Source organism: Mycobacterium sp. E3305 (assembly GCF_001666785.1).
Taxonomy (GTDB): Bacteria; Actinomycetota; Actinomycetes; order Mycobacteriales; family Mycobacteriaceae; genus Mycobacterium.
In genome coordinates, this window is sequence record NZ_LZJA01000255.1 from 1 (window position 1) to 48,287 (window position 48,287).

At 67.5% G+C, this 48,287-nt stretch carries 47 protein-coding genes and 3 pseudogenes; 18 read left to right on the forward strand and 32 right to left on the reverse strand.

What is annotated here, in order from left to right:
• On the forward strand, positions 1 to 514 hold a 514-nt coding region (locus tag A5701_RS23055; RefSeq protein ID WP_197505043.1), incomplete at its 5' end, for an acyl-CoA dehydrogenase family protein.
• 143 nt (positions 515 to 657) lie between these two features.
• Positions 658 to 921: a DUF4190 domain-containing protein gene (locus A5701_RS23060; protein WP_067759618.1), complete on the forward strand. Its 264-nt coding sequence runs from the start codon at positions 658 to 660 to the stop codon at positions 919 to 921.
• Here A5701_RS23060 and A5701_RS23065 read toward each other — a convergent pair.
• On the reverse strand, positions 918 to 2,093 hold the full coding sequence (locus A5701_RS23065) for an acyl-CoA dehydrogenase family protein (protein WP_067759622.1): 1,176 nt from the start codon (positions 2,091 to 2,093) through the stop codon (positions 918 to 920). The genes A5701_RS23060 and A5701_RS23065 overlap by 4 nt on opposite strands.
• Positions 2,094 to 2,335: 242 nt before the next feature.
• On the opposite strand from A5701_RS23065, the gene A5701_RS23070 reads away from it, so the two are divergent.
• The 3 genes from A5701_RS23070 (at position 2,336) to A5701_RS23080 (ending at position 4,907) form a co-directional block, all read left to right on the forward strand.
• Entirely contained in the window at positions 2,336 to 2,986 is a 651-nt protein-coding gene (locus A5701_RS23070) for a TetR/AcrR family transcriptional regulator (protein WP_067759625.1), read from the forward strand.
• Positions 2,987 to 3,216: 230 nt separating this feature from the next.
• Positions 3,217 to 4,065, forward strand: coding sequence for a mycofactocin-coupled SDR family oxidoreductase (locus A5701_RS23075; RefSeq protein ID WP_067759629.1), 849 nt, complete (start codon positions 3,217 to 3,219; stop codon positions 4,063 to 4,065).
• 11 nt (positions 4,066 to 4,076) lie between these two features.
• A complete protein-coding gene (locus A5701_RS23080) occupies positions 4,077 to 4,907 on the forward strand; it encodes an SDR family NAD(P)-dependent oxidoreductase (protein WP_067759635.1) in 831 nt (276 codons plus the stop codon).
• Here A5701_RS23080 and A5701_RS23085 read toward each other — a convergent pair.
• From A5701_RS23085 to A5701_RS23120, 9 genes and pseudogenes are all read right to left on the reverse strand, one after another.
• Positions 4,904 to 5,713, reverse strand: coding sequence for an SDR family NAD(P)-dependent oxidoreductase (locus A5701_RS23085; protein ID WP_067759639.1), 810 nt, complete (start codon positions 5,711 to 5,713; stop codon positions 4,904 to 4,906). The genes A5701_RS23080 and A5701_RS23085 overlap by 4 nt on opposite strands.
• Before the next feature lie 7 nt (positions 5,714 to 5,720).
• The gene (locus A5701_RS23090) at positions 5,721 to 8,138 is read right to left on the reverse strand and encodes a CaiB/BaiF CoA-transferase family protein (RefSeq protein ID WP_231972869.1); all 2,418 of its coding nucleotides are present in this window, start codon (positions 8,136 to 8,138) and stop codon (positions 5,721 to 5,723) included.
• Positions 8,139 to 8,251: 113 nt separating this feature from the next.
• A pseudogene (locus A5701_RS29425) lies at positions 8,252 to 8,370 on the reverse strand (enoyl-CoA hydratase/isomerase family protein); the annotation flags it as partial.
• A gap of 2 nt (positions 8,371 to 8,372) precedes the next feature.
• Positions 8,373 to 9,491, reverse strand: coding sequence for a Xaa-Pro peptidase family protein (locus A5701_RS23095; protein WP_067759643.1), 1,119 nt, complete (start codon positions 9,489 to 9,491; stop codon positions 8,373 to 8,375).
• Entirely contained in the window at positions 9,481 to 10,731 is a 1,251-nt protein-coding gene (locus tag A5701_RS23100) for a Xaa-Pro peptidase family protein (protein WP_067759648.1), read from the reverse strand. Before A5701_RS23100 ends, A5701_RS23095 begins: the two co-directional genes overlap by 11 nt.
• A gap of 8 nt (positions 10,732 to 10,739) precedes the next feature.
• Positions 10,740 to 11,801: an amidohydrolase family protein gene (locus A5701_RS23105; protein ID WP_197505044.1), complete on the reverse strand. Its 1,062-nt coding sequence runs from the start codon at positions 11,799 to 11,801 to the stop codon at positions 10,740 to 10,742.
• Positions 11,802 to 11,960: 159 nt separating this feature from the next.
• On the reverse strand, positions 11,961 to 13,208 hold the full coding sequence (locus A5701_RS23110) for a cytochrome P450 (RefSeq protein ID WP_067759658.1): 1,248 nt from the start codon (positions 13,206 to 13,208) through the stop codon (positions 11,961 to 11,963).
• Between the two features lies 1 nt (position 13,209).
• A complete protein-coding gene (locus tag A5701_RS23115; RefSeq protein ID WP_067759844.1) occupies positions 13,210 to 13,404 on the reverse strand; it encodes a ferredoxin in 195 nt (64 codons plus the stop codon).
• 11 nt (positions 13,405 to 13,415) lie between these two features.
• Positions 13,416 to 14,081 (reverse strand): TetR family transcriptional regulator, encoded by a 666-nt coding sequence (locus A5701_RS23120; protein ID WP_067759664.1) that lies wholly within the window; start codon positions 14,079 to 14,081, stop codon positions 13,416 to 13,418.
• 219 nt (positions 14,082 to 14,300) lie between these two features.
• On the opposite strand from A5701_RS23120, the gene A5701_RS23125 reads away from it, so the two are divergent.
• On the forward strand, positions 14,301 to 14,945 hold the full coding sequence (locus tag A5701_RS23125; protein ID WP_067759669.1) for a PAS domain-containing protein: 645 nt from the start codon (positions 14,301 to 14,303) through the stop codon (positions 14,943 to 14,945).
• Between the two features lie 10 nt (positions 14,946 to 14,955).
• Here A5701_RS23125 and A5701_RS23130 read toward each other — a convergent pair whose 3' ends face one another.
• Positions 14,956 to 15,762 carry an SDR family NAD(P)-dependent oxidoreductase gene (locus A5701_RS23130; protein WP_067759673.1) on the reverse strand — a complete coding sequence of 269 codons (807 nt, stop codon included), beginning with the start codon at positions 15,760 to 15,762 and terminating at the stop codon, positions 14,956 to 14,958.
• A 148-nt stretch (positions 15,763 to 15,910) separates the two neighbouring features.
• Here A5701_RS23130 and A5701_RS23135 point away from each other — a divergent pair, with 148 nt between their 5' ends.
• From A5701_RS23135 to A5701_RS23150, 4 genes are all read left to right on the forward strand, one after another.
• Positions 15,911 to 16,678, forward strand: coding sequence for an SDR family oxidoreductase (locus A5701_RS23135; protein ID WP_067759678.1), 768 nt, complete (start codon positions 15,911 to 15,913; stop codon positions 16,676 to 16,678).
• Positions 16,679 to 16,711: 33 nt separating this feature from the next.
• Positions 16,712 to 17,455, forward strand: a complete 744-nt coding sequence (locus A5701_RS23140) for an SDR family NAD(P)-dependent oxidoreductase (RefSeq protein ID WP_067759683.1) — start codon at positions 16,712 to 16,714, stop codon at positions 17,453 to 17,455.
• Between the two features lie 5 nt (positions 17,456 to 17,460).
• Positions 17,461 to 18,327 (forward strand): ABC transporter substrate-binding protein, encoded by an 867-nt coding sequence (locus A5701_RS23145; RefSeq protein WP_067759688.1) that lies wholly within the window; start codon positions 17,461 to 17,463, stop codon positions 18,325 to 18,327.
• A gap of 149 nt (positions 18,328 to 18,476) precedes the next feature.
• Positions 18,477 to 20,111: a multicopper oxidase family protein gene (locus tag A5701_RS23150; protein ID WP_067759692.1), complete on the forward strand. Its 1,635-nt coding sequence runs from the start codon at positions 18,477 to 18,479 to the stop codon at positions 20,109 to 20,111.
• On the opposite strand, the gene A5701_RS23155 is transcribed toward A5701_RS23150, so the two are convergent.
• From A5701_RS23155 to A5701_RS23190, 8 genes are read right to left on the reverse strand one after another with little or no spacing between them, the layout of a single operon-like run.
• Positions 20,108 to 20,932, reverse strand: coding sequence for an alpha/beta fold hydrolase (locus tag A5701_RS23155; RefSeq protein ID WP_067759696.1), 825 nt, complete (start codon positions 20,930 to 20,932; stop codon positions 20,108 to 20,110). The two genes, A5701_RS23150 and A5701_RS23155, sit on opposite strands and share 4 nt — an antisense overlap.
• Positions 20,932 to 21,924, reverse strand: coding sequence for a cyclase family protein (locus A5701_RS23160; protein ID WP_067759705.1), 993 nt, complete (start codon positions 21,922 to 21,924; stop codon positions 20,932 to 20,934). Before A5701_RS23160 ends, A5701_RS23155 begins: the two co-directional genes overlap by 1 nt.
• Positions 21,921 to 22,745 carry a coniferyl-alcohol dehydrogenase gene (locus A5701_RS23165; RefSeq protein WP_067759707.1) on the reverse strand — a complete coding sequence of 275 codons (825 nt, stop codon included), beginning with the start codon at positions 22,743 to 22,745 and terminating at the stop codon, positions 21,921 to 21,923. Before A5701_RS23165 ends, A5701_RS23160 begins: the two co-directional genes overlap by 4 nt.
• Before the next feature lie 31 nt (positions 22,746 to 22,776).
• Complete coding sequence (locus A5701_RS23170; RefSeq protein WP_067759710.1) at positions 22,777 to 24,084, reverse strand: LLM class flavin-dependent oxidoreductase; 1,308 nt, start codon at positions 24,082 to 24,084, stop codon at positions 22,777 to 22,779.
• A gap of 3 nt (positions 24,085 to 24,087) precedes the next feature.
• A complete protein-coding gene (locus tag A5701_RS23175) occupies positions 24,088 to 25,824 on the reverse strand; it encodes an FAD-binding protein (RefSeq protein ID WP_067759718.1) in 1,737 nt (578 codons plus the stop codon).
• Entirely contained in the window at positions 25,821 to 26,738 is a 918-nt protein-coding gene (locus A5701_RS23180; protein ID WP_067759723.1) for a 3-carboxyethylcatechol 2,3-dioxygenase, read from the reverse strand. The genes A5701_RS23175 and A5701_RS23180 overlap by 4 nt, the downstream gene beginning before the upstream one ends.
• Positions 26,686 to 28,392 carry a bifunctional 3-(3-hydroxy-phenyl)propionate/3-hydroxycinnamic acid hydroxylase gene (locus A5701_RS23185; RefSeq protein ID WP_067759727.1) on the reverse strand — a complete coding sequence of 569 codons (1,707 nt, stop codon included), beginning with the start codon at positions 28,390 to 28,392 and terminating at the stop codon, positions 26,686 to 26,688. The genes A5701_RS23180 and A5701_RS23185 overlap by 53 nt, the downstream gene beginning before the upstream one ends.
• Complete coding sequence (locus A5701_RS23190; RefSeq protein ID WP_067759732.1) at positions 28,392 to 29,255, reverse strand: alpha/beta fold hydrolase; 864 nt, start codon at positions 29,253 to 29,255, stop codon at positions 28,392 to 28,394. The genes A5701_RS23185 and A5701_RS23190 overlap by 1 nt, the downstream gene beginning before the upstream one ends.
• A 124-nt stretch (positions 29,256 to 29,379) precedes the next feature.
• On the opposite strand from A5701_RS23190, the gene A5701_RS23195 reads away from it, so the two are divergent.
• A complete protein-coding gene (locus A5701_RS23195) occupies positions 29,380 to 30,057 on the forward strand; it encodes an IclR family transcriptional regulator (protein ID WP_067759737.1) in 678 nt (225 codons plus the stop codon).
• Between the two features lie 14 nt (positions 30,058 to 30,071).
• Complete coding sequence (locus A5701_RS23200; protein WP_067759743.1) at positions 30,072 to 31,691, forward strand: FAD-dependent oxidoreductase; 1,620 nt, start codon at positions 30,072 to 30,074, stop codon at positions 31,689 to 31,691.
• On the opposite strand, the gene A5701_RS23205 is transcribed toward A5701_RS23200, so the two are convergent.
• Together A5701_RS23205 and A5701_RS23210 are read right to left on the reverse strand one after the other, a co-directional pair.
• On the reverse strand, positions 31,688 to 32,062 hold the full coding sequence (locus tag A5701_RS23205) for a limonene-1,2-epoxide hydrolase family protein (protein WP_067759748.1): 375 nt from the start codon (positions 32,060 to 32,062) through the stop codon (positions 31,688 to 31,690). The genes A5701_RS23200 and A5701_RS23205 overlap by 4 nt on opposite strands.
• A 63-nt stretch (positions 32,063 to 32,125) precedes the next feature.
• A complete protein-coding gene (locus A5701_RS23210) occupies positions 32,126 to 33,346 on the reverse strand; it encodes a sensor histidine kinase (protein WP_067759754.1) in 1,221 nt (406 codons plus the stop codon).
• 107 nt (positions 33,347 to 33,453) lie between these two features.
• Here A5701_RS23210 and A5701_RS23215 point away from each other — a divergent pair, with 107 nt between their 5' ends.
• Positions 33,454 to 34,107 (forward strand): response regulator transcription factor, encoded by a 654-nt coding sequence (locus tag A5701_RS23215; protein WP_067759759.1) that lies wholly within the window; start codon positions 33,454 to 33,456, stop codon positions 34,105 to 34,107.
• On the opposite strand, the gene A5701_RS23220 is transcribed toward A5701_RS23215, so the two are convergent.
• From A5701_RS23220 to A5701_RS23230, 3 genes and pseudogenes are all read right to left on the reverse strand, one after another.
• Positions 34,100 to 35,011 carry a thiamine pyrophosphate-dependent enzyme gene (locus A5701_RS23220; RefSeq protein ID WP_067759765.1) on the reverse strand — a complete coding sequence of 304 codons (912 nt, stop codon included), beginning with the start codon at positions 35,009 to 35,011 and terminating at the stop codon, positions 34,100 to 34,102. The genes A5701_RS23215 and A5701_RS23220 overlap by 8 nt on opposite strands.
• A gap of 200 nt (positions 35,012 to 35,211) precedes the next feature.
• A complete protein-coding gene (gene meaB / locus A5701_RS23225; RefSeq protein WP_067759781.1) occupies positions 35,212 to 36,090 on the reverse strand; it encodes a methylmalonyl Co-A mutase-associated GTPase MeaB in 879 nt (292 codons plus the stop codon).
• 36 nt (positions 36,091 to 36,126) lie between these two features.
• Positions 36,127 to 36,309 (reverse strand): annotated as a pseudogene (locus A5701_RS23230) (acetyl-CoA C-acyltransferase); the annotation flags it as partial.
• A 191-nt stretch (positions 36,310 to 36,500) separates the two neighbouring features.
• Between A5701_RS23230 and A5701_RS23235 the strand changes: the two are divergent.
• On the forward strand, positions 36,501 to 37,364 hold the full coding sequence (locus A5701_RS23235; protein ID WP_369807441.1) for a proline iminopeptidase-family hydrolase: 864 nt from the start codon (positions 36,501 to 36,503) through the stop codon (positions 37,362 to 37,364).
• Between the two features lie 12 nt (positions 37,365 to 37,376).
• On the opposite strand, the gene A5701_RS23240 is transcribed toward A5701_RS23235, so the two are convergent.
• From A5701_RS23240 to A5701_RS23260, 4 genes are all read right to left on the reverse strand, one after another.
• Positions 37,377 to 38,138, reverse strand: a complete 762-nt coding sequence (locus A5701_RS23240; RefSeq protein ID WP_067759793.1) for an enoyl-CoA hydratase/isomerase family protein — start codon at positions 38,136 to 38,138, stop codon at positions 37,377 to 37,379.
• A gap of 219 nt (positions 38,139 to 38,357) precedes the next feature.
• Positions 38,358 to 39,446, reverse strand: a complete 1,089-nt coding sequence (locus tag A5701_RS23250; protein WP_067759804.1) for an acyl-CoA dehydrogenase family protein — start codon at positions 39,444 to 39,446, stop codon at positions 38,358 to 38,360.
• Complete coding sequence (locus A5701_RS23255; protein ID WP_067759810.1) at positions 39,433 to 40,338, reverse strand: acyl-CoA dehydrogenase family protein; 906 nt, start codon at positions 40,336 to 40,338, stop codon at positions 39,433 to 39,435. The genes A5701_RS23250 and A5701_RS23255 overlap by 14 nt, the downstream gene beginning before the upstream one ends.
• The gene (locus A5701_RS23260; RefSeq protein ID WP_067759816.1) at positions 40,316 to 41,719 is read right to left on the reverse strand and encodes a class I adenylate-forming enzyme family protein; all 1,404 of its coding nucleotides are present in this window, start codon (positions 41,717 to 41,719) and stop codon (positions 40,316 to 40,318) included. The genes A5701_RS23255 and A5701_RS23260 overlap by 23 nt, the downstream gene beginning before the upstream one ends.
• A 122-nt stretch (positions 41,720 to 41,841) precedes the next feature.
• On the opposite strand from A5701_RS23260, the gene A5701_RS23265 reads away from it, so the two are divergent.
• The 3 genes and pseudogenes from A5701_RS23265 to A5701_RS23275 all read left to right on the forward strand — a co-directional run bounded on the left by A5701_RS23265 (position 41,842) and on the right by A5701_RS23275 (position 43,782).
• Positions 41,842 to 42,177: a 2Fe-2S iron-sulfur cluster binding domain-containing protein gene (locus tag A5701_RS23265; protein ID WP_067759850.1), complete on the forward strand. Its 336-nt coding sequence runs from the start codon at positions 41,842 to 41,844 to the stop codon at positions 42,175 to 42,177.
• Between the two features lie 22 nt (positions 42,178 to 42,199).
• Positions 42,200 to 42,514, forward strand: a complete 315-nt coding sequence (locus tag A5701_RS23270) for a DUF4286 family protein (RefSeq protein ID WP_067759852.1) — start codon at positions 42,200 to 42,202, stop codon at positions 42,512 to 42,514.
• Positions 42,515 to 42,518: 4 nt separating this feature from the next.
• Positions 42,519 to 43,782, forward strand: a pseudogene (locus A5701_RS23275) (amidohydrolase family protein).
• 113 nt (positions 43,783 to 43,895) lie between these two features.
• Here the strand turns inward: A5701_RS23275 and A5701_RS23280 are convergent.
• The gene (locus tag A5701_RS23280; RefSeq protein WP_067759819.1) at positions 43,896 to 44,789 is read right to left on the reverse strand and encodes an SDR family oxidoreductase; all 894 of its coding nucleotides are present in this window, start codon (positions 44,787 to 44,789) and stop codon (positions 43,896 to 43,898) included.
• Positions 44,790 to 44,954: 165 nt separating this feature from the next.
• On the opposite strand from A5701_RS23280, the gene A5701_RS23285 reads away from it, so the two are divergent.
• The gene (locus A5701_RS23285; protein WP_067759826.1) at positions 44,955 to 45,857 is read left to right on the forward strand and encodes a LysR family transcriptional regulator; all 903 of its coding nucleotides are present in this window, start codon (positions 44,955 to 44,957) and stop codon (positions 45,855 to 45,857) included.
• A 41-nt stretch (positions 45,858 to 45,898) separates the two neighbouring features.
• Here A5701_RS23285 and A5701_RS23290 read toward each other — a convergent pair whose 3' ends face one another.
• The 3 genes from A5701_RS23290 to A5701_RS23300 form a co-directional block, all read right to left on the reverse strand.
• Entirely contained in the window at positions 45,899 to 46,933 is a 1,035-nt protein-coding gene (locus tag A5701_RS23290) for a CaiB/BaiF CoA-transferase family protein (RefSeq protein WP_067759829.1), read from the reverse strand.
• Positions 46,930 to 47,886, reverse strand: a complete 957-nt coding sequence (locus A5701_RS23295) for an LLM class F420-dependent oxidoreductase (protein WP_067759832.1) — start codon at positions 47,884 to 47,886, stop codon at positions 46,930 to 46,932. Before A5701_RS23295 ends, A5701_RS23290 begins: the two co-directional genes overlap by 4 nt.
• The coding region (locus A5701_RS23300; RefSeq protein WP_369807442.1) for a cobalamin B12-binding domain-containing protein at positions 47,871 to 48,287 on the reverse strand (417 nt) is incomplete at its 5' end. The genes A5701_RS23300 and A5701_RS23295, both read right to left, overlap by 16 nt.

Sequence of the window (48,287 nt, forward strand, 5' to 3'; positions counted from 1 at the left end):
GGATCGCGACCAGCGTCTCGGCCAGCCGGTGCCGGATCGCCTGGAAAGAGCTGATGTGACGGCCGAACTGGACGCGGGCAGGCGGGCATTGGGCTGGTGGTTGGTCGGCGCCGGCCGGGCCATGCTGGCGCTGGCGCGCCGGCACGCTTTGGACCGCGTCCAGTTCGGCCGTCACATCAGCTCTTTCCAGGCGATCCGGCACCGGCTGGCCGAGACGCTGGTCGCGATCCAGGGTGCCGAAGCGACGCTGCATGTCGCCACGCATTCCGACGATCACGACGGCCTTGCCTCGCTGCTGGCGAAGGCCGCCGCCGGCCAGGCGGCGCTGACCGCCGCCCGGCACTGCCAGCAGGTGCTCGGCGGGGTCGGCTTCACCGCCGAGCACGCGCTGCACCACCACGTCAAACGGTCGCTGACGCTGGACGGTCTGCTGGGCAACACGCGGGAGCTGACCCGGGATGCCGGAAAGGCTCTGGTGGACAGGGGTTTTGCGCCACGGCTTGCCGAGCTTTAGCCGGCCCCGGAATCCTGATCGCCAGTAGTAGCCTCCCGTTGTCGCTGTGCGGCGAGCAGAATGGCGGGTCCTGAATCTGTGTGACGGATGTGATCTAACGGGTGCGCGTACACTTCGTCTGGCCACCGAGACGATGGGACGCGATGAGTCAGCCCGAGCCTCCTCGAAACGAGCTGGGCGTCGCCTCGCTGCTCGTCGGCGTGGTCGCGCTCCTCACATGCTGGATGCTGCTCGGGGTGCCTTTCGGGATCGCGGCGGTGATCACGGGGGACGCGGCGCGCAGACGGGTCCAGCGGGGCGAAGCGAGCAATCCCCGAACCGCACTGGCGGGCATGGTGTTAGGCGCCGTGTCGATCGCCGCCGGGCTGGTCGCGATCGGGTACTACGCCTGGCGGGACGCCCGCTAATTCCGGGGGAGGCCGAGCACGCGCTCGGCGATGATGTTCCGCTGAATCTCCGACGTGCCGCCGGCGATCGTCGCGGCGAAGGTGCGCGCGTATCGGTCGAACCAGCTGCGGTAATGGCTGTCGAGGTTGAGGGCGGCGAACGGGGCGGTCACCGCGCGGTGCACCAGCCCGTCCGTCTGCGCGGCATTCAACGCGTCCTCCGATGCCCGTTGCAGGGCTTCGGAGCCCAGCAACTTGAGGACCGATTGGGCCGGCACGTCCTCTTCCCCGCGCGCGGCGCGCGACAACGCCACGGACCCCAGTAGGCGCAACGCGTAGGCGTCCATCACCAGGGTGGCGTAGCGATCCCGCTCAAGTGAGCTCGCGGGAGCGAAATCGATGCTCAATTCGTGCAGCAGGTCGACGTACCCCATCCACAGCATCACGCGTTCGTGCCCCAGGGAACCGGTCGCCACCCGCCATCCGCCGTTGAGTTCGCCCACCAGATTCTCGGCCGGCACCCGCGCGTCGGTGAAAAACACCTCATTGAAGTCGACTTCGTCGCTGTCACACATCGACGCGAACGGGCGGCGCACCACCCCCGGCGTATCGGTCGGAATCAGCAGCACGCTAATACCCTTGTGCTTCGGCGCCTTTGGGTCGGTTCGCACGAAGGTCAGCAACACGTCGGCGTCGTGGGCGCCAGAAGTCCACACCTTCTGCCCGTTGACGACGAAGTGGTCGCCGTCAAGCACCGCGCGCGTTTTCAGCGACGCGAGGTCCGAGCCCGCCCCCGGTTCGCTCATTCCCAGCGACGCGGTGATCTCGGCCCGCAATATCGGCGCCGCCCACCTGTGCTGCTGTTCGGGCGTGCCGAAGGTCAACAGCGAGGCCGCGATGATGCCCACGCCCTGCGGGTTGAAGCTTTGATAGATGCGTCGCCGCCCGAGTTCCTCCAAGTACACGTATTGCTGCAGCAGCGTGGCGTTGCGTCCGCCGAACTCGGGCGGATTTCCGGGGAGCAGCCACCCGCTGTCGAACAGCAGCCGCTGCCAGCGGCGGGCCCAGTCCGGCACGTGCGAGCTGGAGCGTGGCCGTTCGAACGCCTCGGCGTCGGAGGGCAGATGCGCGTCCAGGAAGGCGATGAATTCGGAGCGGAACGCCTCCACGTCCGCGTCAAAGGTGAGCTGCACGCGACTCCCCGCAACGGTCGTGAGCACCCCCCCGCGTCGGTAGATCACGATTTCCGCCGACGGCGCGGTTCGCTCTTATGATTACGCTTCCATACACACGTCTAAGAGAATAGTATTCTCGTGACGAGAAAGTTACAATCTCCGACACATGATCCGTGAGGGGGTCGAGCGCAGCGATGTCACGGCGTTCTCCGGTAGAGTCCAACCATGTTCTCCCCTCGCGGCAATCAGCTGAGCCGGCCGTGACCAGTCCGAGCGAAGAGCCGGCCTGGAAGCAGCGCGCCGTCGAGAGGTCGATCAAGACGGCCAAACTGCGTGCCGCGCAACGCGTTCAGCGCTTCCTGGACGCGGCGCAGGCGATCATCATCGAAAAGGGCTCCACGGACTTTACCGTGCAGGAGGTCGTCGACCGGTCCCGCCAGTCGTTGCGCAGCTTCTACCTGCAGTTCGATGGCAAGCATGAACTGCTGCTGGCGCTGTTCGAAGACGCCTTGAGTCGGTCCGCCGACCAGATTCGCGCCGCCACCGAGAGCCAGGCCGATCCCCTGGAACGACTCAAGGTCGCCGTCCAACTCCTCTATGAGGCCTCTCGCCCGGATCCGACGGCCAAGCGGCCACTGTTCACCGATTTTGCTCCGCGGTTGCTGGTCACACATCCGGCCGAGGTGAAGGTGGCCCATGCCCCCCTGCTGGCTTTGCTGACCGAGCTGATGGAAGCGGCCTACGACGCCGGCGAGCTGCGGGCGGGCGTGAACGCGAAGCGCATGGCCGCTATGACCATGCAAACGGTCATGTTCATCGCGCAATCCAGCGGGGGCTCCGACGACGCGACCATCCACCCCATCACCAGCGAAGAGGTATGGGATTTCTGCTCGCGCGGCTTCGTCGGCTAGCAGCGGCCCCGCCTTCCCGCGAGAACTGATCAAATACCGCACCTCATTTGCTGCCGAGAATCAGATTCTCTAATATTTAGAACCACAAATAGCCGAAACGGATTCGGCGTTGACACCTATGACCGGTGGTGACAGAGTGCAAAAGGCGGCGAGACCCGCGAGCCCGGGGGACGCGGTCCCGGTTGCTCTGCGCCGAGGCGTGCGATCAGTAGTCAGGAGTTGAGATAGCCATGACCGGACGTGTTGAGGGCAAGGTCGCTTTCGTCACTGGAGCGGCACGCGGTCAGGGCCGCAGCCACGCGGTGCGGTTGGCGCAAGAGGGTGCCGACATCATCGCCATCGACATCTGTAAGCCCATCCGCGAGGGCGTGACGGACACCGCGATCCCGGCCTCGACGCCCGAGGACCTCGCAGAGACGGCGGACCTGGTCAAGGCACACAATCGCAGGATTTTCACCGCCGAAGTCGACGTCCGTGACTTCGGCGCGCTGAAAGCAGCGGTGGACAGCGGTGTGGAACAACTCGGCCGGCTGGACATCATCGTGGCCAACGCCGGAATCGGTAACGGTGGCGACACTTTGGACAAGACCAGCGAAGAAGACTGGACCGAGATGATCGACATCAACTTGGCCGGCGTGTGGAAGACCGTGAAAGCCGGTGTGCCGCATCTATTGTCGGGCGGCAGGGGTGGTTCGATCATCCTGACCAGCTCGGTCGGCGGGCTGAAGGCCTACCCTCATACCGGCCACTACGTCGCCGCCAAGCACGGTGTCGTCGGGTTGATGCGTGCCTTCGGAGTCGAGTTGGGGCAACACATGATTCGGGTCAACTCGGTGCACCCGACCCACGTCAAGACGCCGATGTTGCACAACGATGGCACCTTCAAGATGTTCCGCCCGGACCTGGAGAACCCCGGTCCCGACGACATGGCGCCGATCTGCCAGATGTTCCACATCCTGCCGATTCCGTGGGTGGAGCCGGTCGACGTCAGCAATGCGGTGCTGTTCTTTGCCTCCGACGAATCCCGGTACATCACCGGCGTGACCCTGCCCATCGATGCGGGTAGCTGCTTGAAATAGAGTTCCGTCCCATGGACGGGTTTGAAGGTCGCGGAACGGTCGTCACCGGCGGGGCGAGTGGTATCGGCTTGGCCACCGCCACCGAATTCGCCCGCCGGGGCGCCCGCGTGGTGCTCTCCGATGTCGATAAACCAGGCCTGGAGCAGGCGGTAAACCACCTGCGCGCCCAGGGATTCGACGCGCACGGCGTGGTGTGCGACGTCCGGCATCTCCATGAGATGGTTCACCTCGCGAAAGAATCTTTCCGACTGCTCGGCCGCGTCGACGTCGTCTTCAGCAACGCCGGCATCGTGGTTGCCGGTCCGATCGCGCAGATGACCCACGACGACTGGCGATGGGTCATCGACATCGACCTGTGGGGCAACATCCACGCCGTCGAGGCGTTCTTGCCGAGGCTGCTCGAACAGGGCACGGGCGGACACATCGCCTTCACCGCATCCTTCGCCGGCCTGGTTCCCAACGCCGGCCTCGGGGCGTACGGCGTCGCCAAATACGGGGTGGTCGGCCTGGCCGAGACGCTCGCCCGCGAAGTAAAAGACAGTGGCATCGGCGTATCGGTGCTCTGCCCGATGGTCGTGGAGACGAAGCTGGTCTCCAACTCCGAACGGATCCGCGGCGCGGATTACGGGCTGTCGTCTTCGCCGAAGGCCGCGGACGGGACGTTACCAACTCAGGACGAGGGCGTCGGCGTTGAAGACGTCGCCCGACTGACGGCCGACGCGATCCTGGCCAACCGCCTGTATGTGCTGCCGCACGAGGCCGCCCGCGCGTCGGTCCGCCGCAGGTTCGAGCGCATCGACCGCACCTTCGAAGACCAAGCCGCCGAAGGGTGGAACCACTAACCGGACGGACCGAGCCGGTAATTCCCCGTCTGCGGGTCGTGGTACCAGCCGCTCGCCGCGTGGGTGCCGCCGTCGACGTGCAGGGTCTGCCCGGTCAGGTAGGCCGACATGTCGGAGGCCAGGAACACTGCGACACTGGCGATCTCGTCGACATGGCCGGCACGCCCCAGCGGCACGACGTGGCCGATTCCGGCCAGGGCCGCCTCGCCGCCCAGCTGTGCCAGCCCCTCGGTGAGCGTGATGTCGGGCGCGATCGCATTGACCCGGATGCCGTGTGGCGCCAGTTCCAGCGCCGCGGTCTGGGTGTAGTTGATGACCCCCGCCTTGGCCGCCGCGTAGGCCGCGTAGCCCGGCGCGGCGCGCACCCCCTCGATTGACGTCACCGAGATGATGCTGCCGCCCTGGCCCGCGGACACCAGCTGTCTCGCGACGCGCTGGGTGCACAGCAGCACGTGGCGCAGGTTGGCCCGGTACAGCGCATCCCAGCCGTTCTCACTCGTTTCCAGCAGCGGTGCGGAAAACACCCCTCCGGCGTTGTTCACCAGGATGGAAGGGACGCCGAGCTCTGCGTTCGTGCGCCGCAGCGCGTCGTCGACCTGGGCGCTGTCCCGTACGTCAATCGAGATGCCAAGGGCACCAATGGATTCCGCGGAGTCGACGCAGGTCTGCGGGTCACGTTCCCAGATCGCGACCGACGCGCCGAACGCGGTAAGCCCGGCCGCGACGCCACGGCCGATGCCCGCTCCCCCGCCGGTGACCACCGCCACGCGGCCGGTGAGCATGATGTCCGAGGGATCGATCGCCATCGCCGTGTCACATCGCCGGTTCGTGGCCGATGACGCCGTCGGCCTCCAACTGGGCGATCTCCGCGTCGCTCAATCCGAGTTCGGCCAGCAATTCGTGGTTGTGCTGCCCGAGCAGCGGCGCGTGCTGGGTGTGGAACGTCGAGGGCCCACCGGACGACCTGATCGGCACGGTGCTGAGCCTAGCCGGACCGTTGACCGGGTGGTCGACTTCCTCGAAGAACCCGCGGAATGTCAGCTGATCGAGTTCGGTCTGACGGTGCGGTTGCATGACCTTGGCCACCGGAACGCCGGCGTCCCACAGGGCTGCGAGGATCTCGTCGCCGCCGCGGCGCCCGCACCACGCCGACAACCGCACGTCGATGTCGGCGTGCCGCTCCTTGCGCCCGCTTGCGGTGGCCAGCTTGGGATCCGTTGCCCAGGCGGGCGACCCGATCGCCGCGCCCAGGGCCTCCCACTGCTCGTCGGTGTTCACCGCGATCGCTACCCAGCTGTCGGCCCGGCCGAACTCATCGACATCGGCGCTGCGGTAGAGGTTTTGCGGTGCCGCCCTGGGCCCCCGGTTGCCGTCGCGTGCCAGCAGCGCCCCGTAGGCGGAGTATTCGATGAGCTGCTCGGCGGCGATGCTGAGCGCGGCGTCGACCATCGCCGCTTCGACGAACACGCCCCGGCCGGTGCGCCGCCTGTGCGAGAGCGCCAGCAGCACCGCATTCGCGGCGTGCATGCCGGCATTGGGGTCACCGATCGAGTAGGGATCGTAGGGCGTGCGGTCGGCGTATCCCGTCAGCCACGTCAGTCCGGACGCCGCCTCGATGACATAGGCGAAGGCCGGGTTGTCGCGCCACGGCCCGTCCAGGCCGAACCCCGGCATCCGCACCAGCACCGCGTCGGGCTTGATGGCCTGCACGGCAGCGAAATCCAGCCCGATCTGCTCGAGGACGCGGGGCGTGAAATTCTCGACGACCACGTCGCAGGTCGCGATGAACCGGCGCAGTAGCTCCCGCCCGCGGGGGGTCTGCAGGTCCAGCGTCAAGTCTTTCTTGTTGGTGTTGAGCGCCGCGAAAATCGGCGACCGCTCCCACCACTGGGTTTCGGTGACGGGAACGCCGGCGATCAGCCGGGTCCCGTCGGGGCGGCGGACGGACTCGACGTGGATGACGTCGGCGCCCAGCATCGCCAGGAAATGCGTGCAGCATGGGCCGGCCCAGAACGTCGTCAAGTCGAGCACGCGAACCCCGTTCAGGGGCAGCGGGTTTGCCGGCCGGCTCGGCCCGGGGCGGAGGGTCAGGTTTGCGGTCCGATAATGCGCCGTATGCTCCCCCAGCCGCGGCGCCGGTTGGGGCCGGCACAGCAGTGGGGGATGCAGTCGATAAGGATGGCCCGGTTGGACAAACCGGTCGTCGGGGCTGCGCACGAACGAGCCGCGTTCGACGAAGTGGTCAAGGGATGCGACGTTGGCGCCGTTGGCAACCGGAGCGTTGGGTATCCGGAACGCCGTCGCGAGTTCTCGGATCTCCTCCACGGTGTGGTCTTCGAACCACGCGTAGATCTCGTCGGCGTTGAGGTTGGCCCGCTCGGTGATCGTCAGTTCGAGGTGTTCGTCGATCCATTCCGGACGGCCGATCATCGCGCACAGGTCGAACCACTGTTGCGCGGTCCCGCAGCCGACGTCGACGAGTCCGTCCTTGGCGCGGGCGACGCCCGGAACGGTAAGGCGCCGCGCGTCGCGCCACGGCCGCCCGAGCATCTCGAAATAGGTGACGGGATAATAGGTCAGCGACAAGATCTGGGTTTCCAGCATCGACAGGTCCAGGAGTTCGCCGGCGCCGCCGCAGGTTCGGCCGTAGCGCGATGCCAGCATCGCCGCGCTCGCGTGGACGCCGGCCATGTACTCGCCGACCTGTCCGCCGACGAACACCGGCGCCCGGCCCGGTTCGCCACGGCCGAGGCCGATGATGCCGCCCGACCATGCCTGCAGCGTGAATTCGGTGGCCGCACGGTCACGCCACGGCCCCTGGAGGCCGAAGGGCGTGATCGACATGACGGTGAGATGCGGGTAGCGGCGGTGCATTGCCGTAGGCGAAAAATCGTCGTGTTCGGCGACTTTCGAGCCGCCCGACCACACCACCGCATCGGCGGCCGAGAGCAGCCTGTCGACCAGCTCGACGTCGTCTTCGATGCCCGGATCCGCGACGACGCTGTGCTTTGCTCCGGCCAGAAAGCTGAACAGCGCGCCGTCACCGCCGGGTGGTATGCGGGTGCCGGAGGCGGACCATGAACGCAGTGGATCGCCCTTCGGCGGCTCGACTTTGACGACGTCGGCCCCGCCGTCGGCGAGCAACTTGGTGCAGTAGGCGCCCGCTATCCCGGTGGACAGGTCGACCACGGCATAGCCGGCCAACGGTGGTTCGGGGGTCGGTTCCGCCACTACCGCTTCCGCTTTCGGTCGGTGTCTTTCTTGGCGCCCTTGCGCCCCTTCTTGCTCGGCCGCCATTCCGGTGGCAACTTACCGTCGTTGTCTCTCACCGCCCCGCCCAGCCCGGCGATCGTGGGCGCATTCAGCTGATCCGGCCGATCGAACGTGATGGGGCGATGCGGGTCTCGCCATCCTTGTGGTACCTGACGATCTCCTCGGCGGAGGGTTCCGAGTTGCCGGACATGACTATTCGTGCCACGACGGGCTGCAAGTCAGCACCTCGGGTCCGTCGGCGGAGATGAGTACCGCCTCCCGCCCGAAGACGGCACCGGTTCCCTGCTCCCACACGTAGCCAGTCACGGCCAACACCATGCCGGCCTCGAGCCGTTCCCCCGCGGCGGTCGCCGGCAGGCGATTGGAGATGACGGGTGGGTCAAAGCCCATGCCCAGCCCGCGGGCGACCGGCATCGGCGGCGCGGCCTCCCCCGCGGCCTCGTAGGCGGACAACAACTCACCTGCTCCGGTTCCGGGTTGGCATGCGGCTAGCAGCCTGTCCCACAGGCTGTTCCAGCGCCGATACAGCGCCGCCGCACCGCGGGCCGCGCCGGCCGGCCAGGTGCGTCCAACCTCGCCGACGTAGCCACCGGCCAGCACACCGGCCGAGAACGCCACCAGGTCGCCATCTTTCACCCGGCCGTCGCTGGTGGCTAGCCGCCACGGGTGGTCTGGCGAGGTCACCCATGCGACATCCTGGTTCGACGGCGTGCTCACCCCGCCGGCCGCGACGGCCTCCAGCAGGACGCCGGCGAGCGCCTGTTCGGTTACCCCGGGCCGCAATTCGGACACGGCAGCGGCCAAGCCCGACTCGGCGACCGCGATTGCCTCGCGCAACGGGACCAGTTCCTCGGCCGTCTTGATGCGCCGGGCGGCGCGCATCGCCAGTTCGCCGTCCACGAGTTCCGCGTTGGGGAACGCCGTCGGCAACAACTGCGCGAACACAGGTGAGATCGCGTCGGTTCCGACGCGCCGGGCGGCGGCGGCCCCGTCGATGCGCTGCAGCGCCGACACGGTGTTCATCGGGTTCCACGTGATCCCGTAGAGGTTTTCGTGCGGGATGTCGTCGGGGACGCCCTCATCCCAGGTGCTGAGCAGATGGATCGCGCCGGTGTCGCGCACCAGCACACACGTCGGGCCGAACGGCCGGGTGCCGGCGACCCACAACTGCGGCGCGCCGGTGACGTATCGGACGTTGGCTTGGCGGCCGAGAACCAGGACGTCGAGGTCGCGCGCCGCCATCTGATCCAGCACACGCCGGCGGCGACCCGAGCGCAGCGCACGGTCGTCGGGGCAAACTTCAACTGACATGGGAGCCATAAGGGTCATAGGGGTAGTCGGTCAAGCGGATCCAGCCCTCCTCGGTGATTACCAAGACCTCTTCGCTGCGGTAACCGCCGGTGCCGTCCTCCCACACGACCGGCTCCAAGACCAGCACCATGCCGGGCCGCAGGACGAAGCTCTCGTCGAAGTCGGCGCCGAGATCGGTTCCGATCATGGGCATTTCGGCGGCGTTCACACCGATCCCGTGGCCCAGGTAGAAGTGCGGCAGCCACGGCTTGCTCCCGCCATTGGCTTCGATGGCGGCCCGGCCCAGATCGGCCGCCGTGACGCCGGCTTTGGCGACACCGAGAACGGCGGTCATGATCTCGAACCACCGGTCGAACTGCGCCCGCTGGCGTGGCGACGGGTCCCTGCCGACGATCCACGTGCGGCCGAAATCCGAGCAGTAGCCCCGGTAGGTGATGCTGACGTCGGTCCACAGCACGTCGCCCTCGGCGAGCACCCGCTCGGTGGTCAGCAGCGGCAACGCCAGGTCGCCGTGCGTGGTCCATACGCCGTCGGCCTTGCTCGGCGGCATCACCTGCCAGATCGGTTCGAGCATGCTGGCGGTGGCACCCAACTCGAAGGCCCGCCGCAAAAAGCTCGCCGACAACTCGATCTGGCGAATCCCCGGAGCCAGTCGCTTGTGCACCTCCACCATCGCCTCGTCGGTGATGCGGATGGCGGTGCGCATGCACGACAACTCGTCCGGCGTCTTCACCGACTTGGCGGCGCTCACAACGGCCGCGGCATCGACGGGCGGACCGCCGGGAAACAGCGACTTCGCGGCGCGCGACATGGCGCCGGTGCACTCGTCGACCGCGATCACCGCCTGGGCCGGGATCAAGCCGGCCAGCAGGCGCGCGAATTCTTGGACGCCCTCGTCGAATTCGAGATAGACCGGGCCGTGCACATGATCGGTGGGCAGGTCCGACTCCTGCGACGCGCCCTCACGGAACGGCAGGAACAGGTGCGGCCACTCGTCCCCGGCGAGCACGACGGCGACCGGCCGCTCCACATAGGACAGCCCGGCGTCGCCGAGCGGCCAACTCGTCCCGGTGGCATAGACCACCGCGCTGTTGCCCAGCAGGATCAGCGCGTCGACGCCGCGTTCGGCCATCGCCGAGCGGAGCCGGTCCCCTGTTTCGCGGCGCATGCGGCCCAGGTCTGGCGTCTCGGGGATCACCAGGCTGCTGGTGCCCGCGCCCGCTTGCGCGAACGTCGTCATCGGGTCTCCTACAGGCCCAGAAATGCGGTGATGTTGCCGCTCACGATCTTCGCGGCGTCGGCGGGGCCGACCGCGTCCACGACGGCGGCCAGCGACTTCTCGGAATACCCGTAGGTGCTTTCGTTGTGCGGGTAGTCGCTGGACCACATCACCTTGTCCACACCGATCTTGTCGATCAGCTGCAGGCCGAGCGGGTCGACCATGAACGACGCGCTCATATGGTTGTCCCAGTAGTACCGCACGTCGTGCTGCAACGGGCGGTTGAACATGTGCTGGTAGGAGGCGACCAGGTGCTCGGCGTCCTGCAACGCCCACGGAACCCAGGCGATGCCGCCCTCGAACCAGCCGATCCGCAGGCCGGGATGATCGTCGAGGATGCCGCCAAAGATGTACTTGGCGAACGTCTCCCGGAAGCCGTCGATGTTGATCATCATCCCGACCACGACGCTGTTGAACTCGGTCGGGCTCTTCGGCGGCGTCTCCCCGATGTGGTGGGTGACCGGAAGGCCGGCGGCTTCGATCTCATCCCACACCGGGCTCATCGACGTGCTGGAGTAGTCGATCGGGTTGCCGTCGTCATCCTTGCCCGGGTTCAGTGGCATCAAAAAAGTCTTGAGCCCCAGTGACTTCAGCTCGTCCAGCGTCCGTCGGGTCCCTTGGGGGTCCCACCAGTTGATCAGGCCGGCGCCGTAGAAGTGGCCATCCGAGCGTTCCTGGAGCTCGGCGATGTACTCGTTGTAGATGCGGAAGGCCAGTTCGCGAAGTTTCTTGTCCGGGTAATGGAACAGCGCCAGGATCGCGTTGGGGAACGCCAGTTCCTTTTCGACGCCGTCGTCGTGCAGCTCCTGGATGCGCGCCTCGATGTTGGTGCTTGCCGCGCCCGGAAGGTCGTCGTATTGCATCAGCACCGCACTGAAGTCACCCGGCAGGAACGACTGACCCTTGCGGCCGACTTGGTAGGCGCCGTCCTCGTACCAGATCCGCGGCGCTTTGTCCTTGAGGTCGTCGGGAAAGCGTTGGTAGAAAATGTCATCCGCCAGCGAGATGTGGTTGTCCGCGGAGAACACCACGGTTCCCGGCGGCAGGCCGACGTCCGCGCCCGAGGCGTGGCCGCGGCGATCCTTGGGGGCGCCGAAGCCGCCGGGCGGATAGAGCGAAACGGTGCTTGTTTGAGTCGTCATCGTTGACCCTCCATTCGGATCGGCGTTGTGAGCGTAGCGACCCGGGGGCTACCAGGTCACCGGAAGTTCGTAGACGCCGTAGGCGAGTCGGTCGTCTTTGAGGGGCACGTCCTCGACCGGGACGGCCAGTTCGAGCGTCGGGATGCGGCGGAGCAGGGTGCGGTACACGATTTGCAGCTCGGCGCGGGCGAGCTGCTGTCCCACGCACTGATGCCGGCCGTAGCCGAAAGCGACGTTGCGGTCGGCCCCCGAGCGGTGCAGGTACAACCGGTCGGGCTCGGGGAATGCGTGCGGATCCCAGTTGGCCGGGGCCAGGTCGATGATGATCCCTTCGCCGGCGCGGATCGTCTCGCCGGCGATGTGGATGTCTTCGAGCGCGACGCGACGCTGACCGTTCTGAATGATGCTGAGGTAGCGCAACAATTCCTCGACCGCGCTGGCAACGACCTTGGGGTCCTCGGCGTCGCGCAACACCGCCAACTGGTCCGGGTTCATCAGCAGCGCGAGCACCCCGAGGCCGATCATGTTCGAGGTGGTCTCGTGCCCGGCGATCAGCAACCCGGTACCCAGCTGCGCCGCCTCTTTCACGCTCAGCTCGCCGGCCTTCACCCGCTCGGCGAGATCGGACACCGCATCCTCGCCCGGATCCTCCATCTTGGCCTCGACGAGCTGCGCGAGATACCTGTTCAGGCTCATGGCGCCCTTGACGGTGTCTTCGCCCGTCGCGTACCGCGCGAGCCCGACATTCGCGTGGTGCTGGAACATGTCGGCGTCCTCGTACGGGACCCCGAGCAACTGGCTGATCACCAACGACGGAACCGGCAACGCCAGCGCGGTGATCACGTCGGCGGGCCGCGGGCCGGCCAGCATCGCATCGATGTGATCGTCGGTGATCTGCTGGATGGCCGGGCGCAGACCCTCAACGCGCTTGAACGTGAAGGGTTTCGACAGCATGCGCCGAAACCGGGTGTGCTCTTCCCCGTCGGCGGTGAAGACCGAACGCGGCCGCTTGTGCACCGTGGACAACATGCCCGCGTTCCAGTGCGGAAAACCGGCCAGCCGGTCGTCGACGCTGACCCGGGAATCCGAGAACAGCTCCCGCACCTGCTCGTACCCGGTGATGAGCCACGGTGTGCTGCCGTCCCAGATCCGGACCCGGGACAGCGGTCGCATCTTGGCCAGCGCCATCACACCAGGCGGCGGCGCGAACGGGCAGCCCACCTGCCTCGGCATCGGATAATCCGGGATCCCGGATGCCGCCTCGGCCGCGGAAGTGTTGGTCAGCGTTTCCGACATGTCATTCCTCGATGTGGATGGCGAGCGCGGGGCAGGCCGCGGCTGCCCGCCGGGCGCCGTCGGCCTGTTCGGGCGATGGACTGGGGTTGAGCAGAACCACGACGCCGTCATCGTCGCGCTGGTCGAACACCTCGGGCGCGTTCAACACGCAGTTCCCCGATGACGCGCAGACGTCTTGGTCGACAGCCACTTTCATCTGCAGACCTTTCACTCGTACGGCGTGACGGGCGCAAGCCACAAGCCCACGATGGCGTCGATGAGGCCCGATGCCGCGGCCCGCCAGGACCGCTGGGACGGTGAAGCACCCGCGGCCAGCGCTCGTTCCCGATCGGCGCACGTGTGCATCAACAGGTTGCGGGCCATGATGTTTCGTTCGAAGTGCACTTCGGCCGGCAGGTCGGGCAGGCAGCGGTTGATGCCGTCGACGACCTGGACCAGCGACGGTGAGCTCAGCGCGCCCTTGACGATGATGTTGTAGTACGCGGGATCGGTCATCGCCTGCGCCGCGAACCGCGCATACCAAGTGGGATTGCCGAGCTCCTCCAGGTGATCGGTCAGCGGGCGCACCAGGCAGGCGACCCAATCCCTCATCCCCGGGGATTTCTTCGAGTCGAGCAACTCGGCCACCATCTGCTCGCGCAACTGCTCGACCGGCCGGCGGTGCTTGTGTTCGATCGCCCGGACCAGATCGGCCTTGGTGCCGAAGTGGTAGCCCACCGCGGCGTTATTGCCCTGGCCGGCGGCCTCGCTCACCTGACGGTTCGACACCGCGAACATGCCGTGCTCGGCGTACAACCGCTCGGCCGCGACCAAGATCGCTTCCTGCGTGGAACTGGCCCGCTCGGTTCGCACGGTCCGGCCGATGGTGGTCACCCGGACAGTCAACCGCGGCCGCGCGATTAAGTCAAGCGATTGATTTAATTCGCCATTCGCCATTCGCCGTTCGCCGTGCGACGGCGTCGCTTCGGTGCCACATGGCGGACAGCGGGTGACAAAGGTCCCTCGCCCGGGTCGGCCCCACTGGGTCACGATGGCTTCTTGCGCGGCGGCGACGTGGCGGTGTCAGGACGGTGAACCATTGCGGGGGTAGGCATGTTGTCAGCCAGCCGGGTAGCGGCGATCGAGGAATCCGCGTGGTTCCAATCGAAGTGGTCGCCGTACCTGTTGGCCGACGCCGACTTGCGCATCCGCGCAGTGAATTCCGCCTGCGAACGCGTGTCGGGGCATCCGCGCGAAGAGCTGCTGGGCCACCAGCTGTTCGACGTCTTTCCGGACAACCCGGCTGATCCTGAAGCGGACGGGGTGGCCAACGTCTCCGCGTCGCTGGAGTGGGTCTTCCGCCGTGGGGTTCGGCACTGGATGGGGGTCCAGCGCTACGACCTTCCCGACCGGCGGAACCCGGGCGCGTTCGTCTACCGGGTCTGGACACCGATGAACGACCCGATCAAGGACGGCAAGAAGACCGTCGCCGTCCTGCAGCACGCCCAGGACGTCACCCGCGTCGTACCCCCGACGCCGGAGGAGCGCGCGTATCCGAAACTTTTCGAGTTGAGGCGCGCGGCCGAGGTGCTCGGGCGCCAATTTCCCGATCTCCCCAGCGAAGCGGTGCTCGGCGTGCTGACGCACTCGCACAGCGTGATCACTAAAAGCGCTGGCGCCGAGGACCTTGAGCGCGCGCAGGCACTCGCGAAGCTACGGCTGGAAACCCACGCCGGACATCCAGCGCAAGAGCCCTGACGCGGCGCCCTCACTCGCCCTTGCGGGGGCGGATCACCTTGCCGGCGGACGTCCCCCCGTCTACCGGCAGCACCGTACCGGTGACATAGCGCGACCGGTCGGTGGCGAAGTACAACGCCGCCTCGGCGACGTCCTCGGGCGTGCCCTCCCGCTTCAGTGGCCGGTCGTCGCGCATCCCCTGCCGAATTTTCGCCTCGAACCGCGCCAGCTCATCCGGATCCACGTCGACCGCCGACGACGCCAGGATAGGGGTGGGGATGCTGCCGGGGGCAATCGCGTTGACCCGAATCTCATGGCGCGCCAACTCGATTGCCGCCGACTTGGTGAACTGGACGACCGCGGCCTTCGAAGCACGGTAGATCATCACCCCGCCGCCCGCCTGGATTCCGCCGATCGACGTCAGGTTGATGATCGATCCGCCGCCGTTTTCGGCCATGTGGCGAGCGGCATCCCGGGTGCCGGCCATCACCCCCAGGACGTTGACCCCCATCACCCGGTGAAAGTCGGCGAGATCGTCGTCGAGCAGCCGGCGCAGGGGGCTGGAAATCCCGGCGTTGTTCACCATCACGTGCAGGCCGCCGAATCTCTCGACGGTGGTGGCGACCAAAGCCCCGACCTGTTCGGGATCGGAGACGTCCGTGCGCCGGAACAACGCCCCGGCGCCCAACGTGGCGGACAGCTCCTCGCCCCGGTCCGCCTCGACGTCGGCGATGACCACCCGCGACCCCTCGGCAACGAACCGTTCCGCTATCCCGCGACCGATTCCCGACGCGCCGCCGGTAACGATGGCAACCTTGCCAGCCAGTTCGTTGACCACCCGACGAGTTAATCCGCGTCGACCAGGTTAAGTCAAGCAGTTGATTTAAGCGGTCGGAGGGAGAGGGTACGGCCCGAGGGTTCCCCTTGTCCCGCGCACCGGCCATGCTGAGGGGACCAGTTCATCGGGAAACTCGGGAGGGCTCGACATGAAGGTATTGGTCATCGGGGGCAGCGGACTCATCGGGTCGCAGGTCATCGCCAATCTGACGGAGTTGGGGCACGAGGCGGTGTCAGCCTCGCCGCGGTCGGGGGTCGACTCCGTGACCGGCGAAGGTCTCGCCGAGGCCGTGGCGGGCGTGCACACGGTGGTAGACGTGTCGAATTCGCCGTCGTGGGCCGACGACGATGTGCTGAACTTCTTCACCACCTCCACCCGCAACCTGCTGGAGGCGGAGCGGGCCGCCGGCGTGCAGCACCATGTAGCCCTCTCGATCGTGGGCGCCGATCGCACCCAGGAGAGCGGCTACATGCGGGCCAAGGTCGCCCAGGAGAAGCTGATCAAGGAATCGGGACAGCCGTACTCGATCGTGCGGGCGACGCAGTTCTTCGAATTCGTCAGCGGCATCGCCGATTCGGCGACCGACGGCGACACTGTTCGCCTGCCGCATGCGGCGTTCCAGCCCATCGCCGCCAAGGACGTCGCCGCGGCCGTAAGCCGCGCAGCGGCCGGTGAGCCGACCAATGGGGTCACCAACATCGCGGGTCCCGAAAAGCTGGGCATGGACGACTTCGCCCGCGCCAGCCTGGCCGCGGACGGCGATGCACGCCAGGTCGTGACCGATCCGACGGCGCGCTACTACGGCGCCGAACTCGATGACCACAGCATCGTTCCCATCGACGGGGAAGACCCGACGATCTACTCCACCCGCTTCAGCGACTGGAAGGCCAGTCAAACTCCCAGCGGTGCGCGCTAGCCGGCCGCGGAAAGCCACCGGGGGGTGAGACCGATGCCACGAGTCGCATTGATCACCGGAGCAAGCCGGGGAATCGGGGCGGCGACCGCGCGGGTCCTGGCCGAGGCGGGCATGCGGGTGGTGGTCAACCACCGCGCGAGCGCGCCGGAAGCGGAGGAGGTGGTGGCCGGCATCACCGCGGCCGGCGGCGAAGCCGTCGCGATTCAAGCCGATGTCACCGTGCCCGGCGACGTGTCGGCGATGGTCGACGAAATCGCGCAGCGCTGGGGCGGGGCCGACGTGCTGGTCCACAATGCGCTGATCCCGTTCGTCGTCACCTCGTTCGCCGACCTCACCTGGGAACAACTGGGTGGCAAGGTGAACACCGAGCTGCACGCCGCATACCTGTTGACCAAATCTGTTGTACCGCACATGATTTCCCGCGAATATGGCCGGTTGATCTATCTGAGCACCGGACTTTCGCGTCGTCCGCGCGAAGGGATGATCGCGCTGGGCACGGCGAAGGCGGCGCTGGACCAGTTCGTCCGATACGTCGCACTCGAGCTGGCGCCGCACGGGATCACCGCGAATCTCGTCGCGCCCGCCACCGTGGGCGGCACGACGGTGACCGGGCAGCTCTCCTCCGAGCGGGTGCGTCAGCTCGGAGAGGCCGCGCCGATGGGTAGGCTCGTCACCCCCGAGGAGGTCGCCCACACGATCGCGTTCTTGGCCAGTGCGGACTCGGGTTTCACCACCGGGCACTATCTGCCGGTCAACGGCGGCCTGGCGATGGACTGAACACCGTGCACACCATCGATTTGGCCTACGTCGGGCGCGGCATTCACGAAGAACTGGTCGCGTATGTGGCCGATCAGGAGGGTTACTTCCACGATGAGGGGGTGCACGTGGCGGTGCGGGACGGAATAGGCTGGGACACAGAGCGTCTGCGCTCCTGCGCGACGATCGGCCTCGGACGTGCCGTGTTGTCGCGACTGACGCACGGCATCGAATGGACGGTCCTGAGCGTCAACACGCACCGTCCGCTGTTCTGGTTCCTGGGCGGCGCCGGGGTGAGATCCATGGCGGATCTTCGCGGGCGCCGGCTTGCGGTGCACGCACCGCACACCGCGCCGGGCTGCTTCGCCCGAATCGTGCTGCGTCGGCACGGCCTTGATCCCGATCACGACCTCGAGTGTGTGGTGCGCGCGCCCGGTGACTACCAGATGGATTTGAGGAAGCTGCGGGATAAGTCGATCGACGCCGCGTATGTCGGGAGCACTCTTGATCCCGAGCAGGTCGCCGAGGAGGAAGGCTTCCACGCGCTGGCCTGGGTGGGAGATCACTTCCAGATTCCCACCGTCGGAGTCGCTGTGGATCCGACCCGGCTTCCGATCGACAGCCCGGCTGTCCAAGCGGTGGTGCGGGCCAACCGACGTGCCCTGAAGACCATGGCGGAACGGCCCGATTTGGCGATCGGCCACATGGCGTCATTCTTGAACCGGCTGACGGTCGCCGAACTGCAACGCCACTACGAGCACTACATCGGTCCGTACTTCACCGCCGACGGCCGGGTGCACCTCGATACCGCCCAGCGCGCGCTCGACGCGGTCGCCGCCGAACTCGGCGTCACGCCGCTGCCGGCCCAGCGGATCTACCAGCCTGCCGTCTAGCCGGGCACTGAAAAACGAGGTCGGTTCATGTTCGCTTCGGCCGCGCGGCGCTGCTCGCCGCCCACGATCGGTGCTGCCCGTTGCGCTCCGCGGGCCGCCCGGACGCGGTATAAGACAGGGGGACGAGTCGAGCAAACGAGGAGCGATCGATGCGTGTGCAACCCGCAAGTGGTGCCCCCTTCGAGCAAACGCTCCTCACCAGGCGAGGATTCATCGCCGCCGGCATCGCCGGGGGGTTCGCGCTGACGGCGTGCAGTCAATCCAAGCCCGCGCTGTCGGGCGACGCCCAGATGGCCGCCGCCATTGACGCCGCCGAGGCCGCCCGGCCGCACAGCGGCCGCACCGTCACCGCCAGCCTGACCGCTCAATCGGTCCAGATCGACCTCGGCGGTCCCGTTGTCCGCACGCTGGCCTACGGGAACTCGATCCCCGGAGCGCCGATTCGGGCGCGAATCGGTGACGAGCTGGTGGTGAACGTGTCGAACCGGCTCGACCACCCGACGTCGGTGCACTGGCACGGCATCGCGCTGCGCAACGACATGGACGGCGCCGCGCCCGCCAGCCCGAACATCCCGGCCGGCCAGGACTTCACCTACCGCTTCTCCGTCCCGAATGCGGGCACCTACTGGGCCCATCCGCATACCGGCGGCCTGGACGCCGACACGGGTCTCTACCTGCCGGTCATCGTCGACGACCCGACGGAGGGCAATTACGATGCCGAATGGATTGTGGTACTTGATGACTGGACCGACGGCATCGGAAAGTCGCCTCAGCAGCTCTACACCGAACTGACCAGCCCGAACAAGCCCGCCCCGCCAAGCGCGCCCCCGACGACGACCACCACTTCCACCACGAGTGAGACGCCCACGACGACGTCGACGAGTGAGACCTCGGCAACGTCGACCAGCCCGACCAGCTCGACAAGCCCGCCGCCCCCGACGGCCGCGACCTCTGGCGGCAGCGTGGGCAGAAGCGATCTGCTCGGCGGCGACGCCGGCGACATCGCTTACCCCTACTACCTGATCAACGGCCGAATCCCCGCCGCTCCCATGAGCTTCAGCGCGAAGCCGGGGCAGCGCATCCGGATCCGCTTCATCAACACCGGCTCCGACACCACGTTCCGCGTCGCGCTGGCCGGTCATTCGATGACGGTCACCCACACCGACGGTTACCCCGTGGTCCCCACCCAGGTCGACGCGCTGCTGATCGGGATGGCCGAGCGCTACGACGTCATCGTGACCGCCGCCGACGGCGTATTCCCCTTGGTCGCACTCGCGGAGGGAAAGAACGCTCTGGCCCGCGCGCTGCTGTCCACCGGCGCGGGCGGCCCGCCCGACCCCGGATTCCAACCGCCGGAGCTCAATCGACGGGTGGGCACGGTCGAGATGTTCACGGCCACAACGCCGGTGAACCTGGGCCGGCCGCAGCCGGGCCTGAACCTCCCGGTGGTGTTGGGCGGCAACATGGTCCAGTACAACTGGACTATCAATGGAAAGCCCTACAGCGACACCGAACCGTTGCACGTCCGGCAGGGTGAACGCCCCACGATCACGTTCGACAACACCACGATGATGTATCACCCGATTCACCTGCACGGCCACACTTTCCAACTGATCAAGGCCGACGGAAGCCCCGGACCCCGCAAGGACACCCTGATGGTGCTGCCCAACCAGAAACTGCTCGCCGTGCTGGTGGCCGACAATCCGGGTTTGTGGATGTTGCACTGCCACAACACCTATCACCAAGAGGCAGGCATGCAGACCCGGCTGGACTACGTGTTCTAAACGTTCGCGGCGAGGAAATCGAGCAGCAGACCGTTCACCGCTGCCGACTGCTCGATCTGTGGGCAGTGGCCGGCCCTGTCGACCACGACGGAGCGGGCACCGTCGATCTGCTTGGCGATCTGGGCGGACCAGCCGGCCGGCAGCAGCTTGTCCTCTCCCCCTTCGACGACCAACGTCGGCACGCTGATGCGCTGGTAGACCCGCGCGCTCGACGGGGTGGGGGGACGTGACGAGCCCGGGCGGCGAAAACGCGCCGCCGCCACCGCCTCCCACGCACCCGGCGCGGTACTCGACTCGTAGCGGCGTCCCACGTATTGCTCGTCGTCCGGATAGCCGGGGTCGTGGAACAGGGCTTCGACGATGCGCCGCATGGCCGGGAGCGTCGCGTCGTACTCCTGCAGCGCCGCAAAGTGTTTGTTCTGCTGGATGTCTCCGCCCCCGCAGATGATCGTCAGGCTGCGGACCGGTAGCAGCGACGTGTCCGCCGTGGCGTCGGTGAGCAGGTTGATGGCGCCCATCGAGTTGCCGACGAAGTGCGCCGAGTCGACGCCGAGCAGTTCACAGAACCGCGCCACGTGCCGGATCCGCATCCCGCGCCCGTCGACGAAATCGATGACCTTCGCCGAGGCCCCGAAGCCCAGCTGGTCCGGTGCGAGCACCCGGTATCGGCCGGCCAGCGCCGCGATGTTGCGTTCCCAGCCCAGCTCGGCGCTCGCGCCGAATTCACCGCCGTGCAGCAGCACCACCGGCTCGCCGTCGCCCGCCTCAAGGTAGCCGGTCGTCAGGCCGTCCACCAGCATGCTCTTGCGCGCGAAGGCCATCACTTGATCGCGATCGGGTTGACCGGAGAGCCGACCGCCCCGACCACCCGCAGGGGCGGCGCGACGAGCTGGAACTCGTACACGCCGTCGGCGGCGCAGTCCTCGGCGAGCGCGGTGAGGTCCCAGTATTCGCCGAAGATCATCCCCATGTCGCGCAGGCAGAGCAGGTGCAGGGGGAAGGTGATTCCGTCGATGCCGGACACCAGGTCTTCGACCTGAAGGTTGTCGGCGGCGACGGCCGCGATCTCGTGATCGTGCAGCCAGTGGGCGCACCGCCAGTCGAGCCCGGAGTAGCCTTCCGTCTTGTTTCCGGTCATGAGAAACCTTGTCCACCAGCCGGTCCGGATGAGCACGATGTCGCCCCGGCCGATGGTCACGCCCTGGGCGCGAACCACGTCGTCGAGTTCCTCCGGCGAGATCGGATTCCCGGCTTCGAGGAAGACCTCCGCCCCGCGGTGGCGAACCAGGTCCAGCAGCACGCCGCGGGAGGTGATGCCCTTGACGTCGACCTTGTCGATACCGCAGTGGTAGGCGCCCATGCTGGTCACCGAATCCGCCGCGAAACCGTTGTAGAGGTGGTCGTCGTAGTAGACGTGGGACAGCGCATCCCACTGGCTCGCCGCCTGCAACGGCATGATGATGATGTCGTCGTTGAACCGGAACGGGTTGTCGGCCGTCATGTAGCCACTCAGCTGGTGGGCCAACGGGTTACGCGGCCAGTTCGGCCCGTACTTGGCCAGCGTGTGCACGTCGCCGCCGTCGACGGTCATGATGTGGACCGGGTTGTGCCGGAACTCGAACGCGCCCTGCGGACCCGAGGCGCCGAAGTCCACGCCGAGCGGGAACACCTTGCCGTGCCTCACCAGACTCGCGGCCTGGGCTACCTTGTCCGCGGTGATGAAGTTGAGGGTGCCTAGCTCGTCGTCGTCGCCCCACCGTCCCCAGTTGGAGACGTCGCGCGCGGCCCGACGGAAGTCGGTCAAGTCGGTCACCGGGCTCCTTCCTGCCTTGGTAAGAGGTCACGCGCAATCGCGGCGCCCACGTTTCCGCCGTCGACCCAGATGACCTGGCCCGTGATGTAGCTGGCTGCACCACTATTCAAGAAGAGCAATACCGCGGCCTGCTCTTCGGGGTCGGAGACCCGACCCAACGGCTTGGGGATGTCGTCGAGGAATCCCTGCCCGTACGCAGTCCGGAGCTGGTCGAGGATCGGGGTCTCGGTGACCCCGGGGCCGGTGCAGTTGATGCGGATGCCCCTGGCACCCAGCGGTGTAGCGCTTCGCATGGTGTAGAAGATGATCGCCTCTTTGGACAGTTGGTAGCCGTTGCCGAGGCCCTGGGGATTGGCGTGGCACCACTCGATGCCCTCCCGCATCGTCGCGGTGTTCAGCAGGGGCGCGACCAGCGCCACGTGTTCGCGATAGGCGGCCGCCGCGAGCGAGGACACGCTCACGATCGACGATCCCGCGACCATCTTGGGAACCAGCGCCTCGGTGAAATGGCGCAGGCCCAGGAAGTTCACCGTGGCAACGAGGGCGGGGTCGCCGATCCCGGACGAGACGCCGGCGACGTTGAAAAGCGCGTCGACCGGCCCGCCGATCGAGGCGACGGCGTCATCGATCGAACCCTGGACAGCCAGGTCCACCTCACGAAAGTCGTTGAGCTGCACGTCCGGTCGCAGCCTGTCCAGCCCGACGACGTCGGCACCGAGTTCGGTGAGTTGGCGAACCAGCTGCCCCCCGATGCCCGAGGCGCACCCGGTCACCACCGCACGGCGGCCGTCGTAGCGCCAGAGCTCGTCGATCGATCCCAAGGCCGTCTCCTGTTTCAGCGACCTCCCGGAGTCACTTGTTCTGCTGTTGTTCCTTCAACCGCTGGGCCGCCTGCACCCGGCCCTCGTTGATCTCCGCCATCGCTTCGGGGATTTCGCTGGCGGTGAACTTACCGCCCCGGCCGGTGGGCAGCCCACCGAATGAGTACTTCTCGTCGAACTGCGGCGCGCTGGATTGCGGCCGCCGCGCCTCCACCTTCTCGATGACGGGCTCCAACCGCTTGGCCTTCTCGATTACCGCCTTGGCGTCGCGCTCGATGAATTCGGGCAGCACGTCGGAGCCCATCAACTCGATGGATTCCATCGTGCCCTCGTGGCTGCGCGGGTTGAGCAGCAGGATGATCTCGTCGACACCGCTTTCCTCGTAGCCGCGCAGGAATTCACGCACGGTGGCGGGCGATCCGATCGCGCCACGCCCGGGGCCGTAGGCCAGCGTCGGATCCTTCTCGACCTCTTCCAGGTACCGCTTCCATACCCCGGTCCGCCCGGGGGTGTGAACGCCCGTCATGTAGTAGTGCATGATGCCGAACGAGAAGAAGCCGCCGCCCTGTCCCAGCCGTTGCAGCGCCTGCTCGTCGGTCTTGGCGACCATCATCGACAGGTCGCCCCCGATGGCCAGGATGTTCGGATTGATGCGCGGCGTGACGGGCACGCCGTTCTCTTCGAACTCCTTGTAGTACCCGTTCACCCGCTCGGTCAGCGGGCCGGGACCGGTGTAGGCGAAACTCAAGGCGCCGATTGCCTTTTGGGCTGCCATTTGCACGCTCGCCGGCCGCGTGCAGGCCACCCAGACCGGCGGGTGGGGCTTTTGCAGCGGCTTGGGAACGACGTTGCGCGCCGGCATCTGGACGTGCTCGCCGTCGAAGCCGGAGAACGGCTCCTCGATCATGCAGCGGATCGAGACCTCGAGGGCCTCTTCCCACTGGGCCCGCTTGTCGGCGGGATCGATGTTGAACCCGCCGAGTTCGCCCACGGAGGACGATTCCCCGGTGCCGAACTCGACTCGGCCGTTGGAGAGCAGGTCGAGGGTGGCGATGCGTTCGGCGACCCGGGCAGGGTGATTGACCACCGGCGGCAGGTGCATGATGCCGAATCCGAGCCGGATGCTCTTGGTCCGCTGGCTGGCCGCGGCCAGGAAGATCTCCGGCGCCGTCGAGTGGCAGTACTCCTCGAGGAAGTGGTGCTCGGTGAGCCAGACGGTGGAGAAGCCGGCCTTGTCGGCCGCCTCGACCTCGTCGAGGCACTCCTGCATCATGACGTGTTCGTCGTCGGGTGCCCAGGGCCGTGGCAGGGCGAACTCGTAGAACAGCGAGACCTTCATTTGTTACCTCCTATGAGAATTAAGGGTTTTGGCGGCATGTGCGGCAATGTGATTCGCTGCGACGAAGCCGAACGTCATGGCGGGGCCGATGGTCGCCCCCGCGCCGGCGTAGCTGCGGCCCATCACCGGCGCGGAGGTGTTACCCACCGCGTACAGTCCCGGCACCACCGAGGCGTCGTCCCGCAGCACCCGCGCGTATTCGTCGGTGCTCAGGCCCCCGGACGTCCCGAGGTCACCGAGGACGATCCGGAACGCGTAATACGGCGGGTCGCCCAGCGGATGGAGGTTGGGATTGGGCAGTGTGGGATCGCCATAGTAGTTGTCGTAGACGCTGTCGCCGCGGTGGAAATCGTCGTCGTGACCATTGCGGGCGAGTTCGTTGAAACGGCGGGCGGTTTGGGAAAGATGGTCGACAGGCACGCCGATGCGGTCCGCCATCTCGTCCCAGCTCATCGCGGCCTTGACCACGCCCGATTCCAGCCACGCCGCGGGGACCTTGCGGCCGGTGGGCACCGGTGCACCCGGGATCTTGGGTATCGGGAGGTGGCCTCCGATGACGTAGCGATTCCACGACCTGTGGTCGGTGATCAGCCAACAGGGGATGTGGGTGACCCCGGTCCTTTGTCCGTCGATCATGGCGTGGCCGAAGTCCATGTAGGGCGCCGCCTCGTTGACGAAGCGCTTGCCGTCGCCGTTGACGATGAACTGCGCCGGCATCATGCGCTCGTTGAGCATGAACTGCATCCGGCCGTCCGGCCATTGGATGGCGGGAAACCACCACGCCTCGTCGAGCAACTCGACTGCGGCACCCAGCTTCTGGGCCGCGCGGATGCCGTCGCCCATGGCGGCGGGGTTGCCGAAGCTCCAGTCCTGATCCACCACGGGTAGCAGTTCCTTGCGCCAGGCCAGGTCATGGTCGAAGCCACCGGAGGCCAGGATGACGCCGAGACGCGCGCCGATGCGCCGCGCTTCGCCGTCCCTTTCCACCACCACACCGGTCACCGATCCGTCGGCGTCGGCGAGCAGCTCGGTCATCGGCGAGTCGAGCCACAGCGGGATGCCGCGCTCCCGCATGGTCAATCTGAGCCGAGCGGCCAAGGACTGCCCGATCGCCGCCATCCGCTCACCGAACACCCGTGCCCGGACCATCCGCCCGATCAGCTTCAGCAACACGCCCTTGCCGGCCCACGATTGCCGGATGCGGTAAAAGGTCCGAAGCTCCTTGGGCCCCAGCCAGATTCCTCTGGGCGCGAATGCCAGCGGCTTCAGCAGCAGTTGTTCGTCGGGCCCCAGCTCCCGCAGGTCTATGGGCGGGACGTTGATGGTGCTGCCGAGGTCCGATCCGCCGGGCAGCTCCGGATAGTAGTCGGCGTAGCCCGGCTTCCAGACGAACTCGCACCATCCGGAGAGCCGCTCCAGGAACCCGAGCATTTTCGGTGCGGACTCGACGTACTGCCGGATTCGCGACTCGCTCACCAGTCCTTCGGTGATCAGCCGCAGGTATTCGATGACGCGATCGGGTTCCGGGACGTAGCCCTCCCTGCGCTGCGCGGGCGCCCCCGGCACCCAGATGCCACCCCCGGACAGGGCGGTGGAGCCGCCGAAGCACGGTGACTTCTCCACCACCAGCGCGTCCAGACCCGCGGCCTGGGCGGTGAGCGCGGCCGTCATGCCGCCGCCACCCGACCCGACGACGAGAACGTCGACGACATGGTCGAAACCGTCTGTCGTGGCCGTCATTTCGGTACCGCCGTCCTGATGGCGAATCCGGCGATCAGTTCGGGGGCGGGCTTGTAGTAGCGCCCGACGGTTTCGTAGGGGCCCGCGCTCGCCAGCGCCCCGAATGCGGCGACCCACGTTCTGATCTCCTGGGCGGAGCTGCCGCCCTCGTGGGTCACGAACGAATTGGACCACTGGTCGAGTTCGGTGAGCCATCCGCCGTCGATGATCTCGAGGAACCGCTGATCCCACATCGGGTTCAGCGGTTGCAGGTCGCTGTCGCCGGCGGCGAAACTCTTGGCCGCATCGATCACGGCAGACTGCCGGGCCTGGCGCTGTTCGGGTGTCATCGGCCGACCGTGCACGATGCGCTCCCGCACGGGTGCCGGCGCGGTCGCCAGCGTGGGCACCGGCGGGCTGTGCGAGAGCCCACCCGAGCCCAGCACCAATACCCGCTTGTCCAGCGTGGCCAGGTAGCTGCCGACGGCGGTACCGAGTGCCCGGCAACGATGTAACGGCCCCAGCGGCACGCCGATCGCATTGATGAAGATGGGTATCACCGGGCGCGCGGTCGCCGCGCCGAACAGCTTTTCCAGCGGCTGGACGGTGCCGTGGTCCACGTCCATGCAGGCCGAGACCGCGACGTCGACCCCGGCGTCGAGCACGGCTTTCGCGCAGTCGGTCGCGAGCTTCTCGGGAACGTCGAGCGGACCGGCATGGGTGCCGTAGTCCCCAATCCCGTTGGCGCCCGTGCCGATGCAGAAGGGCGGCATCATCTTGTAGAAGAACCCGTTGTAGTGGTCCGGGGAGAAGCTGACGACGAGTTCGGGATCGTAGTCGTCGACGAAGCGGCGCGCGTCGGCGATCGCTCCCTCGATGTCGTCAAGCAGGTCCTGCGACGGCCCCGGAAGATTCAGGAGCGGGCTGTGCGACATACAGCACAGAGCCAGTGCCACTTTGCGGATCACCCCCTCGTGGCGTGAGGGTGAGCGCGGCGAGGAGTGCGGCGCTCAGGTCGGGGGCGCGCTGGGCGATGCAGGCGCCGGCGATACAGCGGTCCGGACGCAGGAACAGCACCGACTCCTGGTGGGTGTCGAACCAGGACTTGACGGCACCGGTGGGGTCCCCCACGACCACCACGTCGGGATGGTCGTGACCGGTCCAGTGCAGCTGGGTCACGGGCCGCAGCGCAATGAACTTCGCGCCCAGCGCTTTCCAGTTCGCGAAGGCGACGTCGCCGAGGATCTGGCGGGGGTCGTTGTTCCAGCACAGCACGGCGAACCAGTCACCGATGACGTCGTCCAACAGCACGTTGTCGTTTTCGCGGGTATCGACCCGCGGCTGGATGAACAGCGTGCCCACCGGCGAATCCGCCCGCCCCGGGGCGGCGTGCACGACGGCTCCTTGTTCGTAGCGCGGCATCGGCTTGAACCGCATCTCCAGCACATATCGCTTGAGCGACGGCACGATCGACGCCGACCGCACCAGCAGGTCTCGCGCACCGGCCACGCGCCGGTTGGTCGGCGAGATCACTCGACCCACCATCGTGGACAGGTCGATCATCGCCCGCGCGTGCTTGCGGCGCTCCACGTCATAGGTGTCCAGCAGCTTGTCGCCGGCCCGACCGCTCACCACCGCGGCCAGCTTCCAACCCAGGTTGGCCGCGTCGCGGATTCCGCTGTTGTAGCCCTGACCCTGCCAGACCGGCATCAGGTGCGCGGCGTCGCCGGCCAGCAGCAGCCGACCCTTGCGGAACGCCCCGGCGATCCGCGAGTGATGGGTGTAGACGCGCCGCCGGATCACGTCGACCCGCTCCGGGTGCGGCACCATCCGGGCCAGCATCTGCGTCAGGAACGCCGGATCTTCGGCCTGCTCGTCGGTCTCGTGGGCGTGGATCATGAACTCGAACCGCCGGATTCCGTGTGCGATCGAGATCGATGCGTACGGCCGTTCGGGATCGGCGCCGACCTCGCTGTTGGGGTGCCCGAGCGGGTCGTTGGCGATGTCGACCACCAGCCAGCGCGTCGACGATGTCGTCCCGTCGAACGACACGTCCATCATGCGGCGAGTCGTGCTTCGGCCCCCGTCGCAACCGACGACGTAACGCGCTCGCAGGCTGGACGTTTCGTGGTCGTGCCCGCCGAGCTCGACGGTCACCCCACCGGCGTCTTCACGGCACCCCGTCATCGGTCGCCCCCACCACACCTCGACGTGCTCGAACCGGTCCAGGCCGGTGAGCAATTCGGCGTCGACGAGGGGTTGCACGAAGCCGTTGCGCTTCGGCCACCCGAAACGCGCGTCGGGCGGGGCCATTTCGGCGAGCACGCGCCGTTTCGCGTCGACGAAACGCAGGATCTGGTTGGGCACCGTGTGGGGCACGACCCGGTCGGCCAGCCCGATCGACTGAAACGTCCGCAACGCCTCGTCGTCGAGCCCCACTCCGCGCGGATAGTCGATCAGCGTGTCGCGTTCTTCGACCAGCACCGTTCGGATGCCTTGCAGGCCAAGGATGTTGGCCAGCGTCAGGCCGACCGGTCCGGCGCCGACGACCACGACGTCGAAGTCGGGTTGCTGCCCGTCGCCGCTCATCACCGCCCCAGCAGGAAGTCGAGGTGCAAACGGTTGAAGGCCTTGGCGTCCTCGTACTGCGGCCAGTGACCGCAGCCAGGCATCACCTCGAAGCGTGCGTTGGGGATCATCGACGCAATCCGGCGGCCCTCGGTCACGTCGGCGGTCGGGTCGTCACTGGTCCACAACACCAGGGTCGGCGCGGTGATCGCACCGTATTCGTCCGGGCCGATGATGTTGCGCGCCCGAATCTCGGGGTCCTGCAATGCCATGATGTCGCGCATGGCGTCGACGAATCCCGGCTGACGGTAGACGCGTTGGCGGCTGGCGACCAGGTCGTCGTAGTCCTTGGATTTGTCGGCCATCAGCCACTTGATCCGCGCCTGCACCGTCTCCCAGGTCGGGTCTTCGGCGGCGGCCATGGACAGCGTGATGATCCGCTTCATCACGACCGGGTCGGCCTGCGAGCCGCCCGCGGTGTTCAGGACGAGCCGGTCCACCACGTCCGGATGGTCGATGGCGGCGCGGGCGGCCACCCAGCCGCCCAGCGATTCACCGCTGATGCAGGCGCGATCGACGCCGACCGCGCGCAGGACGGCCATCAGGTGTTCGACGTAGTGGCGGACCTCCAGCGGGTGGCCCGGCTTATCCGTGTAGCCGTGCCCCAGCATGTCGATCGACCAGGTCCAGAAGTGCCCGGCGTGCGCTGCGAGGTTGCGGACGTATGCCTCGGCGTGGCCGCCCGATCCGTGTAACAACACCAGCACCGGCTTGCCGGGGTCGCCGGCGCGCAGGTAGCGCGTCCGCACTCCGCCGGCGTCGAGGTAGCCCTGCTCAAACGCGACGCCCTGCAGATCGCTCCAGATGCTCTCGAACTCCGCCACGGTTCCTCTCTGGCCGATGAGTGGGAATCTCGTTCTCGTTTTCGGCGTATCGCGTGTGCTAATATCGCACACTAATGTGCGTTATATATAGAGCTTCGCTCTCCCGTCTGGGTCTGTCAAGGCTGTGACGGGTTCGGGAACGGGTTCGCAGACGCTGGCCAGGGGACTGACCGCGCTGCAACTGGTGGCGGATTCCCCCGGCGGCCTCACCGTGCAACAGCTCGCCGACCAGGTCGGAGTGCACCGCACCATCGCCTATCGATTGCTGACGACGCTGGCGGACTTTCGGTTGGTGGCCAAGGGCGAGGACGGCCGCTACCGTCCCGCAGCCGGCCTCGCAGTACTCGGCGCCGCGTTCGACCGCAACGTTCGCCAAGTCAGCCTTCCGACGCTGCGGGCCCTGGCCGACGAGCTCGGCACCACGGTCTCGTTGCTCATCGCGGAAGGCGACCAGCAGGTGGCCATCGCGGTAATCGTGCCGAGCCACGTGGCCTATCAGCTGTCCTTCCACGAGGGCAGCCGATATCCGCTGGACCGCGGCGCCGCCGGGATCGCGTTGCTCGCGAGCATGCCGCCGCGTCCGGGAGAGCGCGACCTGGTGACCCGCGCGCGTGAGCGCGGCTGGGTGAGCACGTACGGGGAGATCGAGCCCAACACTTATGGCCTCGCCGTGGCGGTGCGCCGCCCGCCGCCGTCGCCGCCAACCTGCATCAACCTCATCTCGCACCGGGAAGACGTCGTGATGCGCGGTAAGGACGCGGTCGTCAAAGCCGCGCAACAGTTGTCGGACCTGCTGAGCTGAAGGGGTAGCGATACATGCCGTGGGACATGCAGGTCGATGTCGTCGTGCTCGGCAGCGGGGGCGCCGGGCTCACCGCCGCACTCACCGCCGCCGCGTCCGGCGCGTCGGTGGAGGTTTTCGAAAAGGCGTCGACGGTCGGCGGAACGACCGCGGTGTCGGGCGGTGTGGTGTGGATCCCCGCCCACAACCGTTCTCCCGAAGGCGAATTGACCCCGGCCGACGCGCTGCGATACCTGCGCGCGCAGTCCCTGGGTTCGATGGACGACGAGCTGGTCGAGACTTTCGTGCACACCGGTCCCGCGATGCTCGACTTCATCGAGGCGCACAGCGCCCTGCGCTTCGAGGTCGCCACCGGCTTCCCGGACTACCGGCCCGAGCTGCCGGGGGGCCGTCCCGGCGGCGGGCGGTCGCTGAGCGCGGGGCCCTTCGATCTGAACCGGCTCGGCGAGTGGGGCGACCGGATCACCGCCTTCCCCGCCGACTGGTCCAACGTCGGTATCGATGCCGAAACGAGGGCCCGCCTGCACGTGACGGTCGGCGAAGGCAGCGACCTGTGCGTCGCAGGCACGGCGTTGATTGCGGGTCTGCTCAAGGGATTGCTGGACGCCGGGGTCACGCCCCGGACCGACGCCCGGGCCGAGGAGCTCATCGCCGAGGACGGCGAAATCGTCGGGGCGCGCATCGCGTTGCCCGGGCGAACCATTCGGGTGCGCGCGCGCCGCGGAGTCGTCCTGGGCGTCGGAGGCTTCGAATGGGATCCGGGTTTGGTGCGGGCATTCCTGCGCGGCCCGATGCACGGCGCGGTGTCCCCGCCCCATAACACCGGAGACGGCCTGCGCATGGCGATGGCGCACGGCGCCGACCTGGCCAACATGGGCGAGGCCTGGTGGGTGCCGATCGTCCAGATCCCGGGCGACACGATCGACGGCAGGCAACGCAGCCGCAGCGTGCGCCTGGAGCGGACTCGGCCGCGGAGCATCATCGTCAACTCGGCGGGGCGGCGCTTCGTCAACGAGGCGTGCGACTACAACTCCATGGCCGGCGCCTTTCACTACCTCGATCCCCGCGGCGGGTACGTCAACGACCGCGGATGGATGGTGTTCGATTCAATTCATTTGCAGCGCTATGGATTCCTGGGCGTCGAGCCGGGACAGCCCGTCCCGGACTGGTTTTGCGAGTCCGCCGACCTCACCGAGCTGGCCGCGAAGACCGGCATCGACGCGGACGGCTTGATCCGCACCATCGACGACTGGAACCGCCACGTGGCCGCCGGGGCCGACCCCGACTTCGGGCGCGGCTCCAGCGCCTACGACGGCTACTGGGGCGACGACAGCGCGACCACAGCCGCGGGCAAGACCCTCGGCCCGATCGACACCGCCCCGTTCTATGCGGTGCCGGTGTGCATCGGCGCGATGGGCACGAAGGGCGGTCCGCGCACCGACCGCGACGGGCGGGTGCTGCATGTCGGCGGCGAGCCGATCCCGGGCCTGTTCGCCGCCGGGAATGCGATGGGTGGGGTCACGGGACGCGCCTACGGTGGCGCCGGCGGGACATTGGGCCCGGCAATGGTTTTCGGATACCGCGCCGGTCACGCGGCCGCTACCGGGAAGTCCGTCGACCTCGAGTCGCGCTAACTGAAGGCGTTCGTGATGGCTGCCATGTCGAAATAGTCGCGCCACGCGGCTATCCGGTCGTCGTGCACTTCGAAAACGCCCATCACCGGCAACGGGATCGATCCACCGTCCTTGCGGCGCATGACATCGGTGCGCTCGTTCATCACCAACGACCCGTCGGCGACCTGCCGGTGCACGTTGAAGTCGATTCCGTCGAACGCGGCCAGGAATCCCGCGATGAATTCGCGTATGGCCTCGCGGCCATGCACAGGATCCATCGGGATGTTGTGGTAGACCGCGTCTTCGGTGAAATACGCGGCAATCTCGTCCGGGTCCGGCGATGCCCAACGCTCGCAGAATTCCGTCACCAATTCATCGGCAGAACGTGTCATGCCCCTCATGCAACACATCGCCGCGGAGCAAATCAAGACCGAAGACGCTGAGCGGCTCGCGGTTCAGTCTGGCACCGGTACCTCGACGCAGATGTGGGTGCCCACCGGAGTGTCGAGGAAGACGAACGTTCCCCCGGCGGCCTCCACGCGGGCGCGGTGCGACGCCAATCCGATGTGCCCCTCGCCGAGCCGGCGCGCCACCGTCTGGTCGTCGAACCCCACGCCGTCGTCGACCACGTGCAACACGCACGTTCCGTCCGTGAAGCCGAGCAACACCGAAGCGCTACGGGCCCGCGAATGCTGCACGATGTTGGACAGCAACTCGCGAAGCACGCCGAACACTATCGCGTCGATCTCAGTGCGGATCGGGTAATCGATGTCGGTCGAGATGTCGATGTTCGATCGCTGGGTGGTCAACGTCGCCAACTGCTGGACCGCCGCGGCCAACCCGACCTGCTCGAGGACGGCGGGGTGCAGCTCGAACGTGGCCTGCCGCAATCGCTCCGATGCCATCTGCAGACCGGCCATCGCGCGCGCCACCCGGTCGTCGCCCGGTAGCGCCGAGTCCAATTCGACCAGCTCTTGGCGCACCGCCAAGATGTCCTGCAGCGGTCCGTCGTGGATGGATTCCGAGATCCGTCGCTGCTCGACGTCGGAAGCGGTCATCGTCTGGGCGAGCAGCTCCTCGCGCAGGGTGCTGAGCCCGGCCACCGAGCGGGTGTGCCGTTCTTCCACCCGGACGGCGACAAACGCCGTGACACAAAGGAATCCGTAGAGCAGGAACCGGAACGTGGCTTCGGTCACGCCGATCGATCCGACCATTTCCGGGTCCTCGAGCACCGCGATCGCGAACCCCACCATCGAGAAGAGCAGCACCACGGCCGCCCGCCGAGACGAGACGTCGAGCCCGATCAGGACCGGCAGCGCCGTCATGATGAGCAGCGGATGGAGCCCGTTGGTCGACAACACCTGGAAGACGGTCAGCAGGACCACATCGATGACCGTGAACGCAAAGGGTTCCAGGCGGCCGACGCGGGCCAGCCGCCCCCGGGTGAGCCATCGCCGGCTCGGCGAGAAAGCCAGCGTCAGAGCAAAGAGCGCCACCACGCCGTACACCACGATCAGCACGGTTTGCTGGGTCCACTCGGACCGGCGGGTGCCGCTGAGCATCGCAGCGATCATCAAGCCCACCACGCCGACCCGGAGGACCGACGCAAGCCGATACGAACGCAGCTGATGAAGCCTGCGCACCCGACCCAGTTCCGCGTCGCTCGCGACCGCCACGCGAACACAGTACTCATCGGCGGCGGCTCTCTCGGGGCAAAGCGCCCAGGCGTGCATCAGAGTTTTCGCTGATTGCCGCGGACGCTTTGCGGGCTAGACTCATCGCCATGGCCGGCCCAGCAGCGCCCGACAAGGTGCGGGTGGTTGTCGGCGACGATCACCCCCTGTTTCGTGAGGGCGTCGTGCGCGCCCTGTCGTCGAGCGGTTCGGTGAACGTGGTCGGCGAGGCCGACGACGGTTCGGCGGCACTGGAACTGATCAAAGAACATCGGCCCGACGTCGCCCTGCTCGACTTCCGCATGCCCGGCATGGATGGCGGGCAGGTCGCCGCGGCGGTGCGGAGTCAGGAATTGCCGACCCGCGTGCTGCTGATTTCGGCGCACGACGAGCCGGCCATCGTGTACCAGGCATTGCAGCAGGGCGCCGCCGGGTTCGTGCTCAAGGACTCGACGCGCAGCGACATCGTCAAGGCCGTGCTCGACTGCGCGCAGGGCCGCGACGTGGTGGCGCCGTCGCTCGTCGGGGGCCTTACCGCGGAGATCCGTCATCGGGCGCAACCGACAGGACCCGTGCTCAGCGCGCGAGAGCGCGAGGTGCTCAACCGAATTGCGCGCGGCCAAAGCATTCCCGTGATCGCCGCCGAGCTGTTCGTGGCCCCGTCGACGGTCAAGACGCACGTGCAGCGCCTGTACGAGAAACTTGGCGTCAGCGATCGTGCTGCCGCCGTTGCCGAGGCGATGCGGCAAGGCCTGCTCAGCTAGTGGCCGGCCAGTGGTCCGATTCGCTGATCGTCGGACCGTCCGTCCGCAGAAGTGAGTTCGCGACCGCGGCGGCCTCGCCCACCAGGTGGCGGGCCCGCCGTTCCACCTCGTAGAGGTGGCCGGCGCCGACTCCGATGTTGGTCAGCCGTCGGCGGGCGTAGACCAACGGATCGACTCCTGCGGGATGGTTGGTCCGGTAGGTAACCGCCTCGACCATGGCGGGACCTCCGCCGGCGCCGGCTCGCTGCACCGCTTCGCCGACCGAAGCACGCACTGCCGCAACGTCTTTGCCGTCGACCGACGAGACGGGTAACCCGTAGCAGTCGCGCGGCCCGCGGCGCACACCGGACCCGTCGCGGATGCTCTCGACGACGAACACGACCGGAAGCCGCCACGACACCGCGATCCGCGCGGCCGATTGGAACTCGGCGGACTTGGCGGCGTCGTCCCCGATGACGCACACGGTGACCCCGCCTGCGCCCGCCACCTGCTGCCCGTAGGCGTCGCCGATCGCGAACAGAATGGATTGCCTGACCGGGCTCGACGTGCCGAAGATCTGCTTCCATTCGGCGGCGAAGACGCTTTCCTTCGCACCGCCGGCCGCAGGCCTCGTCGGGGCGGTCATCTCGGCGATGGCCGGACCTAACGGTCGGGCGAGGCCGACCTCCTGGGCGTGCTGGAAGTGGCGGATCGCGGTGTTCAGGATGTCGCCCGGCCGAAGCGCCGCGATGGTGCCGACGGCCACGGCCTCCTGGCCGAAGGCGGCCTCCATGGGCCCGTTGAGCAGCCCGTCGATGCGCCGCTCTTCCAACGCCATGTCAAGGAGGCGCAGTACCCACAATTGGCGGTACAGCTCCAGCTGCTCTTCAACGCGTGCGGCCGACAGTTCGGGTGTGCGAGCCATGTGCCGGGTCTCCTAACTCGTCGCGGGATCGTGGCGGCGTCGGCCGGAGCACTGCGACGGACGGGGGTCCGGTCGGTGGCTGAGGTGACTGCCGTTGTACACACGATCAACGTAGGGCGGCAGGGCGGGCCGGAACTCCGCCGATCGGTCCGCAAAGGGGATGAATCTCCGTTCCCCCAATCGGGGGACAGCGCGGCGGCTCAGTCCTGGTCGCGAGGGGTCGGTGACAGCAACTGCTCAGCCGCCGAGTAGGGGTCCCGGTCGCCGTCGACGACCGTCTCGGCGAGCCGGTCGAGGTCCGGCCGGCCCCGCAGCCGGGTCTGCGCCAGCGACAGGATCTGGGCGCGGGCGCGGGCCAGCCGGCGGGCGCGAGTGTCGGTGCGGTGGTGATCCTCAATGGCCGCCATCAATTCCGCGATGCCCTCGCCGCGCGCGGCGACGAGGCTGACGATGGGTGCGTCGGTCTCGGCCCGCAGGTCCCGCACGGTCTGTTCGGCGCCGTCCCGGTCGGCCTTGTTGACGACCACGATGTCGGCGACTTCGAGCACCCCTGCCTTGGCCGCCTGAATCGCGTCGCCCGCACCGGGATTGAGGATGACGACGGTGGGGTCGGCGACCGCGGCGATCTCGATTTCGGACTGCCCCACCCCCACGGTCTCCAGCAGCACGACGTGGTAACCGATCGCCCCGAGCAGCCGAATGGCCGCCGGTACCGCGGCGGCCAATCCCCCGAGGTGACCACGGGTCGCCACCGACCTGATCAACACGTCGGAGTCGTTGATATGCGAGGCCATCCGTATTCGATCGCCCAGGAGTGCACCACCACTGAACGGCGACGACGGGTCCACGGCCAGCACCGCCACCCGGGACCCCCGCTCCCGGTAGGCGCCGACCAGGGCGGCGATCGTCGTGGACTTGCCCGCGCCCGGGGGCCCGGTGATGCCAACGACGTTCACCGATGACGGTTCGAGGCTGGCCAGCACCTCGTCACGGCGCTCGCCCTCGACCAGCGAAAGGAGCCGACCGGCCGCGCGCGGAGATCCGTTGCGCGCGCTGATGATCAGGTCGGCGATCTCCATTTAAGGGGCGGGGACCTCGATGACGGTGGCGGACCCGATGCCGCCGCCGTATAGCCCCTCCCCCAGGATCACGTCGTCGACTTGCGCGGGGTCCCAATACTTCGCCGCCTGGGCGACGACGTGGTGCCCGAGGTGGAAGGCGCTGGTGTCGCGCAGCGTGCCCTTTCGGGCGGTGCCGATGGGTGTGCGCAGGGCGGACACGATGACGGCGTCAGGCACGGGTGTTCTCCAGTTCGACGAGCGCGTCGCGAGTGCCCGAGAGCCCCCGCAAGATTGTGAGAACACTATTCTCTCATTGCGAGTCGGCGTTGCAAGGAGAGATCGGCTCGCGACCAGTCGCAAAATCGCATATACCAGCATCGCGGGGTGCGATTCTGCGGCTGCTCGCAAATCAGGAGGCATCGTCGGCAATGGACGGAATGATCGCGGTCCCGGGCGGCAACGTGTGGTTCGAGCGCATCGGTGGCGGACCGGGCCTTCCCCTGCTCGTCGTGCACGGCGGGCCCGGATTGCCGCATACCTACCTGCGTTCGCTGGAGCGGTTGGCTGACGAGCGCGAAGTCGTCTATTGGGATCAGCTCGGTTGCGGCAACTCCGAGCGCCCGTCGAACCCGGATCTGTGGACCATGTCGCGGTCGGTGGCCGAAATGGATGCTGTGGTAAGAGGACTCGGCCTCAAGGGTTTTCATCTCTTCGGCAACTCGTGGGGCGGGATGATGGCGCAGCAGTACGCGCTCGACGTCCCGTCGGGCGCCGTCAGCCTCACCATCTCCAACAGCATCGCCTCCATACCGGAGTTCTCCCAGATGGTGGCCCGCTTGAAGGCCGAGCTCGATCCGGCGACGCAGTCCGCGATCGACCGCCACGAAGCCGCGGGGACGACGTACACGGCCGAATATCAGGACGCCATTCGCACCTGGAACGAAACCTACCTCTGCCGCGTGCGGCCCTGGCCCCCAGAGCTTTTGGCGGCCTTCGCCAACATGGGAACCGATATCTTCGAGACGATGTTCGGGCCGAGTGACTTCCACATCGTCGGGACGATCCGCGACTGGGACGTGTTCGACCGATTGCCGGAAATCACCTTGCCGGCCCTCGTCCTTGCCGGCAGGTTCGACGAATGCGTGCCCGAACACATGTGGGAGATGCACCGGCGCATCGCTGGCTCGCGCTACGAACTGTTCGAGTCGAGCGCTCACATGCCCTTCATCGAGGAGCCGGCCAAGTTCGATCGGGTGATGCGAGACTTTCTGCGGCATCACGATTCCGCGTGAGCGGCTGTCACATCAGTTCTTCGCCAGCTTGGTGACGATCGAGCGGAAGTCGTCGGTCGTGAAGGACTGGTGCTCGGCCGACAGGGCATAGTCCAGACTGGCGAGGACCGCGCGCTCCAGATGAATGTTGAGCACCCGTTTGGTGCTTTCCACCGCCTGCTGAGGCAGCTCCAAAATCTTTTTCGCACAAGCGGTTGCGTCCGCGACGGGGTCGGCGGACACGTGGTTGGCCAACCCCAGCTCGACGGCGCGCTGGGCACTGATGCGGGTGCCCGTCAAGGCGAACTCCTTGGCCAGCAGCAGGCTGATATGCAGTGGCCAGGTCAGCGGACCGCCGTCGGCGGCCACCAATCCCACCTGCACGTGCGGATCCGCGAGGTAGGCCTCTTCGGCGATGTAGACGATGTCGCTCAGGGCTACCAGGCTGCAGCCCAGCCCTACGGCCGGGCCGTTGACCGCGGCGACCACCGGAATTCGGCACCGCGCCATGCCCAAGACGATCTCGCGGCCGTCCCGAATGGTTTTGGCGCGCAAGTCGGCATCGGTCGACAGCTCCTTGAGGTAGGAGAAATCCCCGCCCGCCGAGAACGCCCTGCCGGCCCCGGTGATGACCGCCGCGCGGGCCGTCGGGTCATCGGTCAGTCGCTGCCACAGTCGCGCGAGTCCGACGTGCAGATCGTCGTTGACCGAATTGAGCGACTCCGGCCGGTTCAAGGTGATGATCCGCAGCGGGCCGTCGGCTTGGACGTCGATTTCGGCAGGCATGTCGTACACGTCAGACTCCTTTTATGGTCGTGACCCGCTTCACCCGGGCTCCGCCCGCGCTCGCGATCACTCCGGCTATGGTCGTGACCCGCTTCACCCGGGCTCCGCCCGCGCTCGCGATCACTCCGTCTATGGTCGTGACCCGCTTCACCCGGGCTCCGCCCGCGCTCGCGATCACTCCGTCTATGGTCGTCACCCGCTTCACCCGGGCTTCGCCCGCGCTCGCGATCACTCGGACAATCCCAAGATGCGTGAAGCGATGATGTTCTTTTGTATCTGCGATGTCCCGCCCATCACACTCTGCGCGCGGCTGTACAGGTAGGCGCTGAGCAGGTCCGGATCTCGCGTCCCGCTGACCGCCAGCGCAGCGTGTCCGACGGACTGCTCGACCCAAGTCATCAGCAGCTTGTCCAGCGATCCCTCGGGCCCGTGCGAGACACCGTCGAGCTGTTCGGACAGCCGCCGCCGCACATGATGCGTCAGCATCTCCGACTGGACCGCCGCCCACGCCAGCTCCTCGGACACCGGTCCTTCGGTGCGCGCGTACAGGCTTCGCACGAGTTTGCCGTAGCGCGCCGCGTAGCCGAGCGTGGACGGTTCGCGCTCATGGCCGACGACGGTCATGGCCACCGCCCAGCCATCACCCGGGGCGCCGACCATCCTGTCGGCCGGAACCTTCGCGTCGTCGAAGAACACCTGGCCGAATTCGTTGGTCACACCGTTGATCATGCGCAACGGACGTTGTTGCACACCAGGCTGTTTCATTTCCAGCACGAACGCCGACAGGCCACGGTGACGTTTGGCCTCCGGGTCGGTGCGGGCCAGCAACAGGCACCAGTCCGCAACGTCGGAGTAGCTGGTCCAGATCTTGTGCCCGTTCACCACGTAGGTGTCGCCCTCGAGGCGAGCGGTGGTGGTCAACGAGGCCAGGTCGGAGCCGGCGCCGGGCTCGCTGAAACCTTGGCACCATCGCTCGGTGCCGTCGATGATGCCGGGCAGGAAGCGTTGACGCACTGCGTCATTGGCGTGCCGGCCGATTCCGTAGATCAGGTAGCCGACGCTGGGACGCGGCGGGGCGCCGGCCCGGGCGAGTTCCTCGTCGACGATGACGTCATAGACGGGCGGCAGCTCCCGCCCGCCGTACTCGCGGGGGAACGACAGCCCGAAGAATCCCTCTCGATACAGGGCCTCGTGCCATTCGGCCTGACGGGCCCAGTATTCGTCGCCCGACCCGGAGAACTCTCCCGCGTGCACGGAAAGCCAGGACCGCAGCCGCTCCCGGAACGCTGCCTCCTCTGGTGAGTCACGAAAGTCCAAGATCGATCTCCTTCAACGCGACGGGCCACAGTTCCGTCGATAGCAGGGCGCGCCGCAGGTAGACGTGCACCACGCAGTCCCAGGTGTTGCCGATGCCGCCGTGTACCTGGATGGCCGTCTCACAGACGGTTCGGGCGGCTCGCGCGCAGTAGACCTTCGCGACCTGGGCGGCGCGGATGGCGTCGGCGGGCGGCAGCTCGTCGACAGCCCACGCGGCATGCCGCGACACGCTGATCGAACCCTCAATCAGCGCACGGCTTTCGGCCAGCAGGTGGGCGATCGCTTGGTAGGACCCGATCTGCTTGCCGTACTGTTCGCGGATCTTGGCGTAGTCGCACGCGACGGCGTGCGCACCGCGGGCGATCCCCACCAGGTCCGCCGTCGTGGTGACCAGCGCGAGCGCGCGCCATTGCGCGGCGATGTCGGGGGACACCTCGCCCAGCGCCGCCGGAGTTCCCGCGATCCTGGCGTCGGCGCGGGTCAGGTCCGCACCGTCGGTCGGGCCCCCTACGTCCGCGGCGAGGACCTCGCCACCGGCCAGGCTCAGGGCCCGCTGGGCGCCGCGCGCGTCGATCGCGCGACCGTCGACCGCGATGGTCGCGCCCGCGGCGTCGGCGCCGACGTGGCGGGTGAGATCGTCCGCGAGCACCGGGCCGAGAAACGGCGCGTCGATCAGCCGTCGTCCGAATTCCTCGGCGACGATGGCCACTTCGACGCCCGACGCCCCGTCGGAGCGCAGCGACCGCCACCCCGTCCCCGCGAGTTGCTTGTCCAGACGCGTAATCCGGCTCTGGTCGTCGAGGTCCTGCACCGCCGACGGCCCCAGGTCGTCGGCCAGTTTGGCGGCAGCGTCACGCAGTTGCTGTTGTTCAGCCGTCAGACGTACGTCCATAGCGCTCCTTCAGCACTCGGCGCAGCACCTTGCCCGAGGGCAGGCGAGGGATGTCGGGCACGAACACGACGCGGCTCAGGTGTTTGTAGGAAGCCAGCCGCTGATCGACGCGGGCCGTGAGTTCGCCGGCATCGACGGGTGCGCACGTCGCGACGGCGGCGACCACCGCCTCCCCGTTGATTCCGTCGGGCACGCCGAACACCGCGCAGTCCTTGACGGCGGGATGGCCGTGTAGCACCGTCTCGATCTCGGCGGGCGCCACCTGAAATCCGCGCACCTTGATCATCTCCTTGAGGCGATCGGTGATCCGCAACCAGCCTTCGCCGTCGAGCCAGCCGACGTCACCGGTCCGGTACCAGCCGTCATGGATCACCTCAGAGGTTGCTTCGGCCGGCAGGTAGCCGGCCATCAGCGATGAAGAGCGGGCCTGAATCTCACCGACCTCGCCGCGGCGGACCGGCTCACCCGTCTCCAGTGAGACCACCCGCACGTCCACGCCCGGCACCGGGCGACCGACGGCGTCCAGCCGGGCTCCCTGGATCGGATTGCAGGCGATGACAGGCAATTCCGTGGTTCCGTACGCCGGAACCCAACCGACGCCGGTGCGCCGGGTGACCGCCTCGGCGACGTGGGCGCTGACCGGCGTCGCCCCCCACATGATGTAGCGCAACGAGGACAGGTCGTAGGACTCGAGCCTGGGATGCGAGGCGATGGCCAGCGCGATGGGCGCGACCGCCATTTCGACTGTGATGCGGTCGGTTTCGATGTGATGCAGCATCCGGTCGACGTCGAACCGGGGGTGCAGCCGCACGCGGACGCCGGTGCGCAGCGCCGTCAGGATGTTGAGCAGCCCGAGGATGTGCGACGGCGGCGTGGCAACCTGAATGCGGTCGCGCACCGTGAGCTGCAGCGCCCCGCGCCAATGCCGGACGGCCTCGTCGAGCGCCGCGTGGGTGTGCCGGACGGCCTTCGGCAGCCCAGTGGTGCCGGAACTGAACACCAGCACCGCGTCGGACCGTGGCGACGGCGCCGAGGGCGTCGACTCCCCGGGCGCGATCGGCTCGTCCAGGTGCAGCATCGGCATCGCGCCTGCCAGCACCGGGTGGTCACCGACCGCGTGAGCGGGTTCGGTCAAGGCGAGCGCGTGGTCGACTTCGTCACGCTTCCAGGCCGGACTGATCAGCACGGCCGTCGCCGCCAGGCGCCAGATCGCCAGCAAGACGGCGACGAACTCCGGCCGATTGGACGCCATGATCGCGACGCGCTGACCCGCGCCGACACCGTTCTTGGCCAGGATTGCGGACCAGCCGGCGGCCAATGCATCCAACTGAGGCAGGCTGAAACGCCGTTCCTCGAACACGACCGCGGCCGGCTCGGTCACGTCCCGTCCTTCCCTGACAGGCCGGGCTGACCTGACATCCCCACAAGCTTGAGAAGATCCTATCGCTCTGTGAGAATAGTATTCTCTATAGTGAAGAATGCAAGTACGGGAGGGTGGTGACGATGGCAGTCACCCGAAGCATCGAGGAGACCCCACGGGTGACAGATCCGTCGAACGGCTCCGTTGCGGGCACGGTCACCATTCACATGGACCGCAAGAAGGTCTCGGTGCCGATAATTCCCGGCGAGACGCTGTTGGAGAGCGCGCGGCGGGCCGGCCTCGAGCCGCCGTTCAGTTGCGAGGCGGGCAATTGCGGCACGTGCATGGCCAGGCTCGAAGAAGGCCATGTGACCATGCGGGTCAACGATGCTCTCGACGACGACGAGGTCGCCGAGGGCTACATTCTGACGTGCCAGGGCGTGCCGGAAACGGATTCGGTCACGGTGCGCTACGAGTAGCACCCGAAGAGAGGTGGCGGCGATGGCCAAGGGAATCATGTACGTCGAAAGTCGGCCCTGTTCGCCTGCGCGCGACCAGGAATACAACACCTGGTACGACGAGGTGCACATCCCCGAACTGCTGGCGCTCGACGGAATCGTCGCGGCGCGACGGCTGCGCCCTCTTGACGGGCAGGGCCCCTATGTCGCCATCTACGAACTCGAAGGCGACGATCTGCAGGCCATCTTGGACAACATGATGGCCAACGCCGGGCAGCTGCACATGTCCGATGCGTTGCTATTGGATCCCGCGCCGATCCCTCGATTGCTCGAGACGACGAGCGAGCGGAGCCGCTGAGCCGATGGACGTCGATGACTTGATCCTGGTGAGCATCGACGACCATGTGGTCGAGCCGCCGGACATGTTCCTGCGCCACGTGCCCGACAAGTACAGGGAGGAGGCCCCGATCGTCGTGACCGACGCTCACGGCGTCGACCAGTGGATGTACCAGGGCAGGCCGCAGGGCGTGAGCGGGCTCAACGCGGTGGTGTCGTGGCCGGCCGAGGAATGGGGCCGCGACCCGGCCGGTTTCGCCGAAATGCGCCCGGGCGTCTACGACGTCCACGAGCGCGTGCGGGACATGAACCGCAACGGCATCCTGGCCTCGATGTGCTTCCCCACCTTCACCGGATTCTCCGCGCGGCACCTCAACATGACGCGTGAGGACGTCACGCTGGTGATGGTGTCGGCCTACAACGACTGGCACATCGACGAGTGGGCCGGCTCCTACCCGGAGCGCTTCATCCCGATCGCCATCCTGCCGACCTGGACCCCCGAGGGCATGTGCGCCGAGATCCGCCGGGTCGCGGCCAAGGGCTGCCGGGCGGTCACGATGCCGGAATTGCCTCTTTGGAAGGGCTTCCGAGCTACCACGACGACGACTATTGGGGCCCGGTGTTCCGCACGCTGTGCGAGCAGAACGTGGTGATGTGCCTGCACATCGGCACCGGGTTCGGGGCGATCAGCATGGCCCCCAACGCGCCGATCGACAACCTGATCATCCTGGCCACCCAGGTCTCGGCGATGTGCGCCCAGGATCTGCTGTGGGGGCCTGCCATGCGCAACTACCCCGAACTTAAGTTCGCGTTCTCCGAGGGCGGCATCGGGTGGATCCCGTTCTACCTGGACCGCGCGACCGCCACTACACGAACCAGAAGTGGCTGCGCCGGGACTTCGGGGACAAGCTGCCCAGCGAGGTCTTCCGCGAGCACTCGCTGGCCTGCTACGTCACCGACAAGACGTCGCTGAAGCTGCGCCACGAGATCGGCATCGACATCATCGCCTGGGAATGCGACTACCCGCACTCGGACTGCTTTTGGCCGGACGCCCCCGAGCAGGTGTTGGCCGAGCTGAACGCCGCCGGGGCCGACGACTCCGACATCAACAAGATCAACTGGGCCAACGCCTGCCGGTTCTTCAGCTGGGATCCGTTCGCGCGGACGCCGCGGGAGCGGGCGACCGTGAAAGCCTTGCGCGCCAATGCCCTTGACGTCGACGTGTCGATCCGGTCGCGCGCCGAGTGGGCGCGGCTCTATCGGGAGAAGCAACTCGCCAAGCTGCCGTAGCGCGGCAGTGCCGCCGAATGTGCGGCTAGCTTCACACTCGCGCGGCTGGCCTCATCGAGTGCGCCCCGGCGCCTCCCTGGCAGCTTCGACCGCGATGCCGGCCACGGCGACGCTCACTCGCCGAAGTAATGGCCGGCGTCGAGATCCTCCAGCAGCCCGGCCCGTTCGGGGTTCCAGTCAAGTTCCTTGCGCGTCAGCGCGCTCGACGTCGGATTGTCCAGCGCCGCAAAGAGTGCAAGGAAGCCGAAATGACCGGCATCCTCGGCCGGAATGCTCACCGTCGGCACACCCAGGTGGCGGCCGATTACGGCGGCGATGTCGCGGAACGCCACGCCTTCGTCGGCCACGCCGTGCAAACGCGTACCCGCGGGCGCATTTTCGAGCGCCAGCCGGTACAGGTGGGCGGCGTCTAGCGTGTGCACCCCCGGCCAGCGGTTGGTCCCTTCGCCGATGTAAGCGGACTTCCCGCTGTCGCGGGCCGTGTTGATGAGGTGATGCGTGAAGCCGTGGTGGTCGAGATCGCTGTGCACGATCGGGGATAGCCGGATCACCGACGATCTCACCCCACGCTCGGCCAGCGCGATCACCGCGTTCTCCGAGTCGACCCGCGGTCCCCCGGGCAATGTGTCCTGTTCGGTGCTGGGGCCGTCATGCCCCAGCAACGACAGAAGCAGCGTTCCCGAGGTGCTGACGAAGGGCCGGTCGGAGCCGACGAGCGCCTCCCCGATGGCCTCGACGGCCCGCAGATCCGCCTCGGCCGCCGCCACGAAGTTGTCGAAATCGTGTTTGAAAGCCAGGTGGATGACGCCGTCGGACGCCGCGGCGGCGGACCGCAACCCGTCGAGGTCGTCGAGGTCGCCGCGGTGCACCCGCACGCCCTTCGCCGTCAGCGCGGCGGCCGACTCGTCGGAGCGGGCGAGGCCGGTGACTTGATGACCCGCACGCACGAGCTCGTCGATGACGGCCGAACCGATGTGCCCGCTGGCGCCAGTGACAAAGACATGCATGGAAATCCCTTTCGCTGTTTCGTATTCGCCGGCTTCCAGTCAATGACCGCGGCAGACCGACTGTCCAAGACCTGTTTCATATGGCGTGATACCGAATCGGCATCACCGCATGTCACCGGCACCTTCGGTGCGGATGTCAGTTGCCGGCGCCGTTACACTCTCAGCATGGCCCGTTCCGTATTGCCCGTGATCGACCTCGATCTGCGGTTGGTCGGATATTTCGTCGTGGTGGCCGAACACCGGCACTTCGGCCGCGCCGCGACCGCGCTGCGCGTAGCGCAGCCGTCGTTGAGCCGGCAGATCCGCCGGCTCGAGCAACAACTGGGTGTTCGACTCCTGGATCGCACGCCGCAAGGCACCAGGCTGACGGAGGCGGGAGAGGTGTTCCTGCCCCGGGCCAAGGCCCTGCTGCGCTCGGCCACGCAAGCCGCGGCACAGGCCCGGGCCGCCGCCCAGCCCAGCCGAATCGCGATCGGATACACGACCGGGATGATCGTCACCCCCGCGGTGCGCGAGATGCGCCGCGAACACCCCGACGCCGAAGTGCAAGTCTCGCATCTGGATTGGGGCCAGGCCCTGGACGCGTTGCTCGGACATCGAGTGGACGCCGTGGTGACCCGGCTACCGTTCCCGACAGACGGCCTGCACGTGACCATCCTCTACGACGAGCCCCGGGTGCTGGCTATGTCGGTCGACCACCGCCTCGCGGGCCGGGACTTCGTCACGCTGGACGACATCGCCGACGAGCCGATGCCCCGAGTCCGTGACTCCGACCCGGCGTGGAATGCCTTCTGGCGCATCGATCCCCGGCCCGATGGCCGCCGGGCGCCCGATGGACCGTTCATCGACGCGCTCGAGGACAAGTTCGAAGTCATCGCCTCCGGGCAGGCGGTGGCAATCACTGCCGGGTTCCGCGGCAATGCCCTGCGGCCCGACATCACCACCGTCCCGTTGCAAGGCGTCGAGCCCTGTCACGTGGTGTTGGCGACGCGCGCCGGGGACCGCAGTCGGCTGGTGGCGGCCTTCCGTAAGCTCGCCGAGGCGCACCTGAGGGGTCCGGTGTCCTGACGCCGGCGTGAAACCACCGTCGCGCTCGCGAGCGGTGCGCGCTAGACCTGGGGCAGCTCCGGCGGCGGACGGTATTCGGGGTCGTAACCGGAGACGTGGATCGGGCTACCGACGAGCCGGAAATCGCCGGCCGTGACAATGATTTCGGGGGTTGCTTCGAGCGCCTCCGGCAGGGTCCTGACGGCCGCCGCCGGCACTCCGAGCGGACGCAGTCGGCGTTCCCACCCCGCGGCGGTGTCGGTCGCCAGCATCGCCGTGACGACGGCCAGCACCTCGTCGCGGCGGGACACCCGTTCGGACATCGTCTCGAACCCCCCGATGCCCGCCTCGGTGGCGAAGGACTTCCAGAAGCCGTCGTGCGTGATGAACAACGCCAGATACCCCTCGGCGGTCGGAAAGAGCTGCGCCGGAACGTAATACGAGTGCGCGCCATAAGGACGCCGCTGCGGCTCGACACCGTCATTGAGGTAGGCGGACGCGTGGTAGTTCAGCTGCGACAGCATCACGTCGCGCAGCGAAACGTCGACTTGTCCTCCGGTTCCGGAGATGATCTTGGCCAACAGCCCCAGCGCCGCGGTCATCCCGGTGGAGTTGTCGGCCGACGAGTAACCGGGCAGCGTCGGCGGGCCCTGCGGGTCGCCGGTCAGGGCGGCGGTGCCGACGCCCGCCTGCACGACGTAGTCGAAGGCCGGATCGTCGCCGCCGTACAGGCCGAATCCGGTGATCGCGACGCACACGATCCGCTCGTTGTGCCGCCGCAATCTCTCATAAGTCAATCCCAGCCGGCGGATCGCCGACGGCTTCAAGTTCACCAGCAGCGCATGGGATTCGGCCACCAGCTCGCCCAGCCGTTGCTGTCCGGGGTCGGAGTTCAGGTCAAGGCAGATGCTCGACTTGTTGCGGTTGAGGCTGGCGAAGTAGCTGGGCCCGACGCCGCGGGAGATCTCGCCGCCGCGCGGCTCGATCTTGGTGACCTCGGCGCCCAGATCGGCCAGCAGCATGGTGGCGTACGGTCCCGCCAGCATGGTGCCGACCTCGAGGATGCGTATCCCCGCGAGCGGCCCGGTAGGCGTCACCGCAATTCCGTTGCGAGCGTGGCGATCATCTCGCGCGTGCGGCGTTTGGAGGCGATCAGCTCGTCGCGGTTGTCACCGATCGGCAGCAGCCGCACGGACAGGTCCGTGACACCGGCGTCGGCAAAGCGGCGCATCCGGGTCAGGATCGCCTGCTCGTCACCGGCCGCACAGAGGTCACCGACATCACGGGCGTCGCCGCGTTCCAGCAGGCGCTGATAGTTGGGCGACACCTCGGCCTCACCCAGGATCCGATTGGCCCGCTCCTTGGCCTCCTCGACTCGTGCCGGCTCACAGAGGCATACCGGGATGCCGGCGACGATCCGCGGCGCGGGCCGCCCGGCGTCCGCGGCGGCCTTGGTGATCTTCGGCGCGATGTGGTCGCCGATCGCGCGCTCGTCGGCCATCCACAACACGGTGCCGTCGGCGAGTTCGCCGGCGATCTGCAACATCACCGGCCCCAGAGCTGCGACCAAAACCGGCATCGGGGCGTCGGCCCCGATCGCCAGCGGATTGTGCACCGTGAACGAATCGTTCTCGACGTCGACCGGTCCCGGCCCGGCGATGGCGGCGCCCAGCACCTGCAGGTAGTCGCGGGTGTAGGCGGCCGGCTTCTCGTAGGGCAAGCCGAGCATGTCCCGGATGATCCAGTGGTGCGACGGTCCGACGCCCAGCGCCAACCGCCCGCCAGTCACGGCATGAGTCGAAAGCGCTTGGCGGGCAAGGGCGATCGGATGCTGGGCTTGCAGCGGCACCACCGCCGTGCCGAGCTCGATGCGCGAGCTGTGCGCGGCCATCAGCGATACCATGGTCAGGCAGTCGAAATCGTCGGGAACCTGCGGCATCCACGCGGTGTCCAGACCCGCGGATTCGGCCCACTCGATGTCGGAGGCCAGCTTGTGCACCTTGCGGGCCATGTCGCCACGCTCGGCGCCGATCATCACTCCGACGCGCACTGTTCCTCCGCAACGGGCTCGGGGGTTCCGGTCAGCGCGCGTATCTCGCGCACGAGCACATCGAGCGATGTGCCGGTGGGGAAAACGGCGGCGGCACCGGCGGCGAGCAGCTTGGGCACGTCGGCATGCGGGATGGTTCCGCCGACCACGACGGCGATGTCGGAAGCGTCGGCGGCCCGCAGGGCCTCGATGGTGCGGGCGGTGAGTGCGAGGTGAGCACCGGACAGAATGCTCAAGCCCACGACCGCCACGTCTTCCTGGACGGCGATCGAGGCGATGTCCTCGATGCGCTGCCGGATGCCGGTGTAGATCACCTCGAAGCCGGCGTCGCGCAGGGTGCGGGCGACGATCTTGGCGCCCCGGATCCTCGTCGCCAAACCGGGTCTGGACGGACACGACCG

Bases quoted from the DNA above. Each gene is read 5' to 3' on its own strand.
- A5701_RS23060 (WP_067759618.1), top strand. From the start codon at position 658: ATGAGTCAGCCCGAGCCTCCTCGAAACGAGCTGGGCGTCGCCTCGCTG.
- A5701_RS23075 (WP_067759629.1), top strand. From the start codon at position 3,217: ATGACCGGACGTGTTGAGGGCAAGGTCGCTTTCGTCACTGGAGCGGCA.
- A5701_RS23080 (WP_067759635.1), top strand. From the start codon at position 4,077: ATGGACGGGTTTGAAGGTCGCGGAACGGTCGTCACCGGCGGGGCGAGT.
- A5701_RS23085 (WP_067759639.1), bottom strand. From the start codon at position 5,713: ATGGCGATCGATCCCTCGGACATCATGCTCACCGGCCGCGTGGCGGTG.
- A5701_RS23095 (WP_067759643.1), bottom strand. From the start codon at position 9,491: ATGTCAGTTGAAGTTTGCCCCGACGACCGTGCGCTGCGCTCGGGTCGC.
- A5701_RS23100 (WP_067759648.1), bottom strand. From the start codon at position 10,731: ATGACGACGTTCGCGCAAGCGGGCGCGGGCACCAGCAGCCTGGTGATC.
- A5701_RS23110 (WP_067759658.1), bottom strand. From the start codon at position 13,208: ATGTCGGAAACGCTGACCAACACTTCCGCGGCCGAGGCGGCATCCGGG.
- A5701_RS23115 (WP_067759844.1), bottom strand. From the start codon at position 13,404: ATGAAAGTGGCTGTCGACCAAGACGTCTGCGCGTCATCGGGGAACTGC.
- A5701_RS23125 (WP_067759669.1), top strand. From the start codon at position 14,301: ATGTTGTCAGCCAGCCGGGTAGCGGCGATCGAGGAATCCGCGTGGTTC.
- A5701_RS23135 (WP_067759678.1), top strand. From the start codon at position 15,911: ATGAAGGTATTGGTCATCGGGGGCAGCGGACTCATCGGGTCGCAGGTC.
- A5701_RS23140 (WP_067759683.1), top strand. From the start codon at position 16,712: ATGCCACGAGTCGCATTGATCACCGGAGCAAGCCGGGGAATCGGGGCG.
- A5701_RS23150 (WP_067759692.1), top strand. From the start codon at position 18,477: ATGCGTGTGCAACCCGCAAGTGGTGCCCCCTTCGAGCAAACGCTCCTC.
- A5701_RS23155 (WP_067759696.1), bottom strand. From the start codon at position 20,932: ATGGCCTTCGCGCGCAAGAGCATGCTGGTGGACGGCCTGACGACCGGC.
- A5701_RS23170 (WP_067759710.1), bottom strand. From the start codon at position 24,084: ATGAAGGTCTCGCTGTTCTACGAGTTCGCCCTGCCACGGCCCTGGGCA.
- A5701_RS23175 (WP_067759718.1), bottom strand. From the start codon at position 25,824: ATGACGGCCACGACAGACGGTTTCGACCATGTCGTCGACGTTCTCGTC.
- A5701_RS23180 (WP_067759723.1), bottom strand. From the start codon at position 26,738: ATGTCGCACAGCCCGCTCCTGAATCTTCCGGGGCCGTCGCAGGACCTG.
- A5701_RS23185 (WP_067759727.1), bottom strand. From the start codon at position 28,392: ATGAGCGGCGACGGGCAGCAACCCGACTTCGACGTCGTGGTCGTCGGC.
- A5701_RS23200 (WP_067759743.1), top strand. From the start codon at position 30,072: ATGCCGTGGGACATGCAGGTCGATGTCGTCGTGCTCGGCAGCGGGGGC.
- A5701_RS23205 (WP_067759748.1), bottom strand. From the start codon at position 32,062: ATGACACGTTCTGCCGATGAATTGGTGACGGAATTCTGCGAGCGTTGG.
- A5701_RS23215 (WP_067759759.1), top strand. From the start codon at position 33,454: ATGGCCGGCCCAGCAGCGCCCGACAAGGTGCGGGTGGTTGTCGGCGAC.
- A5701_RS23220 (WP_067759765.1), bottom strand. From the start codon at position 35,011: ATGGCTCGCACACCCGAACTGTCGGCCGCACGCGTTGAAGAGCAGCTG.
- meaB (WP_067759781.1), bottom strand. From the start codon at position 36,090: ATGGAGATCGCCGACCTGATCATCAGCGCGCGCAACGGATCTCCGCGC.
- A5701_RS23235 (WP_369807441.1), top strand. From the start codon at position 36,501: ATGGACGGAATGATCGCGGTCCCGGGCGGCAACGTGTGGTTCGAGCGC.
- A5701_RS23255 (WP_067759810.1), bottom strand. From the start codon at position 40,338: ATGGACGTACGTCTGACGGCTGAACAACAGCAACTGCGTGACGCTGCC.
- A5701_RS23265 (WP_067759850.1), top strand. From the start codon at position 41,842: ATGGCAGTCACCCGAAGCATCGAGGAGACCCCACGGGTGACAGATCCG.
- A5701_RS23270 (WP_067759852.1), top strand. From the start codon at position 42,200: ATGGCCAAGGGAATCATGTACGTCGAAAGTCGGCCCTGTTCGCCTGCG.
- A5701_RS23280 (WP_067759819.1), bottom strand. From the start codon at position 44,789: ATGCATGTCTTTGTCACTGGCGCCAGCGGGCACATCGGTTCGGCCGTC.
- A5701_RS23285 (WP_067759826.1), top strand. From the start codon at position 44,955: ATGGCCCGTTCCGTATTGCCCGTGATCGACCTCGATCTGCGGTTGGTC.